Origin of the sequence: Lachnoclostridium phocaeense (assembly GCF_959599685.1) — a bacterium.
GTDB lineage: Bacteria > Bacillota > Clostridia > Lachnospirales > Lachnospiraceae > Claveliimonas > Claveliimonas monacensis.
In genome coordinates this window covers 1-41,304 of record NZ_CAUGIN010000026.1, presented here as the reverse complement: position 1 = coordinate 41,304, position 41,304 = coordinate 1, and the positions used below count along the sequence as shown (strand labels likewise).

The 41,304-nt window shown below is 53.0% G+C and carries 41 protein-coding genes and 1 other RNA gene; 7 read left to right on the top strand and 35 right to left on the bottom strand.

Features of this window, described 5'->3' with window-relative positions; all coding sequences use genetic code 11:
* Window positions 1-54: 54 nt before the first annotated feature.
* The gene (locus Q5911_RS11450) at window positions 55-1,104 is read right to left on the bottom strand and encodes an aldo/keto reductase (protein ID WP_303182884.1); all 1,050 of its coding nucleotides are present in this window, start codon (window positions 1,102-1,104) and stop codon (window positions 55-57) included.
* A gap of 27 nt (window positions 1,105-1,131) precedes the next feature.
* On the bottom strand, window positions 1,132-1,473 hold the full coding sequence (locus Q5911_RS11445) for a TIGR04076 family protein (RefSeq protein WP_087172952.1): 342 nt from the start codon (window positions 1,471-1,473) through the stop codon (window positions 1,132-1,134).
* A gap of 668 nt (window positions 1,474-2,141) precedes the next feature.
* Here Q5911_RS11445 and Q5911_RS11440 point away from each other — a divergent pair.
* On the top strand, window positions 2,142-2,513 hold the full coding sequence (locus Q5911_RS11440) for a hypothetical protein (RefSeq protein WP_303182880.1): 372 nt from the start codon (window positions 2,142-2,144) through the stop codon (window positions 2,511-2,513).
* Between the two features lie 51 nt (window positions 2,514-2,564).
* Here the strand turns inward: Q5911_RS11440 and Q5911_RS11435 are convergent, their stop codons facing one another.
* From Q5911_RS11435 to Q5911_RS11365, 15 genes are all read right to left on the bottom strand, one after another.
* The gene (locus tag Q5911_RS11435; protein ID WP_303182878.1) at window positions 2,565-2,885 is read right to left on the bottom strand and encodes a hypothetical protein; all 321 of its coding nucleotides are present in this window, start codon (window positions 2,883-2,885) and stop codon (window positions 2,565-2,567) included.
* A 32-nt stretch (window positions 2,886-2,917) separates the two neighbouring features.
* The gene (locus tag Q5911_RS11430) at window positions 2,918-3,103 is read right to left on the bottom strand and encodes a hypothetical protein (protein ID WP_157888405.1); all 186 of its coding nucleotides are present in this window, start codon (window positions 3,101-3,103) and stop codon (window positions 2,918-2,920) included.
* 209 nt (window positions 3,104-3,312) lie between these two features.
* Window positions 3,313-4,326 (bottom strand): acyltransferase, encoded by a 1,014-nt coding sequence (locus Q5911_RS11425; protein ID WP_303182876.1) that lies wholly within the window; start codon window positions 4,324-4,326, stop codon window positions 3,313-3,315.
* A gap of 70 nt (window positions 4,327-4,396) precedes the next feature.
* Complete coding sequence (locus Q5911_RS11420) at window positions 4,397-5,308, bottom strand: 4-hydroxy-3-methylbut-2-enyl diphosphate reductase (RefSeq protein WP_303182874.1); 912 nt, start codon at window positions 5,306-5,308, stop codon at window positions 4,397-4,399.
* Between the two features lie 9 nt (window positions 5,309-5,317).
* On the bottom strand, window positions 5,318-6,418 hold the full coding sequence (ytvI, locus tag Q5911_RS11415) for a sporulation integral membrane protein YtvI (protein ID WP_226393959.1): 1,101 nt from the start codon (window positions 6,416-6,418) through the stop codon (window positions 5,318-5,320).
* An 84-nt stretch (window positions 6,419-6,502) separates the two neighbouring features.
* Window positions 6,503-7,513, bottom strand: a complete 1,011-nt coding sequence (locus tag Q5911_RS11410; RefSeq protein ID WP_033125473.1) for a GGGtGRT protein — start codon at window positions 7,511-7,513, stop codon at window positions 6,503-6,505.
* Between the two features lie 49 nt (window positions 7,514-7,562).
* The gene (locus Q5911_RS11405; protein ID WP_033125472.1) at window positions 7,563-8,255 is read right to left on the bottom strand and encodes an iron-sulfur cluster assembly scaffold protein; all 693 of its coding nucleotides are present in this window, start codon (window positions 8,253-8,255) and stop codon (window positions 7,563-7,565) included.
* A 139-nt stretch (window positions 8,256-8,394) separates the two neighbouring features.
* Window positions 8,395-10,578: a DNA topoisomerase III gene (locus tag Q5911_RS11400; protein ID WP_303182871.1), complete on the bottom strand. Its 2,184-nt coding sequence runs from the start codon at window positions 10,576-10,578 to the stop codon at window positions 8,395-8,397.
* 36 nt (window positions 10,579-10,614) lie between these two features.
* Window positions 10,615-12,060 (bottom strand): GNAT family N-acetyltransferase, encoded by a 1,446-nt coding sequence (locus tag Q5911_RS11395; protein ID WP_303182869.1) that lies wholly within the window; start codon window positions 12,058-12,060, stop codon window positions 10,615-10,617.
* 18 nt (window positions 12,061-12,078) lie between these two features.
* Entirely contained in the window at window positions 12,079-13,353 is a 1,275-nt protein-coding gene (locus tag Q5911_RS11390) for a competence/damage-inducible protein A (protein ID WP_303182867.1), read from the bottom strand.
* Between the two features lies 1 nt (window position 13,354).
* Complete coding sequence (pgsA, locus tag Q5911_RS11385; RefSeq protein ID WP_076777542.1) at window positions 13,355-13,897, bottom strand: CDP-diacylglycerol--glycerol-3-phosphate 3-phosphatidyltransferase; 543 nt, start codon at window positions 13,895-13,897, stop codon at window positions 13,355-13,357.
* A gap of 1 nt (window position 13,898) precedes the next feature.
* A complete protein-coding gene (rimO, locus tag Q5911_RS11380; protein WP_076777543.1) occupies window positions 13,899-15,221 on the bottom strand; it encodes a 30S ribosomal protein S12 methylthiotransferase RimO in 1,323 nt (440 codons plus the stop codon).
* Window positions 15,222-15,290: 69 nt separating this feature from the next.
* Complete coding sequence (gene rpoZ / locus Q5911_RS11375) at window positions 15,291-15,533, bottom strand: DNA-directed RNA polymerase subunit omega (protein WP_033125466.1); 243 nt, start codon at window positions 15,531-15,533, stop codon at window positions 15,291-15,293.
* Between the two features lie 4 nt (window positions 15,534-15,537).
* A complete protein-coding gene (gene gmk / locus Q5911_RS11370; RefSeq protein WP_303182862.1) occupies window positions 15,538-16,167 on the bottom strand; it encodes a guanylate kinase in 630 nt (209 codons plus the stop codon).
* An 18-nt stretch (window positions 16,168-16,185) separates the two neighbouring features.
* Window positions 16,186-17,067, bottom strand: a complete 882-nt coding sequence (locus Q5911_RS11365; RefSeq protein ID WP_281725969.1) for a YicC/YloC family endoribonuclease — start codon at window positions 17,065-17,067, stop codon at window positions 16,186-16,188.
* 223 nt (window positions 17,068-17,290) lie between these two features.
* On the opposite strand from Q5911_RS11365, the gene Q5911_RS11360 reads away from it, so the two are divergent.
* Window positions 17,291-19,033: an Rqc2 family fibronectin-binding protein gene (locus Q5911_RS11360; RefSeq protein ID WP_303182858.1), complete on the top strand. Its 1,743-nt coding sequence runs from the start codon at window positions 17,291-17,293 to the stop codon at window positions 19,031-19,033.
* Window positions 19,034-19,089: 56 nt separating this feature from the next.
* Here the strand turns inward: Q5911_RS11360 and Q5911_RS11355 are convergent, their stop codons facing one another.
* Window positions 19,090-20,391 (bottom strand): ATP-binding protein, encoded by a 1,302-nt coding sequence (locus tag Q5911_RS11355; RefSeq protein WP_303182856.1) that lies wholly within the window; start codon window positions 20,389-20,391, stop codon window positions 19,090-19,092.
* 18 nt (window positions 20,392-20,409) lie between these two features.
* Entirely contained in the window at window positions 20,410-21,540 is a 1,131-nt protein-coding gene (gene pheA / locus Q5911_RS11350; RefSeq protein ID WP_226393951.1) for a prephenate dehydratase, read from the bottom strand.
* Window positions 21,541-21,680: 140 nt separating this feature from the next.
* On the opposite strand from pheA, the gene Q5911_RS11345 reads away from it, so the two are divergent.
* Genes Q5911_RS11345 through Q5911_RS11335 form a run of 3 tightly spaced genes read left to right on the top strand, consistent with a single transcriptional unit; the run spans window position 21,681 to window position 23,640 of the window.
* Entirely contained in the window at window positions 21,681-22,217 is a 537-nt protein-coding gene (locus Q5911_RS11345) for a nitroreductase family protein (protein WP_087172938.1), read from the top strand.
* Window positions 22,218-22,264: 47 nt separating this feature from the next.
* A complete protein-coding gene (pyrB, locus tag Q5911_RS11340) occupies window positions 22,265-23,182 on the top strand; it encodes an aspartate carbamoyltransferase (RefSeq protein ID WP_303182853.1) in 918 nt (305 codons plus the stop codon).
* A gap of 11 nt (window positions 23,183-23,193) precedes the next feature.
* Entirely contained in the window at window positions 23,194-23,640 is a 447-nt protein-coding gene (locus tag Q5911_RS11335) for an aspartate carbamoyltransferase regulatory subunit (RefSeq protein ID WP_076777550.1), read from the top strand.
* Between the two features lie 103 nt (window positions 23,641-23,743).
* Here Q5911_RS11335 and Q5911_RS11330 read toward each other — a convergent pair whose 3' ends face one another.
* Window positions 23,744-24,343: a TetR/AcrR family transcriptional regulator gene (locus Q5911_RS11330; protein ID WP_076777551.1), complete on the bottom strand. Its 600-nt coding sequence runs from the start codon at window positions 24,341-24,343 to the stop codon at window positions 23,744-23,746.
* Between the two features lie 103 nt (window positions 24,344-24,446).
* Window positions 24,447-25,241 carry a pyrroline-5-carboxylate reductase gene (gene proC / locus Q5911_RS11325; protein WP_087173031.1) on the bottom strand — a complete coding sequence of 265 codons (795 nt, stop codon included), beginning with the start codon at window positions 25,239-25,241 and terminating at the stop codon, window positions 24,447-24,449.
* Window positions 25,242-25,410: 169 nt separating this feature from the next.
* On the opposite strand from proC, the gene Q5911_RS11320 reads away from it, so the two are divergent.
* Window positions 25,411-26,061 carry a GntR family transcriptional regulator gene (locus Q5911_RS11320; RefSeq protein ID WP_076777553.1) on the top strand — a complete coding sequence of 217 codons (651 nt, stop codon included), beginning with the start codon at window positions 25,411-25,413 and terminating at the stop codon, window positions 26,059-26,061.
* Window positions 26,062-26,109: 48 nt separating this feature from the next.
* On the opposite strand, the gene hypD is transcribed toward Q5911_RS11320, so the two are convergent.
* The 12 genes from hypD to Q5911_RS11260 all read right to left on the bottom strand — a co-directional run bounded on the left by hypD (window position 26,110) and on the right by Q5911_RS11260 (window position 38,355).
* On the bottom strand, window positions 26,110-28,488 hold the full coding sequence (gene hypD, locus Q5911_RS11315) for a trans-4-hydroxy-L-proline dehydratase (protein WP_303182848.1): 2,379 nt from the start codon (window positions 28,486-28,488) through the stop codon (window positions 26,110-26,112).
* A gap of 4 nt (window positions 28,489-28,492) precedes the next feature.
* On the bottom strand, window positions 28,493-29,401 hold the full coding sequence (locus tag Q5911_RS11310) for a trans-4-hydroxy-L-proline dehydratase activase (RefSeq protein ID WP_303182846.1): 909 nt from the start codon (window positions 29,399-29,401) through the stop codon (window positions 28,493-28,495).
* 296 nt (window positions 29,402-29,697) lie between these two features.
* Window positions 29,698-30,047, bottom strand: an RNA gene (gene rnpB / locus Q5911_RS11305) — RNase P RNA component class A.
* 27 nt (window positions 30,048-30,074) lie between these two features.
* The gene (gene rnhA / locus Q5911_RS11300; RefSeq protein ID WP_226393945.1) at window positions 30,075-30,560 is read right to left on the bottom strand and encodes a ribonuclease HI; all 486 of its coding nucleotides are present in this window, start codon (window positions 30,558-30,560) and stop codon (window positions 30,075-30,077) included.
* Window positions 30,561-30,581: 21 nt separating this feature from the next.
* Window positions 30,582-31,298: an MBL fold metallo-hydrolase gene (locus Q5911_RS11295; RefSeq protein ID WP_331592467.1), complete on the bottom strand. Its 717-nt coding sequence runs from the start codon at window positions 31,296-31,298 to the stop codon at window positions 30,582-30,584.
* Window positions 31,299-31,305: 7 nt separating this feature from the next.
* Entirely contained in the window at window positions 31,306-31,782 is a 477-nt protein-coding gene (locus Q5911_RS11290; RefSeq protein WP_303182843.1) for a MogA/MoaB family molybdenum cofactor biosynthesis protein, read from the bottom strand.
* A gap of 72 nt (window positions 31,783-31,854) precedes the next feature.
* Window positions 31,855-32,181: a bifunctional adenosylcobinamide kinase/adenosylcobinamide-phosphate guanylyltransferase gene (locus Q5911_RS11285; RefSeq protein WP_076777558.1), complete on the bottom strand. Its 327-nt coding sequence runs from the start codon at window positions 32,179-32,181 to the stop codon at window positions 31,855-31,857.
* 3 nt (window positions 32,182-32,184) lie between these two features.
* A complete protein-coding gene (locus Q5911_RS11280; protein WP_303182840.1) occupies window positions 32,185-32,589 on the bottom strand; it encodes a bifunctional adenosylcobinamide kinase/adenosylcobinamide-phosphate guanylyltransferase in 405 nt (134 codons plus the stop codon).
* A 28-nt stretch (window positions 32,590-32,617) separates the two neighbouring features.
* Complete coding sequence (locus tag Q5911_RS11275) at window positions 32,618-33,283, bottom strand: UDP-N-acetylglucosamine pyrophosphorylase (protein WP_303182838.1); 666 nt, start codon at window positions 33,281-33,283, stop codon at window positions 32,618-32,620.
* On the bottom strand, window positions 33,280-35,385 hold the full coding sequence (locus Q5911_RS11270) for a DNA topoisomerase (protein ID WP_303182836.1): 2,106 nt from the start codon (window positions 35,383-35,385) through the stop codon (window positions 33,280-33,282). The genes Q5911_RS11275 and Q5911_RS11270 overlap by 4 nt, the downstream gene beginning before the upstream one ends.
* Window positions 35,386-35,445: 60 nt before the next feature.
* Window positions 35,446-37,554, bottom strand: a complete 2,109-nt coding sequence (gene ppk1 / locus Q5911_RS11265) for a polyphosphate kinase 1 (protein ID WP_303182834.1) — start codon at window positions 37,552-37,554, stop codon at window positions 35,446-35,448.
* Between the two features lie 105 nt (window positions 37,555-37,659).
* Window positions 37,660-38,355, bottom strand: a complete 696-nt coding sequence (locus Q5911_RS11260) for a Crp/Fnr family transcriptional regulator (RefSeq protein WP_303182832.1) — start codon at window positions 38,353-38,355, stop codon at window positions 37,660-37,662.
* A gap of 105 nt (window positions 38,356-38,460) precedes the next feature.
* On the opposite strand from Q5911_RS11260, the gene Q5911_RS11255 reads away from it, so the two are divergent.
* On the top strand, window positions 38,461-39,123 hold the full coding sequence (locus tag Q5911_RS11255) for an ATP-binding protein (RefSeq protein WP_303182830.1): 663 nt from the start codon (window positions 38,461-38,463) through the stop codon (window positions 39,121-39,123).
* A 90-nt stretch (window positions 39,124-39,213) separates the two neighbouring features.
* Here Q5911_RS11255 and asd read toward each other — a convergent pair whose 3' ends face one another.
* Window positions 39,214-40,299, bottom strand: coding sequence for an aspartate-semialdehyde dehydrogenase (gene asd, locus Q5911_RS11250; RefSeq protein WP_303182828.1), 1,086 nt, complete (start codon window positions 40,297-40,299; stop codon window positions 39,214-39,216).
* A 22-nt stretch (window positions 40,300-40,321) separates the two neighbouring features.
* On the bottom strand, window positions 40,322-41,304 hold a 983-nt coding region (gene argH / locus Q5911_RS11245), incomplete at its 5' end, for an argininosuccinate lyase (protein WP_303182826.1).

The following is a 41,304-nucleotide window of genomic DNA, read 5'->3' as shown; positions in this document are numbered from 1 at the left end:
ATCGGAGCCTATTTTTTAGGCTTCGCTTTTTCATAACTTATTTGACACTACCTTTTACTCTTCCTCACTTAAGTTCATCCACATGATGCTCCTGTACTTGGACCCCACGGTCCTCTCCTGCTGGAAGGGCTCCCCCTCCACTGTGGGGTACTGCTTAAGGAAGCTCCGTATCCTCTGTATATCTTCCTCAGAGAGCTCAAAGGAGAATATCCCCATATTGTCCTCCACGTGGCGGCTGTTCCTGACGCCGATGATGGCGGCTCCCACGCCCTCCTGACTCAGGATATACCGGGATGCCACCTGGGAGATGCCTACGCCGTATTTATCAGCGATGTCCTTCAGTATGAGGAGAAGCTGCTGATACCCGTCCCAGCCGAGGGAGTCCTCGATGACCTGCATGTATTTCACCTGGGACCTTGTCTCCGGCTCCTCCATCTTCTTCCCGATCCATCTCTCCGCCAGAAATCCGCCGGACAGGGTTCCGTAGCAGAGCATGGGGATGTGATGCTGCTTCAGGTAATCCAGATATCCTTTCTCCGGCCTTCTGTCGAACACAGAGTACTGGGTCTGGCTTGTGACCACAGGAATCCCCGCATCCACCAGCTCTGCCAGATGAGACGTGTCGAAATTGGTGACGCTGATGTTGCGGATCTTCCCCTTCTCTTTCAGCCTGCACAGATATCCGGCTGTCTCCACGCATCCCGGCACATCGTAATCCCACCAGTGGAACTGCACCATGTCCAGTACATCCCTGTTCAGCCTCTTAAGGCTCCTGTCAATGATCTTTTCCGTGTACTGGAAATCCACTTTGTCCAGCATATCCAGGTCCGGTACGTATTTCGTGTGTATCTGGATGTCTGCCGGGGAGACGCCGCTGCCGTTTTTCAGCTCCAGCACGAATTTCCCCAGGAACTCCTCCACCCCTGTGTAGATGTCGCCGCAGTCAAAGGTGGTAAATCCTCTCTCGGTCAGCATGTGGAAGGCCCGCATCACATCGCCAAAATCCAGATCATTCTTGATGGTGTGCCCCTCAGAGAGCTGCCAGCACCCGTTGATCACTCTGTTTATCTTATAGCCGTCTGTAAGTTCGATCTTCTCTGTCATAGTCTGTCTTCTCCTTTTTTGTGTCCTTTAATCTTCCCCTCTGTACAGAGGTTCCACTGTACACTCGCCGTGACTGAATTTTCTCTTCCCGATGCGGGTGATCTTAAATCTCGCCCCGCAGTTCGGGTCCGGACAGGCAATGACGCTGTCCGAGAGCATCCAGTCGTTCTGATCCAGCACCCGCTGCTTCGCAGGCAGCAGGGGGAGCAGCGCGCTCAGGGCGTACATGGAAAAGGAATTGTTTTCCGGAAAGACAAGATTTTCTCCTATCACCAGAAAATGATCTCCTTCCTTATGGCTGCACACCATGGGCTTCTCTGACCCGATCACTTCCACCTTCAGGTCATAGAGCATAAAGCTGTCATCCATTTTCTCACCTCCAGACTGTCTTCCTAGTGCACCCGGCTGACAGATTTTCTGCAACAGTGGAGCCCGAAGGACTTTCCTGTAATATAAAAAAACCCGTCCTTGAAAACACTTCAAGGACAGGTAAAAACCTGCGGTACCACCTTGTTTGACAAATCGTATATGATATGCCCACTCTGCCGGAATGCCATCACATCCCTGGCCCTCTAACGCTGGCCTTGCGTCTCGGCTACTGGGAAGCCGCCCGCAAAAACTGTTCAGATGCAGACCTCTTCTTTTCACTTCGCCCTCCGGGGCCCACTTACTGCCACTGACGTCTCTTCGGCTTCCACCATCCCGAATTCGCTGCAGACCGTTTGACAATACAACTTCCCCGTCTCCGGTTTATGGTAGTAAGTATAGCACCGGACATACTTGTCTGTCAATTTGTTTTTTTATCAATTGTTTTTTGAAATTGTTTTCTCAACTGCTCTTCATCAACTTCACCAGCCGGTCAGCCCCCAGCTCAAGCCCCCCGCTGTCCGTGACCAGCTTCTGTGCATTTTCCAAGTAATTGATCATCGCTTTCACCTCTTTCTGTGCTATAATTTTATATCATACGGAAAGAAGTTGTCAGTATCTTTTTGAAATAGTTAAAAAAGGCATCCATTTTCTCCCAGGAGGCGGTGTAAATGAAGGCAAAGAAAAAACGACTGCTGTTTCTTTTGGCCGTAGCCATCCTGCTGTTTCTGCTTATTTTCTGGTTAAACCCCACTGTATTTGCCAGGGACGGGCTGCTGACACGGCTGCCTGTGGACGACTATCTGGTCCAGTGGGACGCGGGCTCCACCAGGCGCCACGACGCCGACATTGACACTCTCTGGCTCTTCTGTATCAGCTCCGGGGATGTATCCGTTCAGAGAGAAGAAATGTATGAAGGATACGATGTGGAGGTAGAACAGGTCCTGCCATTTCTGTACAGGTGGAAGCGCTCATTCAATGACACCATTTTCCGGGTCACTGTGGGAGACCGGAAATACTATTTTACCATCGTCTCCACATGACAGAAAAAACTCTGTGCAGATGAAAGACAATGAATCTGCACAGAGTTTTTTCTAGCTGTTCCGGCCGTTCTGGCCGTCCCAGTTCCGCTCGTCCCGCTTCTTCACGCAGAAATATCTGACGAGAAAATACACCGCCAGATATGCTCCGGCCGCCAGAATGCTGTACATCCCTGCATGCTCCCACAGTGCGGCCACGCATAACACGGTTGCTGCGAGAGCGGCTGTCATCCCGCTGATCAGGACAGAGCGGTAAGGCGTAGTCTGCACGGTTGTCGGCTCTGTCACCCTCCTGCTCTCATAGACGGTCATGGCAATGCCCAAAACCGCAAGTACTGCGACCAGCACAAGCTCCATTACAGTCCGGCTGTCCATAAAGCATCCCCCTCCTTCACCTGCCGCCGGCTCTACGACGGCTCGATCCCTTCCACTTCAAATCTGGTAAGCCAAGGATATTCTATATAATTCACAGCTATTTCCTCCGAAGTCTTCACCCCTTCCGCTGGGTAATACACGTATCCCACCTCGCTCTTTCCTGCCACATAGCCCTTTGCTTCCATGGCTCCCTTATCCTCTCGGGTAAAACTTACCACGATCTCCTTGTACGGAGGCGCACATCAGCTGGTGTATTCCTCTACACTCAGCACCAGATCACTCCACCCCAGTTTTGCCATATATTCTTTGGCCTGTTCGTTTAATTGTATCATCCGGTCACCTGCCCCCTTTCTCATTTCTGCTGCTTTTATTGTAGTAAGACTGACGGTCCTTGTCAATCAACGACGCGGTAAACCGTGCCGGCAGATCAGGTAATCTTCCTTCCGATCCTGGTCTTCCTCATCAGCCAGACACACAGAAAGGAAACAGCGGCGATCCCCGCCACAAGCGATGGCACTGCGATCCAGGCAGACAGATCATAAGGTTCCATATGCTTTTTGTAATTGTCCAGAAAGAGGATGTGGATCAGGTAGATACCAAAAGAGCACCCGCAGAAAAGATCTATCACCTTTTTTGTCCTCTCCCCTAACCGGATCTTTCCCCTTCCAAGCCGCAGCATAAACAGGAAGAACATGGCAGACGCGAGCACGATCAGAGGCATGCCGTAGGTCAGTGCGCCCTCATAATGGTCCGCCTGGGCTACTGTTGCCCCCAGCGTAATGCCAAAGGCCGCCCCAAGACTTGCCAGACAGATCCCCATTGCCGCCGGCTGGCTGAGGCGGATACGGTCCTTGTATTTATAGAGATAGTATCCCGCGTACAGATAGTAGACATAGACCCTGTCCCCTATCAGAGGCGGATCGTAGTAAAATTCGCCATGCATCAGCCACAGGAGATAATTGGCGAGCACCGTTCCTGTTGTCACCACAAAAAAAGCCTTCTCCAGCTTCTCGCTGAAGTTCCTGCACATCACCTGCAGAAATGGCAGAACAAGATAGATGGGTATCATGGCATACAGATACCACAGGTGTGCTTCCACAGGCTCATAGAGAATGGTCCGCAGATCAAACTCCGATTTCATGTAAAAGGTATTCCACAGATAGTAGACAAGGCTCCACACCACAAGTACGGTAAAAAATCTGAGAAGTCTCTTCACATGCTTTTCAAGGGGCTCATCCCTCCCCATGAGAAGCGCCCCGGTGATCATAAAAAAGCAGGGCACGCTCACTCTCGCAGCGGTATCCACCACGAGAGAAAAAAGATATTCACTTTCAGGGATCTCCCCGTAGCCGCGGCAAAAATAATTGCTCACATGTATGGCGATCACCAGGACAAAGGATACCATACGTATCAGTTCCAGATTGTAATTTTTTTCTCTCATCAGGTTCCCTTTCTCTGACCAGGCCAAAAAGCCGCCCTTTTTCGCCTGACACTTGCCCAAAGCACGTGTGTCAGTCAAGAATTTTGCGCAGATCAATGGGCGGCTTGTGATAGGTGGCCGGCACGTTTTCATCGAACTGCTGAAGAAACCGGATGACCTGATTGGTCAGATAGGTGGGGGTGGAAGCTCCTGAGGAGACAGCCGCCTTTTTCTTTCCCTTCAGCAGCTCCACATCCAGGTCATCCAGGCTCTCGATCATGTGGACTTCCCTTTTCTCCCTTGCAATGGCAGCCAGCTTCTGCGTGTTGTTGGAGTGGGGATCGCCTACGATAAATACAATATCAATATCCTCATCCATATGTTTGATGGCCTCCTGCCTGATCTTGGTGGCCGTGCATGTCTCTTTCTCGACGATCACATGGGGAAGGGATGCCTCTGCATACTCACACAGATCCCGGACATCATAGAGGGACATGGTCGTCTGGTTTGTGATGACGTAAGACTTGCCCGGATCTATCGCCTGGAGATCCTCTTTACAGGTGATGAGATGAACCCGGTCGCTGTCAATCGAGACAGCCCCTTCGGCCTCCGGATGCCCGGCCTTCCCGAAGTACAGCACTTCCATCCCTTCCTTCAGCCTTGTCTTGATCACATTATGGGTCTTGATGACATCGAGACAGGACGCGTCAATGACATGGAGCCCTTTATCCCGCGCCTTTTTAAACACCTGGTCTCCGGCTCCGTGGGCTGTAATGATCACAGTCCCTTCCTGGATCTCATCTAAAAGTTCCAGACGGGTCTTGCCCGGATGATCGATGGTCTCGATTCCCATCTCTTTGAGGGCCTCGACAATATACTTATTATGGACGATCATGCCCAGGATCACGATGGGCTTTTTTTCATTCTGTGCCTTTTTGGCCATCTCTATGGCGCGGACCACGCCCTTACAGTATCCCCTCGGGGTTATCGCTTTGACCTGCATTTTTTCACCTCAATCTCTTTCCTGTCTGTTTTCTTCTTTTACGCCGCCGAATATATGGATCGCACCGTTCTTCTCCATATTGACAAATATCATCACTGCCATGGGCAGAAGGATCAGACCCGGCAGACCGGCCAGGCTGACTCCAGTGAACATGGCGATCAGGGTGAGCAGCGGATGAAGTCCGATCTGTTTGCCAACGATCCTGGGCTCCACAGAGTTCCTGACGACCGTGATGATGACATAGAGGATCAGGATCCCCGCAGCCAGAGGATAATTCCCGATCACCGCCAGGATCACGGCCCACGGGATCAGGACGCCGCCTGTTCCCAGAACCGGCAGAATATCAAATATTGCGATCAGAACGGCCACTAGCAGCGAGTGTGGGATCTGAAAGATCAGAAAACCTATGGTCAGCTCTGTAAACGTCAGAAGGAACAACAGGGAGTAGGACCGGATATAGACCCGGATCATATTGAGCCCGTATTGCTTGATATCCCTGCACAGGTTCTGCCATCTGTCCGGCAGAAGTCTCCAGAGTGCGGCCAGGATCCTGTCATAGTCCGAACAAATGTAAAAGGATGTGATGACTGTGAGCACAACACGTATCAGTACGGATGGAACTCCTGTAATAAATTCAGATACCATCTGCAGGAGAGTAACCGAGAGGCCGGACACCATCTGCCCGATGCTCTGCACCGCCTGCTGCAGACTGTTCTCGATCTGAGCCGACACGAAGGGATCCGCCTCCGAGAGGTTCTCCGCCACCCCCTCCAGCACATAGTTGAGAAGCGGCAGGATATCCCTGCGGTAAATATCCGGCACATCGATCACAAACTCCCGGATCACGGCAAACACCCTTCCCCCTCCCGAAAACGCAACGCCAAACACGGCCACATAGACAAGGACCAGCAGCAGCACGGAAAGTCTCCCCTTCGGAGCTCTCAGGCGCCGTGCTATCCACGCCGCCGGCCTCTGGATCAGGAAAGCCAGGACAAAAGCCACGAGAAAGGGCATCAGCACCGGAAGCAGGTACCTGGCCGCCAGAAGCAGCAGGATCACAAAAAAGCCATAATAGCCTATATTGATCAGGAACGCTCTTTTCTTTTCCATAATATTTGTCTCCACTCTCATCAGCATGAAAAAAGGACTTCCCCGCAGCCTGCGCTGCTCCGGGAAGTCCACTTTGATCTTTTCCTAGAATTTGCCGGCTTTCTTTGCTTCCTCAATAGAAACGGCAACTGCAACAGTCATACCTACCATCGGGTTGTTTCCTGCACCGATCAGCCCCATCATCTCTACGTGAGCCGGTACGGAAGAGGATCCTGCAAACTGAGCGTCAGAATGCATACGTCCCATTGTATCTGTCATACCGTAGGAAGCCGGTCCTGCAGCCATGTTGTCCGGGTGAAGTGTACGTCCTGTACCACCGCCAGATGCAACGGAGAAGTATTTCTTTCCTGCCTCTACGCACTCTTTTTTGTATGTTCCTGCAACCGGATGCTGGAAACGTGTCGGGTTTGTGGAGTTACCTGTGATGGAAACGTCAACGCCCTCTTTCCACATGATGGCAACACCCTCGCGCACGTCGTTTGCACCGTAGCAGTTTACTTTGGAGCGAAGTCCGTCAGAGTAAGCAATTCTCTGTACTTCTTTCAGCTCGCCTGTGAAGTAGTCGTACTCTGTCTGTACGTATGTGAAACCGTTGATCCTGGAAATGATCTTTGCAGCGTCTTTTCCAAGTCCGTTCAGGATAACACGGAGAGGTTTTTTGCGCACTTTGTTTGCTTTCTCAGCGATACCGATCGCACCCTCTGCTGCTGCGAAGGACTCATGTCCAGCCAGGAAGCAGAAGCAGTCTGTTGTCTCCTCAAGGAGCATCTTGCCAAGGTTACCATGTCCAAGACCTACTTTACGCTGGTCAGCAACGGATCCCGGAATACAGAAAGCCTGCAGGCCCTCTCCGATGGCTGCTGCGGCGTCTGCAGCTGTCTCACAGCCCTTCTTGATGGCGATAGCTGCACCTGTGATGTAAGCCCAGCATGCATTCTCGAAACAGATCGGCTGAATACCTTTGATCTGATTGTATACGTCCAGTCCGGCATCTTTTGTGATCTTCTCAGCTTCTTCCAGTGAAGCAATGCCGTAGCTGTTTAATACTTCATTGATTTTATCAATTCTTCTTTCATATGATTCAAATAAAGCCATTTATGTATCCTCCTGAATTATTACCTTTATTCTCTGCGACAACCTGCTATTACTCTTTGCGCGGATCGATGATCTTCACAGCGTCATCCACACGTCCGTACTGGCCTTTTGCCTTCTCCCAGGCATCGTTCGGTGTATCGCCGTTTTTGATAAAGTCTGTCAGTTTTCCAAGGTTTACGAACTGGTATCCGATGATCTCATCGTTCTCGTCAAGAGCGATACCTGTTACATATCCCTCTGCCATCTCAAGGTAACGGGGACCTTTGGCTAATGTACCATACATGGTTCCAACCTGTGAACGGAGTCCTTTTCCGAGGTCTTCCAGTCCTGCTCCGATAGCAAGGCCGTTCTCAGAGAACGCACTCTGTGTTCTTCCGTAAACGATCTGGAGGAAGAGCTCTCTCATGGCTGTGTTGATAGCATCACAGACAAGGTCTGTGTTCAGTGCCTCAAGAATTGTCTTTCCAGGCAGGATCTCGGAAGCCATAGCTGCGGAGTGAGTCATTCCGGAACATCCCAGTGTCTCAACAAGAGCCTCCTGGATTATACCGTCTTTTACATTCAGTGTCAGCTTGCATGCTCCCTGCTGAGGCGCACACCAGCCCACACCGTGTGTAAATCCGGAGATGTCTTTGATCTCTTTAGCCTGTACCCATTTTGCTTCTTCCGGGATCGGAGCCGGTCCGTGATTTGCACCCTGAGCTACCGGACACATCATTTCTACTTCATGTGAATAAATCATTTTAAAACTCCTTTCGATATGCGTACATGCCCTTGGCTGCATGTACGGATTATTTGCAGGGTCGTTATATATTTAACCCATACCTAAAATCATTTTCTCATAATTTTCGACATTCGTCAATCTGGTTTCAGCAATTTTTCTACTGGTCCAGCTTTATGCCTGCGAGGGCATCCGCAAATGCCGTGTTGACAGGTTCGTCCTTCTGCCTGTCCAGATATTTCCGAACATCCCGCTTGCTGACGCCTGCCCCCTCTTTCTTTCTGCGCTCTTTGAAGGCGGACAGCTTCTCCTTGTATCCGCAGGAGCAGACAAAGACCTGCCCGTCTCCCTGCCCTTTGAGCATCATCTTCTTGTGGCAGTTTGGACACCGTGCGTTGGAGGTGCGGGCAATGGTCTCCCGGTGGCCGCACTCTCTGTCCTGACACACCAGCATCTCCGCGTTCTTTCCCTTCACCTTCAGCATCCGCTTGCCGCAGACCGGGCATTTGGTGTTGGTCAGATTGTCGTGGCGGAAGGTTCCTGTGCCGGTGCGGATCTCCTCTGTGACTGCCCCGGCGTAATCCCGGATATCGTGCATAAAGGCAGTCCGCTTCAGCTTTCCTTCCGCAATACGGGAGAGCTTCATCTCCCAGTCAGCTGTGAGCTCCGGCTTTTTCAGGTCCGCAGGAACCAGCTCTAAAAGCTGTTTTGCCTTGGAGGTGAGATAGATCTCATTTCCCCGCTTCTCAAGGAGGAAACTGCCGAACAGCTTGTCCATGATGTCCGCCCTTGTAGCCACAGTCCCCAGGCCGCCGGTCTCTCCCAGCGTCTTTGCCGCCTTTTTGTCATGGCTTTCCATGTAGGCTGCCGGGTTCTCCATCGCCGCCAGAAGGGTGCCCTCATTAAATCTGGCAGGGGGCTTTGTCCGGCCCTCGGTGACAGTAAGGTGAAGGCCGCTGATCCGGCTTCCCTTCTCCAGCTTCGGAAGTGCCTGGCTTCTTACATCCTCCTCGTCATCTTCCTCTTCCTCCTGGTCAGAGTCATAGACTTCCCGCCATCCTTCTTTCAGCATATGTTTTCCTTTGGCAGTGAAGTCTTCTCTCCCGACAGAGGCAGTAAGCTGAATCTCCTCATACTCTGCCGGGGGATAGAGGACAGCCAGGAATCTTCTTACCACCAGATCGTAGATCTTTCTCTCTTCGTTTGTCATGTGGGTCAGCTCCACATACTGCTCTGTGGGAATAATAGCGTGGTGGTCGGACACCTTTTTATCATTCACAAAGGAGGCCTTTGGACTCACCTGGACACGCATCACCTTTGCGGCCAGCTTCCGGTAGGGACCTACAGCGCAGGCGCCGATCCTGTCTTTTATGGTAGGCACAATATCGCTGCTGATATATCGGGAGTCTGTCCTGGGATAGGTCAGCACCTTGTGGTTCTCATAGAGCCGCTGCATGATGTTCAGTGTCTCCTTGGGGGAGAAGCCAAACTTTTTGTAGGCGTCCTTCTGGAGTTCTGTCAGATCATAGAGAAGAGGCGCGTATGTCTTTTTCCTGGACGCTTTCACTTCCCGGATCACTGCCTCCTCCCCTTCCAGTTCCTTTTTCAGGTTCTGGATCTTTCCTCTATCAAAGGTTCTTGTGCTCCCCGACTTCCCATCTTTCCACACAAGAGTGAGTCCCTTTGCGGCCGCCCGCATGCCATAGTATGTCTGGGGGACAAAGCTGCGGATCTGCTCCTCTCTTTTTGCCACAATGGCCAGGGTGGGGGTCTGGACCCTGCCGCAGGAGAGCTGGGCGTTATACTTGCAGGTCAGCGCCCGCGTGGCGTTGATCCCCACAAGCCAGTCCGCCTCCGCACGGCACAGAGCAGCGTCGTAGAGCGGGTCATAGTCATGGCCGTTCCGCAGATGGGCAAATCCTTCCCGGATAGCCTTGTCTGTGACGGAGGAGATCCAGAGTCTCTTGATGGGCTTTTTGCTGCCCGCCTTGGCAAGGATCAGCCTGGCTACCAGCTCGCCCTCCCGGCCAGCGTCTGTGGCGATGATGATCTCCCCCACATCCTTCCTGTGGATCTGGGCTTTGACGGCCTGATACTGTTTCTGGCTCTGGCGGATCACTTCCAGCTTAAATTCCTTGGGCATCAGGGGAAGATCATCCAGCTTCCAGGCCTTATACTTGGGATCATAGTCCTCCGGGTCTGCCAGGGTTACAAGATGCCCAAGCCCCCAGGTGACGATGTACTGTCCGCCCTCAATGGCTCCGGAAATATTTTTCCCGCACTTTAACACTCTGGCGATATCTCTTGCCACCGACGGCTTTTCTGCGATAACCAATGCTTTCATTTACAAATCTTCTCCTATATTTTCAGAAACTCTATTCTACCGGACCAGTGTCCAGAAACTGCTGTCTGAGGCAAAGGCTGCTATCTCATCAAATTCAAAGGGGGCTGTCACCCAGGCATAGCCTCTGTCATCCTGGCTGTACGCCGGATAGCGGAAGGACAGGCCGATCTCCAGGCCTTCTGCATCCACGAAAAATTCCGGCTCGTAGACGCCGTCTTTCGTATCTCCGCCCAGGACAGCCTTCATGTCTTCTGTGTTCAGTTCGGACAGAAGCGTATCGTCATCTGCCTCGTCCCGCATGCCTTCTGCCCACGCAGAGACAAAATGGTCGTCCAGGCTGACAATATCTTTCACCTCGTAGAGAGTCCCGTCCTGCAGGTTGATATTGACACAGCGCAGAGCCACGTGATAATCACTCTCGCTTCCCTCGTAGCTGTAATCCTGGAACACAACACTTAAAAGGGACTGACTCTGATAGGTCACTTTATATTCCACAAAGCTGGCCAGCACCGGGTACTCCTCCCCCAGCACCTTCTCCTTCATCTCGTCGGAAGGGTCCAGGTAAAGCTTGTCCACAGAAGCCAGGGCGCAGTCCTGAAGCGCAGCGTTCACGCTCTCCTGCACAGCTGCATCCAGGCCGTCCACCTGGGGATAATAGACCTCGAACTGGATCGTCGTACTGCTGGTGTTATCCGCCGTGTAGGTATAATTGTCCTCTGTCACCTCATAACCGCAGTCCTCATCCACATACTCCGGAATGGCGTCTATGCCTGACTCTTCCTGAGGTTCGCTGTCATCCTGCCCATAATCCCCGTAGAATTCATCATACCAGTCCTCGATAGAGGAGCCGTCCTCTCCCCACTGGCCGCCGTCCTCCAGGTATCCGTCCACGCCGTTCTCGGCTGCGTAGTCCAGTTCCCTGGTAATGGCAGCGCCTACCACAAAGGTCAGCACAAGACACAGAGCTCCCACCGCACCGGCGATATACATGCCTTTTCCCCTCTTCTTTCTGATAGGGACAGATGCAGCCCACATCTCCATAGGAATAAAGCGCATCCCGCCTGCATTCTGCTCCGGCGCCGTGTCATGCATCCCCATGTGCCGGTAGGCATCCACCGCTCCCGGAGAGGCGTTGACAGTAAATTTCTGCACGCCGTACACCTGGACTGCGAAAGAACACATCTCCATCAAAAGGGCTTTCCCAATCCCTCTGTGCTGGTATTCCCGCCTCACAAAGAGAAGGGCGATATGTCCTGTGGGCAGAATTCCCCCTGCTCCCAGCATCTGTGGCCCCTCAAAGGCGCCGAAGAGAGCCAGCCCTTCTGCCTGCATCTTTTTCTCTATGTTTGGATATCTGATGAAATCCTGAAAAGAAGCCACACCCTCTGCTGTATACAGAGGCGCCACATCCTGTGCAAACACTTCCCACACAAGATGGAGCGCATCCAGTACCTCCTGTCCTTCCAGTCTGCGTATGATCATAGGATCTTCCTCCTTCTTCTATCGTATCTCTGCCTGTGTCTGATCCCGGAGAAGCTCTTCCCGCAGCAGGGTCAGTGCCCTGACGACAGCGTAGTCGCGGTTCTTGCTGCGGTTTCCGGTAAAGTGGAATTCTTCCACCCGGATCCTTCCCTGCACACAGCACCCAATGTACACAAGACCCACCGGCTTCTCCGGCGTTCCTCCGTCCGGCCCTGCAATGCCGGTGACAGCCAGGGCCGCGTCTGCCCCTGCCTGGCGTGCTGCGCCCCTGGCCATCTGTTCCGCCGTCTCCGGGCTCACCGCCCCAACGGTCTCCAGCGTCTGGTGCTCTACGCCTAGGAGCTTTTCTTTTGCTTCATTAGAGTAGGTGATATACCCCTCCCTGTAAACGCTGGAAGCGCCGGGGACATTCATGATCCTTCCGGCCAGCAGTCCCCCTGTGCAGGACTCGGCCGTAGTAACTGTCATCTGTCTCTCCCGAAGCATGTCCACAACTGCCTCTTCCAGAGTCACTTCCTCGTCCATAGTATAGATGTAATCCCCAAACCGCTTCTTAAGCTCCTGAAGCATGGGCTCCATGAGCCTGCAGGCTGTCTCCTCGTCAGCTGCCTTGGCAGTCACCCGGAAATGCACCTCACCTGTCTTGGCATAGGGCGCAAGAGTGGGGTTGCTCTGGGCATCCATCAGATCTGCCACCATAGTCTCTGCCTGGCTCTCGCCGATGGAACAGATCTTCACCATTTTTGAGTAGATGCCCTCCGGCTGCAGTTTATTCAGATAGGGCGCTATGTCCCGCTCAAACATGGGCCGGATCTCATTGGGAGGTCCCGGCAGCAGGATGGCTGTCTTCCTATTTTCCTTATCCTCCAGGATGATGCCCGGCGCTGTGCCGTTGTAGTTGTCCACCACAATGGCTCCCTCCGGGACAAGGGCCTGCTTCCAGTTGTTGGCCGTGATCTCCCGGCCCTGGGCTCTCCTCCTGTCAAAGTAAGCCTGGATCCGCTCTTTGGAGTGGGCATCCTCATAGAGCTCTCTCCCGAACACTTTTGCCGTCACTTCTTTTGTCAGGTCATCCTTGGTGGGTCCAAGGCCGCCGCTCAGGATCACAATGTCGGATCTGGAGAGGGCCAGCCGGATGGCGTCCTCCAGACGCTCCTCATTGTCTCCCACCGCGCTCTGGTGGTAGCAGGAGAGCCCCAGAAGGGCGATCTTCTCCGCCAGATAGGCGGCGTTTGTATTTACAATATTTCCAAGAAGTATCTCCGTACCGACTGATATCAGCTCAACGGTCATCCTACATTCCTCCCTTTGTCAGCACTTCCACGTTTTTCGCAATATAATCAATCAGAGAGATCACTGTCAGGATCAGCGCGATCCAGATCAGCACAGTGCCGATGGTGTCAAACACACCACCCAGATCAGCGATCAGCACGATCACCATGAGCATCTGGGACACGGTCTTGAATTTCCCCCAGTAGCTGGCCGCGATGACAATGCCGCTGTCAGCTGCCACAAGGCGGAAACCGCTGATGATGAATTCCCTGGCAATGATGACGATCACAACCCAGGCCGGAAGCTGTCCGGAGGGGATCAGGCAGATCATGGCAGAGCACACAAGGAGTTTATCTGCCAGAGGATCCATGAATTTCCCGAAGTTTGTCACCAGGTTCCTGGCTCTGGCAATCTTTCCGTCCAGCATGTCCGTGAGACTGGCAGCGCAGAAGATCACAAGAGCGATCCATTTGCTTGCATCCCCGGCGAAATCCGTCAGCATGAAAAATACAAAAAATGGTACCATGATTACCCGCAGTACGGTCAGTTTGTTTGGCAAATTCATCTTACATCAACTCTCCTATCAAATCGTATTCTGCTGCCCCTGTGACTTTCACCCTGGCAAAATCGCCGGACATCAGTTCCTCATCTGTATTTACAAAGATCAGCCCATCCACGTTCGGCGCATCCTTGTAGGTTCTGCCCACGTAGGCGTTCTCATCGGCCACTTTTCCCTCGATCATAACCAGCACTTCCCGGCCGATCATGTCTTCTGCCAGGTCAAAGGCGATCTCCTGCTGAAGCTCCATCAGCTCTGCCTGCCGGTCTTCTTTTACTTCCTCCGGGATCTGGTCTTCCATCTGGGCTGCCGGGGTCCCCTCCTCCGGTGAGTAGGTAAAGACGCCAAGGCGGTCAAATTCCATCTGATCCACAAAGTCCATCAGCTCTTCATGCTGTTCCTTTGTCTCCCCGGGGAATCCAGTGATGAGGGTGGTGCGGATGGCAATGTCCGGGATCTCTCTTCTCAGCTTCCCGATGATCTCCTCCAGGTCCTCCCTTGAAGTGCGCCGTCCCATCCTGCGCAGAATCTCTGTGCTGGCATGCTGGATGGGAAGATCCAGATAGTGGCAGATCTTGGGCTCCTCCTTCATGACCTGGATGAGGGAATCGTCGATCTCCTCCGGGTAGCAGTAGAGGATCCGGATCCACCGGATGCCATCGATTTTGCACAGCTCCCGCAAAAGCCGGTGCAAGGATTTCTCCCCGTATAGGTCAGTCCCGTAGATAGTGGTCTCCTGGGCCACCAGGATCAGCTCCTTCACGCCGTCTTCCGCCAGGTCCCTGGCCTCCTTCACAAGCCGCTCCATGGGAACGCTGCGGTAGTTGCCCCGGATCTTCGGTATGATACAGTAGGTGCAGTGCTTGTCGCAGCCCTCCGCGATCTTCAGGTAGGCAAAATGTCCGCCTGTGGTCACAAGCCGCTTGGTATCAGGCAGGGGCAGGGCGTCGATGTCCTCGATCCGGACGCCGCTTTTTCCCTCCAGTGCCTCCTGTATGGCATCCACGATCTTGTCGTAGGATGTGGTGCCCAGCACTTCGTCCACTTCCGGTATTTCCTCCAGGATCTCTTCCTGGTATCTCTGGGCCAGACAACCGGTGACAATAAGCGCCTTCAGAGTGCCTGTCTTTTTGTATTCTGCCATCTCCAGGATGGTCTGGATGCTCTCCTCCTTGGCATCATGGATGAAACAGCAGGTGTTGATGACGATCACATCAGCCTGGGTCTCATCGTCCGTCATCTGGTAGCCCTTGTCTGCCAGCAGGCCGATCATAACCTCTGAGTCCACCAGATTTTTATCACAGCCCAGTGAAATAAAAAGCACATTCATAGCTTTTTCTCCTTTCAGTCAGAAAGGCAGATACCTTGTAAAAGCATCTGCCTTATCGTTTTCGTCTGCTTATTCTTCAGAGTCCTCTGCAATGATCGTGATCTTGCCGCTGTTCAGTTCATCGATAGCGATGGAAAGGGGCTTCTCGCCGTCCTTGGTCTTTACCAGAGGCACATCGCCGTCGATCAGCTGTCTGGCTCTCTTTGCTGTTGCCATGACGATGGAATAACGGCTGTTGACAACCTTTGTCTCGCCCTCCTCCACGTCTTTGTTCACTACTTTCATCAGATCCGTGTATGATGGATGCAGCATATTCTTATTCTCCTTTCAACTCTTCTTTCATATGATCAATAAATGCCTGATTGCGCGTACTCTTCTCGTGCTCCGCCAGGATCACCCCGTGGACTGCCTCCACGCACTCTTCCAGCCGGTCTCTCTCATTGAGGATAATGTAGTCGTAGGACTCCATGAAGCGGGCTTCCTTTGCCGCTGTCTTCATCCTCTCCTCCACCACTTCGGGACTTTCTGTTCCTCTGTCTGTCAGCCTTCTTTTCAGCTCACCTGCGGTGGGAGGCGTGATAAAGATGAGGGGCGTGTCGGGAAATTTCTCCTTCACCTTCAGAGCGCCCTGGACCTCGATCTCCAGGATCACATCTTTTCCCTCTGCGAGCTGCTCCTGCACGTACGCTTTGGGCGTGCCATAGTAATTATTCACGTACATAGCATACTCTATCAGTTTGTCTTTCGCAATCATTTTTTCAAATTCTTCCCGCGTTTTGAAAAAATATTCCCTGCCGTTCTCCTCTCCCTCTCTGGGTCCTCTTGTGGTTGCTGAGATGGAGAGCGCATAATTGTCATACTTCTCAAGAAGCCTTCTAAGCACAGTCCCTTTCCCTGCTCCGGAGAAACCGGACAGGACGGTGAGAATTCCTTTTTGCTTGCTCATGTTCATGTCCCCGCTTTTCTATTCTATGTTCTGTATCTGTTCTCTGACCTTCTCGATCTCTGTCTTCAGGTCAATGCCTCTGTTGGAGACTTCCAGGTCGTTTGCCTTGGACAGGATGGTATTTGCCTCCCTGTTCATCTCCTGAGCGATAAAATCCAGTTTTCTTCCTATACCCGCCTCATCGGAGAGAAGCACGTCCTTCATATGGCTGATGTGGCTCTTCAGCCGGACCACTTCCTCGTCAGTACAGATCTTGTCAGCAAAGATCACGACTTCTGCAGCGATGCGGCTGTCGTCGATCTGGGTGTCCTGAAGGAGCTCCTTCACCTTCTCCTCCAGCTTTTCTCTGTACTCGGCAATGATCTGCGGAGACCTGACTTCGATAAAGTCCACCAGCTCCATCATGCCGTCCAGCTTGTCAATGATGTCTCTGCGGAGGTTCTCCCCCTCAAGGGTCCGAGTCTCCACGAACTGGGCAATGGCCCCCTCTATAGCTTTTTTCAGGCAGTTCCATATCTCCTCTTCATCCAGGGCCTGCTCCTCCATAGTGAGGACCTCCGGATACCGGGACAGCGTGGACACACGGACATCATTGTCCAGACCGAACTGTTCCTCCATCTCCCTGAGCCTTTCCATATACTCCTTTGCCAGAGACGCATTGTATTTCAGCACTGCCTGCCCCTCAGACAGATCCTCGTAGGTAATAAAAATATCCACCTTGCCTCTGGAGACAGACTGCTTTAAAAGACTGCGGATAGATGTCTCAAAAAAATTCAGCTTCTTGGGCATGCGGATGTTGACATCCAGGTAGCGGTGGTTGACACCCTTCATCTCCACCGTAAATTTCCGCTCTCCGTCAGCAAATTCACACCGCCCGAAGCCTGTCATACTCTTTATCATTTTGGCAACCTCTTTTTCGCTTTTTGATACTGCATTATTATAATTCATTTCCACTCCTCCGTCAACTTTGCAAACTCCCCTTTCTGTGGTATACTGTGAACACTTGGCGAGGTCCCGCACGAGCCTAGTGTGAACGCACACCCGGTTTCTTAGCGAGGTCCCCCACGAGCTTAGAAACCGTGGTGTACTGTGAACACCTAATTATAGAAAGGATTGTATCTATATGGCTTTTGACGGAATTACGATCGCAGCTGTGACAAAAGAATTAAAGGAGGCTCTGGAAGGCGGGCGGATCAGCAAGATCGCTCAGCCGGAGGCAGATGAGCTTCTCCTGACAGTCAAGACTCCCGCAGGACAGAGGCGGCTGTGCATCTGCGCCAGCGCCTCTCTTCCTCTTATATATCTCACTGACGAAAACAAGACGAGCCCCATGCAGGCTCCGGGCTTTTGCATGCTGCTGCGCAAGCACATCGGCAGCGGGCGCATCGTGGGCATCCATCAGCCAAAGATGGAGCGCATCATCCGCTTTGACATCGAGCATCTGGATGAGATGGGAGATCTTTGTCAAAAGACGCTTGTGGTGGAGCTGATGGGAAAACACAGCAACATTATCTTCTGCGATGACAACGGCCGCATCATCGACAGCATCAAACATATATCTGCCCAGACAAGCTCTGTCCGGGAGGTGCTCCCGGGGCGGGAATATTTTATACCGGATACCATGCACAAGCTGGATCCGCTGACTGTGACACAAGAAGATTTCATCCAGGCGCTGAAGGAAAAAGGAGGCCCCATCTCAAAGGCCATCTATACCAGCTTTACCGGCATCAGCCCGGTAGTGGCGGAGGAGATCTGTTATCTGGCCGCCCTGGAATCCCGGATGACAGCGGAGGACCTCTCTGGAGACATGCTCATCCATCTCCACCGGCAGTTCAGCTACTATATGGAACAGGTGCGTCTTGGCTCTTTCTCTCCTGCCATCTATTACGACGGCACGGAACCGAAGGAATTTTCCGCCCTGCCCTTGAGTCATTTCTCCAATTACAGAAGGGAAGAACTTTCTTCCATCTCCCAGGTGATCCGCACCTACTACTCCTCCCGGGAGACACTGACCCGTATCCGCCAGAAGTCCGCGGATCTGCGTCACGTTGTCCAGACAGCCCTGGAGAGGAACCGGAAGAAATACGACCTGCAGTCCAGGCAGCTTAAGGACACGGAAGGCCGGGATAAATTCAAAGTCTACGGCGAACTGATCAACACCTACGGCTATGGCCTGGAGCCCGGCGCAAAAAAACTGACTGCTCTCAATTACTATACCAACGAAGAAGTCACCATCCCCCTGGACGAACATCTCACAGCCGGCGAGAACGCCCAGCGCTATTTTGCAAAATACAACAAACAGAAGCGGACTTTCGAGGCCTTGAGCCAGCTCATACAGGAGACCCGCGATGACATCGAGTACCTGGAGTCCATCAGCAACGCCCTGGACATTGCCCGGGCTGAGGAGGACCTGGTACAGATCAAGGAGGAGCTGACCCAGACCGGTTATATCCGCCGCCGCAGCACAAAGCAGAAGGTGCGCATCACAAGCCGCCCCTTCCACTACATCTCCAGCGACGGCTACCATATATATGTAGGAAAAAACAATCTGCAGAACGAGGAGCTGACTTTCCACTTTGCCTCCGGCAACGACTGGTGGTTCCACGCAAAGATGGTGCCCGGCTCCCACGTCATCGTGAAATCCGGCGGGGATGAGCTGCCGGACCGCACCTTTGAGGAGGCCGGCCGGCTGGCTGCCTACTACTCAAAGAGCCGCGGAAACGATAAAGTCGAGATCGACTACATTGAAAAGAAACATGTGAAAAAGCCCGGCGGCGGAAAGCCAGGCTTTGTCATCTACCACACAAACTACTCGCTTGTCATTGACTCGGATATCAGCGGAATTGAAGAAGTGCGGACGAACTGACATCAGTTCATCCGCACTTCTTTATCTGCAACATATTAACAGGATCAGTAGTCAGATCAGCAGGACTGCGTTTCCATCCCCAGCAGATAATCTATGAACTGCTGAGCTGTCCGCCCGGACATGCCGCCGTGGTTCAGCTCCCAGCGGTTGGCTTCCAGAAGGAGCTTTTCTTCGTCCATCTCTATGCCGTTTCTCTTTGCCAGCTGACGGACGATCTCCTGGAATTCTTTCTTGGCCGGTTTTCCAAAATATATGGTGACACCGAACCTTGCCACAAGGGAAAGTTTCTCCTGCACCGTGTCGTTTGTGTGCAGCTCTTCGTCTCTCTCCTCCTTATCCCGGAAGCTCTCCCGGATCAGATGGCGGCGGTTGGAAGTGGCGTAGATGAGCACATTGTCCGGCTTTCTCTCCAGTCCGCCCTCGATGACCGCCTTCAGGTATTTGTATTCGATTTCAAACTCCTCGAAGGAAAGGTCGTCCATGTAGATGATAAATTTATAGTTCCGGGTCTTGATCTGGGCGATGACATCGTTGAGGTCCTGGAACTGATGCTTGTACACCTCGATCATCCTAAGGCCCTGGTCATAGTATTTATTGAGGATAGCCTTGATGGAGGAGGATTTCCCGGTTCCCGCGTCCCCGAAGAGAAGGCAGTTGTTGGCCCGGCGCCCCTTCACAAAGGCCTCTGTGTTGTCAATGAGTTTTTTCTTGGCGCTCTCATACCCCACCAGCTCGTCAAGCTGTACATGGGCGATCTTTGTGATAGGCACAATGTGGACGCCCTCCTCGTCGTGGGCCACCCGGAAAGCCTTGTGAAGGCCCAGCTTGCCTACGCCGAACTCCTTGTAGAACTGGGTCACGGAAGCCTTGAACTCCTCCGCGTCCTTTGTCTGCCCCAGGCTTTTCGCCAGAGCGCAGATCCGGTCCCGGATACGGCCGTTGAACACACTGCCGTGGGTGCCAGATCCTGTGTAGTCCAGGATCATGGAGACGCAGTCCACGCCAAGCCCTGCCTCCATCGCGGAGAAGTCGTAGTCAAACAGCTCCTTGAAGATAGAGAAGTCGTGGAGGGCCACCTTATTGATGCTTCCCCCTGTCTCTCCCACGATCTCGCAGGAAGTGCTGTAGGCGTTCTCATCGTTTGCCAGGAGAAAGGTCAGGTAATCGTGCCAGAGATTTCCCTCAAAGCCGTGGTCCACACAGAGCTCCAGTATGCTGCCTGTGCACGCAAAGAGAAGGCTTTTCAGGTCCTCCTCGTTGTAATATTCATTGTTGTAGTTTTCCATCAGGAACGTCATGTCATTTAAGATCTGTTCCTGCTCCAGATTTTTATAGATGATCAGTTCGTGTACTCTCATATTGTTTCTCCCTTCAGATCAGTAGTTTCCAAGTATTTTCAGGCTCTTGGACTCTTCCCGCAGGCCCCGGATGGCATTTTTCACGGCGCCCTCCCCCATGTTTCCTTCAAAGTCCACAAAGAAACGGTACTCCCAGGTCCTTCCCTCCACCGGACGGGACTCGATCTTTGTCATATTCAGGTTATTGTAGGTAAAATGGGCCAGCAGGTGATAGAGAGAACCGCTGGAATGGTCCACCTCAAAGCAGATGCTGATCTTTTTCGCGTCCTTCAGAAAAATCTTCTGGTTCGTCACAATGATAAACCGGGTGGAGTTGTTGTCATTGTAGTTTATCTTCCGGTCCAGTATCTTCAGTCCGTATATCTGAGCCGCATGCTCACTGCAGATGGCCGCCTGAGTGATATCCCCGTCCTCCAGCACCTTTTTTGCCGCTACCGCTGTGTTGGGTGCGCTGATCCGCTGCCATCCCGGCTGCTCATCCAGATATTTGGAGCTCTGCATCAGCGCCTGGGGATGGGAGTAGACCGTCTTTATCGTGTCCAGGGACGCTCCCTCCACGCTTGCAAGAGCATGGTCGATGGGGAGGATGATCTCCCCCACGATATAATTTTCAAATTCCACAAGCAGGTCATAGACCTCACTCACCACTCCCGCTGATGAATTTTCAATGGGGAGGACCGCAAAATCCGCAGACCCCTCCTCTATGGCCTCCATGGCGTCACGAAAGGTCTGCACATGGAAGCTGTTTATATCCTTTCCAAAATAAGCGTGCATGGCTGCCTGGGAGTAGGCGCCGTCTGTCCCCTGAAAGACGATCCGGGACTGCTCGTAATCCAGCTTGTCCACTCCGATAAAGGGCAGCCTTCCAAGCGCTCCCTTCTTAGTCAGCATCTGGTACTGCATTTTTCGGCTCTGAGACATGAGCTGCTCAAAAAGCTCCGTCAGTCCCAGCCGGAGGAACTCATCCTCCACATTCCGGGTGATCCTGGCGAGCTGATCCTTCTCCCGCTTTTTATCAAACACTTTCTTTCCTGCATCTATCTTGATATCGCCGATCTTTTCGCACACCTGCACACGGCTCTTGTACAATTCCGCGATCTGGCTGTCGATCTGCGCCAGATGTTCTCTCAGTTCCTCTAATTCTGCCATTTCTTCTGTCTCCTTTTGCACACATACTAAAAGGTATTATAATACAAGTCCACGTCAAAATCCACGTCAGACGTTGAAAAACTTTGGCATTTATTATATGATGTAGGTACGGTGAATTGATCTAAAGGGAGGCGAACAGTATGAACACCATGGATTGCATTTTCAGCAGAAGAAGTATCCGCAAATTCAAGCCGGACCCTGTGGGGCACCAGCTTCTTGAGACAGTCATCCAGGCGGCATCCTATTCTCCTTCCTGGAAAAACAGTCAGATCACACGCTATATCGCTATCGAAGATTCTTCTATTCTCGCAAAAATTGCCGATGATTTCACCCCGTCATTCAACAGTCATATTATCCGTCAGGCACCGCTCCTCCTGGCTGTCACCTTTGTCAAAGGGCGCAGCGGCTTTGAGAGGGACGGCTCTTTCTCTACAAAGAAAGGGGACCGCTGGCAGATGTTTGATGTGGGAGCCGCCTGCCAGACCTTCTGTCTGGCTGCCCATGAAGCGGGCCTTGGCACGGTCATCATGGGGATTTTTGACGAGGACGGCATAGGAGAGCTTCTTGACATTCCCGCTGATCGTGAGCTTGGGGCACTGATCGCAGTGGGGTATCCGGACATTGCTCCCGAGGCGCCGAAGCGAAAGAGCGTGGACGAGCTTCTGACGTACCGTTAATTCTTTACCGTGCCATGAGAAGGGCACATAACACGAAGGAGGTTTTTATGAGACATTTAATGAGTCCACTGGATTTTTCAGTGGAAGAGCTGGATAAATTGCTGGACCTGGCAGAGGACATTGAGGCAGACCCGAAGAAATATGCCCACGCCTGCGACGGGAAAAAGCTTGCCACCCTGTTCTACGAGCCAAGCACGAGAACACGTTTAAGCCACGAGGCAGCTATGCTGAACCTGGGCGGGAGCATCATGGGCTTTTCCTCCGCTGACTCCAGCTCCGCTGCCAAGGGAGAGAGCGTGTCTGACACCATCCGCACCATCTCCTGCTACGCGGATATCTGTGCCATGCGCCATCCAAAAGAGGGAGCTCCCATGGTTGCCTGCCAGCACTCTTCTATCCCGGTCATCAACGCAGGAGACGGAGGGCATCAGCACCCCACCCAGACACTGACGGATCTGATGACGATCCGGTCCCTTAAAGGGCATCTGGGCAATATGACCATCGGTCTGTGCGGAGACCTGAAATTCGGACGCACAGTCCACTCCCTGATCCACGCCCTGGTGCGCTATCCGGGCATGAAATTTGTCCTCATCTCACCGGAGGAGCTGAGACTGCCAGGATATATCCGCCACGATGTGCTGGAGAAGAACCAGGTTCCCTACGAGGAGGTTGTCCGCCTGGAGGAGGCCATCCCGAACCTGGATCTGCTCTACATGACCCGCGTGCAGAAAGAGCGTTTCTTCAACGAGGAAGACTATGTGCGCATGAAGGACTTCTACATCCTGGACGCAAAGAAAATGAAGCTGGCCAGGGATGACATGTACGTGCTCCATCCGCTGCCCCGCGTCAACGAGATCTCCACGGAGGTGGACTCCGACCCGAGAGCCGCCTATTTCAAACAGATGCAGTACGGTGTCTATGTCCGCATGGCTCTCATTTTGACATTGCTGGAAATTGAAGTGTAGGAGGAAGAAACATGGTTAAGAATACATTGAATGTCGGACGCATTTCCGAGGGCTTTGTGCTGGACCACATCCAGGCAGGCCGCAGTATGGACATCTACAAATATCTCCACCTGGATCAGCTGGACTGCTGCGTGGCCATCATCAAGAACGCCAAGAGCAGCAAGATGGGGAAGAAGGACATCATGAAGATCGAGTGTCCCATAGACTTTATGGACCTGGACATTCTGGGGTTCATTGATCACAACATCACCATCAACATCATCAAGGACGAGCAGATCATCGAGAAAAAGGCGCTCCATCTTCCCAAGAAGATAAAAAATGTCATCCGGTGCAAGAATCCCCGGTGCATCACCTCTATCGAGCAGGAGCTGGACCATGTATTCGTCCTGACTGACCCGGAGAAGGAAATCTACCGGTGCATGTACTGCGAAGAAAAGTATGAGAGAAGGCCCAGATAGCAAGGACCTCAGATAGTATAAGACGATCCAGGGACAGATATGGCAGAAGCCGTATCTGTCCCTGTTTCCATTCTCCGTGTGTTTTCCATAAATTTCAGGCGTTTCAGGGATTGCCTGTCCCCCGGAAATGCTCCATCATGACAGGAAAATACTCCCTGCTGTACTCTCCCAGGGAATAGCTCCCCTTTCCGAGGCACCACTCTGTCACGAGAGCCCTCTCGCACATGGCGTAATATTTCACCACCGTTCGGATAGACACATCCCCGCGGATCTCTCCCCTCTTCTGCCCCTCCTCCACGATCCCGGATATCAGCTTGTAGTATTTCCGGTTCTCATTCAGGAGCTGGCTCTCTCCCTGGGCCACAAGCTGGGTGGAGTACAGGGAAGCCAGCAGCTCCATGCTGATATTCTCCTCCATCATGGCGTGCATTTCCCTGTTAAGATAGAGGAGCTTCTCAAAGCAGTCCTCGCCGGGATCCAGCTTGTCCTCCAGTTCCCCGTAGTAGTCATCCAGCATCTCCGCCAGTGTGTTCAGCAGCTCATCCTTGGCGCTGAAATAGTAGTAAAAGGAACCCTTGGACGTTCCGGACCTTTCTATAATGTCATCCACTGTCGTCCCGCCAAAGCCCTTGTCCCGGAACAGCTCCCAGGCAGCCGAGATGATCCTGCTCTTTACACTCTTCTTTTCTTCTGTCTTCTCCATTATCTTGTCCCTCTGTCCTTTTTAGTTGATATGCTTCTTATATTTTAGCACAAAAAAGGACAGAGGAAAATGAAAACCTCTGCCCCTGTGTCCCTGTTCGCTCTTAAAGACTTTTAGATATCTCCTCGCATTTTTTCATCGCCTCGATGACAGCGCTCCTGAAGCCTTTTTCCTCCAGTACCCGAACGGACTCGATGGTCGTCCCGGCCGGTGAGCACACCATATCCTTCAGCTCTCCCGGATGCCTGCCGGTCTCAAGCACCATCTTCGCGCTTCCCAGCACTGCCTGTGCGGCGAATTTATACGCTTGATTTCTCGGAATACCGCCGGATACAGCTGCGTCTGCCATGGCCTCGATCAGCATGAACACATAGGCCGGTGAGCTTCCGCTGACTGCCACGACCGCATCCATCATGTGCTCGGGAACCAGTTCCGCTTTTCCAAAGCCATTTAAAATGGACAGCGCCTTCTCCATATCCCCGTCTGTCACATAAGCGTTTTTGCAGGCTCCTGTCATTCCCTCTCCCACCATGGCAGGCGTGTTTGGCATGGTGCGCACGATCTTCACCGGCTTCTGGAACTGCTCCGCCAGCCAGGCAAGAGTCTTTCCCGGCGCGATGGTGATGATCAGATGACTGTCCGTCACACTGTCTCTGATACCCGCGATCACGTCCGCATAAAACTGGGGCTTTACAGAGAGGATGACAACCTCCGCATTTTTTACGACCTCATTGTTGTCCCCGGTCACACGGATACCGTACTTTTCTTTTACTCTCTCCCGCCCTGGCGCAAAGGGGTCTGCTCCAATAATCTCCTCCGGCGCCGCAATGTGATTTTCAATGATTCCGCCCATCATGGCTGTGGCCATATTTCCCGTTCCAATAAATCCAAGTTTCATCTGCTTATCCTCCTCTTTTTTTGTATACATTTTTATATTTTGTATACAACTTTGTTTATAATATACCATCCGTCCTTCTTCCTGTCAAGAAAAAGAGGTATTGCCTGCCGCTTTTTTTCACGTTATAATTTGTATACAAATTTATCTTCATACGCAAGGAGTGTGTTTCATGCCGCAGAAAGAAAAGAATGTCTCTCTCGCCGACCAGGCCTATGAGACGATCAAGACAAATATCCTGAATATGACCTACCCTCCGGGCATGACTCTGACAGAGAGCCGGCTGGCCCGGGACCTGGGCATGAGCCGCAGCCCTGTCCGCACAGCCATCCGGATGCTGCAGACAGAGGGACTCATCGTCACGGACTACTACAAATCCATGACTGTAAAAGAGATAACGGAAAAGGACATCCGGGAGATCTACCAGCTGCGGGAGCTGCTGGAGGGCGCCGCCTTCCGCCTCATCTTCACCTCCGGCAGGAACGAAGAGTACTCCTACCGCATCGAGGAGAAGGTGGTCCGCATGTGCGCCGCAGCCTCCGACACTTATGCCTGGGAGGTAGCCGACACAGCCATGCACATGGAGATCATCAGCATTCTGGAAAACAGCCGCGTTGACAGGATATATGAGAACAACCTGTCCGAGCTGATCCGCATGGGCCAGTTCTCTGTCAGGAACGGCATGGACATAGACCGCACCAATGAAAACCTGAAGAGGATGGTGGAGCTCATGCGCGCCGGGGATTACGAGAACGCCTACGCCATCCTCCGGGACGACCACTTTACAACCGGCATGGACTGTTCCCTTCAGGAATATCTTTAAAGAAATGCGCCTGGCCGCTGTGGTCCAGGCGCTGCTTTCTCATTCTATTTACTGAAAGGACTGCTCCGTGCGGTTGATGATCTCATCCTGGAGCGGTTTGTCCAGGTTGCGGAAGAAATCGCTGTATCCGGCCACGCGGACGATCAGGTCCTTGTAGTCTTCCGGATGCTTCTGGGCGTTGATGAGTGTCTGGCGGTCCACCACATTAAACTGGATATGGTGTCCGTCCATCGCAAAGTAGGACCGTATCAGGCTGGCCATGTTGTTCAGCCCTTCCTCTCCCGCCACCACATCAGGCGTGAACTTCTGGTTCAGAAGTGTGCCGGCAGTCGCCAGATGGTCCATCTTGGAGCAGGATTTGATCACAGCTGTGGGACCGTTTGTGTCTGCGGATTTCTCCGGCGAAATCCCCTCTGAAACAGGCTGATGGGCCTTTCTTCCATTTGGCGTTGCCAGGATCACGTCTCCGAAGTACACGTGGCAGGTGGTAGGCAGCATATCCACACCGTACTTTCCGCCCTTCATGTTCGGGCGCCCCGTGATGGTGCTCCTGTAGAGTTCAAACACATCCTGCATGATACCGTCCGCATAATCATCGTCATTGCCATATTTCGGCGTCCTGTCATGGACCATGCGGTAGATGGCGTCATATCCCTCATAGTTGTGCTCCATGGCATCGATCAGCTCTTCCATGGTAAAGTTTTTCTTGTCATAGACATTGTATTTTACAGCTGTCAGGCAGTCTGTCACCGTTCCGATGCCCACACCCTGGATATAGTTTGTGTTGTATCTGGCGCCGCCTGCATTGTAGTCCTTTGCGTTGGATATACAGTCGTTTGTCACCACAGACAGACAGGGAGCTGGCATCTCCTTCGCATACAGCTTCTCTATCACATTATTTCCGCGTATCTTCACGTCAACAATATACTCCAGCTGCTTCCTGAAGGCATCCCAGAGCTCATCGTACGTCTTGAAATCCTTCGCATACCCCAGCTTGAGTCCGATCTGCTTTCCGCTGTACTGGTCAAATCCATTGAACAGTGTGAGCTGGAATACCTTGGGGATGTTCAGGTATCCTGTCAGGATGTAGGCCTCGCTTCCCCACGCGCCTGTCTCCACACACCCCGAGGAGCCGCCCCTTCTGGCGTCCTCCAGCTTTTTGCCGGCATTGACCAGCTCCATGATCTGGGCCTCCGTGTTGTAGAAGGCAGGCTGCCCCCAGCCCTTCCTTGAAATCTCGCAGGCTCTCTTCAGGAATTTAGCGGGCGTCTTCTTGCTGATGGTCACGTTGGAGTTAGGCTGCACCAGCTTCATCTCATCCATGCAGTCCAGGATCAGGTAGCTGACATTGTTCACCCCGTTGCGCCCGTCCGGCGTCACTCCACCTGTGTTGATATTGGCAAAATCGGTGTATGTGGCGCTTTCCTTCAGCGTGATGCCCACCTTTACAGGCGCCGGCTGGTTGTAGAATTTCACCCACAGGCACTCCAGCAACTCCAGTGCCTTCTCATCGTCCAGGATGCCGGCCTCCACATCCCTCTCATAGTAGGGATACAGGTGCTGGTCCAGTCTTCCCGGACTGAAAGCGTCCCAGGGGTTCAGCTCTGTGGTGACTGCAAGGTGGGTGAACCAGTAGAGCTGGATCGCCTGCCAGTATGTCTGAGGCCTGTGCGCAGGTACGACCTCCAGGTTGGCAGCAATCTGAAGGAGCTCGGACTTCCTCGTCTCATCCGCTTCCTTTTCCGCCATCTCAAGAGCCAGGCTGTGGTAGCGCTCGCCCAGGATGATGACAGCGTCACAGGCAATGTCCATAGCCTTCAGCTCCTCGCATTTATCCACAGCATCCGGATCGTTCATGTAGTCCAGGCCGTCCATTGTCTTTTGGATCTTCTCTTTATACTCCATATAGCCGGTAGTGAACACCTGCTCGCCGCCGCAGGTGTGCCCCGGGCCTCTCTGCTCCATAAACTCAGTGAACATGCCCGCCTCGTAGCAGTCATGCCACTCCGGTGTCATCCTGGAGAGGAGCTTCTCTCTCATGCTGCGCCCCGTCCAGTAGGGGATGATCTCCTCCCTCTGGAGCTTTCTGTCCTCCTCCGTTGTCTTGAAGGACACAAGCTCCCTCTCGCTCATGACAACCATATCCTCCTCACTGTGGCAGCACAACTCCGGGAATGTGGGGGACGCCTGGGGGTCCTTGCCCTTCTCCCCGACGATCAGCTCCCCGTCCCCAAGATACAGCGTCTTCTTGGAAAAATATTCCTTCAGAGTCATGGCCCTCATGACCGGTATGGAATATTTTCCATCATTCTCCTTGTAAAAATCCGTCTCGATCTTCGCCCTCTCCAGATCAATGTGTACAGGCGTGTTCACACTGATTTCTCTGAGCTTCTGGATCCTCTCATTCATACCCCGCAGTTTTGCCATTTTCTTACCCTCCTATTTTCGTGTTTTTGAAACCTGCATCAACGAAAAGAGCGGCCAGCGCCTCCATCTCTTCTCTTTCCGGCGCGTGCAGGTCGGTGCCTTTATATTCCATATCCAGCTTTCTGTACTTACCGCTCCCCGTATCGTGGTAGGGCAGCAGATTGACCTGTGCCGGATGGATATCGTATTCCTGGAGAAACGCGATGGTCTCCCTCATGTTCTGTTCATTCCCATTTACTTCCTTCACTGTGGGAATGCGGATGTAAATCCTCGCCCCGTCCCGCGCAAGGCGGACCAGATTGTCAAGGATAAGACTGTTGTCCGTACCGATATATTTTTTATGGAGCTCCGGATCCATCACCTTCACATCGTAGAGGAAGGTGTCCACATAGGGAAGGAGCATCTGAAATCTCTCATAAGGTACATAGCCGCAGGTGTCAATGGTGAGGGTCACGCCCTGCTTCTTCAGCTCTCTGGCCACTGCAAGGACAAAATCCATATCCATGGCCATGACCTCTCCGCCGGAAAAGGTCACCCCGCCGCCGGACTCCTCGTAGAACATCTGGTCCTTCATCAGCTCCCGCACCAGCTCTCTGACGGGATACTCCTGCCCCACGATCTCCCGGAGCCCTGCCGGGCAGAAATTCACGCATTTCCCGCAGAGCGTGCAGGCCGCCGCATCGAGGACAGGATGCCCGTCCTCCATATGTACCGCGCCCGCCGGACAGACCGCCTGACAGGTGCCGCACCCTGTGCATTTTTCCCGGTCTACCTGCATCTCTCTTTCAAACCGCTGGGTCTCCGGGTTATGGCACCATTCACATTTCAGCGGACATCCCTTAAAAAACACGGTAGTCCGTATCCCGTCACCGTCATGAATGGAAAACTTTTGTATGTTGGTTATATTTTTCATCGCATTCTCCTGTACATGCTTCCACAGCATAAACTATCGTTTGAACTATAGTCTAATCTTTGATTTAAATATATCGTGTTGTTATATTTTTGTCAATCGGCATCTTTTCCATAATCCAGCGGCAAATTTTGTGAAATTTGTATCATAGTGTATTGTATATTTTGTACAAAAAAAAGACTGCCAATGCAGTCTTTTTTCGCATGTTCATACACATTTGCACACCAGTTATATGAATTCGGGACGTAATACTTTTAAAAAGTATTACGTCCCGAATTCACAATTGTCGTAATTGTGTGAAACCAGGCATGACGATAAGCCGGGTTATGTCGTTGGGTAATCATCTATCTAGGCCTGCCGTTGCCGGCAGGCTCAAGCGACCAACCTGAGACGCGGCGGGCCGCCGCATTGTCTCGTTCCGGTCTTGCTTCGGATGGGGTTTACATGTGCCCCTCCTGTTACCAGGAGGGCGGTAGTCTCTTACACTGCCCTTCCACCCTTACCGGGAAGATCCCGGCGGTACATTTCTGTTGCACTGGCCTTGGAGTTGCCTCCACCGGACGTTATCCGGCATCCTGCCCTGTGAAGCCCGGACTTTCCTCACCTGCTGCCTTTCGGCGTATGCAGCCGCGATTACCTGTCATACCTGGTCTCACGGTTTTCGATTTTATCACAATTATGAATTTATGGCAAGTCCTGTGTCCTCGATCAGGTCATCTCCGTCTGCCGCTGCGGTGGCAAGGGTATCGCATCTCTCATTCTGGGGATGGCCGTCATGGCCCTTCACCCAGATGAACCGCACCTGGTGAGGCTCTTTTGCCTGGAGAAGCCGCTTCCACAGATCCACATTCTTCACCGGCTCATTCTTGCCTCTCTTCCATCCCTTTTTCAACCAGCCGCCGATCCAGTTCTGGTTGAAGGCATCCACCACATACTTGGAGTCTGAGTAGAGTTCCACGCTGCAGGGCCTGTTCAGCGCCTCCAGCGCCGCGATCACTGCCATCAGCTCCATCCGGTTGTTGGTTGTCTTCTTATATCCCTGGGACAGCTCCTTTGTGTGGAGCTGTCCCTTTGTATCCACATATTCAAGGACGGCACCGTATCCCCCCGGCCCGTCCGGGTTGCCTCTTGCCGCCCCATCTGTATAAATCTTTACCTGCATAAAATTGTAAGCTCCTGTTCTTTAATCCAGCTCAAAGCTCTGCCCCTCCCGGGTGATGTGAGCCACCCTGGTTTTATAATCCAGGGCAGATTCCTCCTCCATCAGACGGTCGTACAGATCATACTGGTCCTGCATATGCATGGGGAACACAACATCTGTGTCTGTGTGGCGCATAAACCAGTCCAGCCCCCAGTAATACTCTCTGTCCAGCCTTGGATCCAGAGGGACAAAGGCCGCATCTATATGCATCCCCTCCAGCATCCCGATCTCCTTTTGGTAAGCCTCTTTCATAAAACGGTTGTAGGTATCCGTCTCTTCCTCCCAGTGCCACCAGTTCAGATCCCCCGCATGATAAATCGTATGCCCCGCTGTTTTCACCACAAAGGCAACGCCCTCATCTGTGGATCTGAGTGTCTCTATAAGAAGCTCACTCTCCCCGGACTCGATCTGCAATGTCTCTCCCGGCTCCATGAAGTACATATTGTTTTTTGGAACAGAAGAAGGCACCGCTTCCTCCACATCACTGGACAAAATGTAGGTGATGCGGGGAAATTTTCCTGTCCACGTAAAAATAGATCGCTGGTAGTGATCGTAATGTTTGTGGCTCACAAAAACGTACACATCCCTGTCACGGCCAAAAGCAGGAAGCTCTCCTCTGTAGTAGTCAAAAATCAGAACCTTATCCTCCATCTCCACCGCGAAGCCGCTGTGCTGGATATAAGTAACCTTCATACTCATTGCAAAATTACTCCTGGGGTGCCTTCTGGATCACTTCCACCGCGTGGGTAATCTCCGGAAGCAGATATTCAAGGCACTGCTTAACAGCCCCTGCTTTTCCGGGAAGATTGACGATCAGGACATCTCCCCTGATCCCGGCAGCGCTCCTGTTGAGCATAGATCTTTTTGTCAGCTTCATCGTGTACGCGCGCATGGCCTCCGGTATACCAAGGACCGGCCGCTCCACCACATCCATGGTGGCCTCTGGCGTGCAGTCTCCGGCATTGCAGCCCGCTCCGCCTGTTGTCAGGATCAGGTCGGTCAGATGTCCGTCCGCCATCCTCTGCATAACAGTGGAGAGGACAGTCCTGTCACAGGGAAGGGCTTTCTGGAACACGATCGTGTGTCCCGCCTGCTCGATCAGCTTCTTTATCACTTTTCCTGCGGCATCTTCCTCTTTTTCTCTGTATGCTGCCGTATTCGCTGTTATAATCGCAACTCTCATCTTGTACCTCCATAAACCTTTCTTTTGTACACAGGCTTTCCATGATACACCAAAAGTTCCTGCCTGTCTCTTTTATTTGATGCGTTCACCGATGCCGGCCGTCACCCGGTACACCTTGTCTGCCATGTCCGCCAGATAGCACCCTACCCGGCCAACCTGTTCCCTAAGGATCCGGTCTTCCGCTTTCCCTGGAGTCATGCCGCATCCCATTTCACTCATAATAATAACAACTTCCGGGTTCATTTGCAACATGGCCTCTGTCTGTTCCACCGGGTCCTTGCCCTCTTTTACATATTTTTCCACGGAAAACTGATAGGCAGGCATAAGGATGCGATCCGGAAACTGCTCCTTTGCAAAGGCCACCTTGCCCTGACAGCTTCCGCCTGTTATGAAAATCATGTCTTACCACCAACCTTTCTTTTCATCCTGCTGTTTTCTCCAGATGGGGATGCCGTAGACCACCTCCACGAAAAGATCCGCCTCTTTCGCCAGCGTCTGGTTGATCTGTCCGAGACATTCCAGGAATTTCCGCTCCTCATCTGTCCCCGGCACATCAGAAAACACCTGGTTTGTCACAACGATCAGATTGTCCGTCTGCTCCCCCAGCGCATGGATTTCTGAAAGGATTTCCTCCACGATCTGCTGCTGAGGAAGGATCTCCCCCTGGTATGCCCGGATCTTCTCTGTCAGCGTCTCCGCCACACAGTCCAGCACAACAGTGGACTGCTCTTTATCCATTTTCCCCGCAAATTCCTGCGCGATCCAGGACTTTCCGCTTGCGCTTCCGCCTGTGATCAGCAAAAACATACTACTCCACCTCTTCTGCACTTTCTGTTTACTGTTTCTCTACAACCTCGCCCTGCTTCTTGTAAATGCTTCCCGCCGGGACAAAGCCTCTCACAGAGGAGAGCGGATAGATGTTGCTGTGGCTTCCCACCACGCTGCCCGGGTTCAGGACTGTGCCGCAGCCAACCTCCACTTCGTCGCCCAGCATGGCGCCGAATTTCTTAAGCCCGGTCTCCATATTTCCCTCCGGTGTCTTCACCACCACCAGTTTTTTATCTGACTTTACATTGGAAGTGATGGAGCCGGCGCCCATGTGTGCCTTGTATCCCAGGATAGAGTCGCCCACATAGTTGTAGTGGGGCACCTGCACCTTGTTGAAAAGGATCACATTTTTCAGCTCTGTGGAATTTCCAACCACAGCCCCCTCGCCCACGATGGCGTTACCCCGGATGAAAGCGCAGTGGCGCACCTCTGCGTCCTTTCCGATGATGGCAGGCCCGTGGATGTAGGCGGATTCAAATACTTTTGCAGATTTTGCGATCCAGACATCCTCTCCCACCTTGTCGTACTCGTCTTCGGGAAGGCTCTTGCCAAGCTCCAGGATAAAGTCCTTGATCTTCGGCAGCACCTCCCAGGGATAGGTAGCTCCCTCGAAAATGCCCTTCGCGATGGTCTCGTCCAGTGTATAGAGTTCTTTGATGGTCAGTTCTTTCATTTTTTCTTCGCTCCATTTCCGCCTTCCGGCTTTTTATTTTTTGTTTTATAAAATGCAGCTGCCCTGTCGTAGCAGCTTCTTAACTGATACTGGTTGTTAAGCCCCAGGACTCCGTCTGTCCTTGTCTTAATAAAATGCTCCAGCTTCTCCATGTATTCCTCCGATGTGATCTCCCCTTCCGCCACATAGTTCAGCCCTTTCTCCCAGCTGGCTGTCAGCTCCGGGTTGAGGAGAGAGCGGATGGAATGATCCACCACATCGTAGATCATCTCCCCCTGGAGGGTGGGGGTCACGATCTGGGTCTTCTTGTTCAGTGCCAGATACTTGTTGTTAAACAGTTTTTTCAGTATCTCGCCTCTCGTGGCGCTGGTGCCGATGCCGCAGCTTTTGATCTGTTCCCGCAGCTCCTCGTCCTCAATGAGCTGCCCGGCATTCTCCATGGCCAGGATGAGAGACCCGGAATTGTACCGCTTGGGCGGGGAGGTCTTTCCCTCCTTGATGTCCAGGGAGGACACTGGAAGGGTCATGCCTTTTTTCAGGCTCTTCACCGCTGCAAAGAGAGCTGCCGGATCATCCTTTCCGGAGTCAGCGCTGTCGTTTGCCTCTCCGTTTGCCTCCCCGGCTGTCTCCTCCTGCTTTCCCCTTTTCTGTCCCGGGATACCCGCCACTTTCAGGTACCCTTCTTCCGCCAGCACGCGGAAGCTGGAAAAAAACTGCTCCTCCCTCATGCCTGTTACAATGGATACCTTCTGGTACACAGCCGCAGGATAAAAAATGCCGAGAAATCTGCGCACAATTACATCATACACTTCTTTTGCCGTGTGCGCCACACTGTTCAGCGCAGAGAACCCCTGCCCGGTGGGAATGATGGCATAGTGGTCTGTGATCTGCTTGTCATTGACGTACCGGGTCTTTGCCAGTCCCTTGTGGGTGCCCATGGAGGCGATCTCATTTAAAAAGGGAACCGCCGGGCTGTATTTCATCAGTCCGTTGAGATTTTTGCTAATTTCCTTTGCCACCGCGGTGGAGAGCACCCTGGCATCTGTCCTTGGATAGGTGACCAGCTTCTTCTCGTACAGCTCCTGCACAATGCGCAGGGTCTCATCCGGGCTGATCTTGAACCTTTTGGAACACTCGTTCTGCAGCTCCGCCAGGTTATAGAGAAGAGGCGGATTCTTTTTTTCCTTCTTTTTCTCAATAGAGAGGATCTTGCAGGTCAGCCTGTCATCTTCTCCGCGTAGATGGTCGATCAGTTCCTGGGCCTTCTCTTTCTCCTTAAATCCGTTTTCCTTGTAGAGGCAGGGGGAGGCAAAATACCTGGAGCCCTCCACCGCACGCCACTCTCCCTCAAACGTAAGCTCCGGGGATGGCCCCTGGGTCTCACCGCCTTCTCCGACAGGGATCGTGCTGACCACCCGGTAGAAGGGCGTCTCCACAAACTCCCGGATCTCCCGCTCCCTGCGCACCACCATACCCTGGACACAGGTCATGACCCGGCCCACGGAAATGACCGCATATTTAGTCCGCAGGTAGTTGGAAATGCTGTTTCCGTACTTTAAGGTGAGCAGGCGGGAGAAATTGATCCCCATCAGGTAGTCCTCCTTGGCCCGCAGGTAGGCGGAGGAAGACAGATTGTCGTAGGCGGACAGATCCTTTGCCTCCCGGATCCCCCGCAGGATTTCCTCCTCGGTCTGGGAGTCGATCCACACCCTGCGGCGCTCCTTTCCTTTCACGCCCGCCATCTGCTCCACAAGCCGGTAGATGTACTCTCCCTCCCGCCCGGAGTCAGTGCACACATAGATCGTCTCCACATCCTCCCGGTTAAGAAGGGAAGCCACGATGCGGTACTGTTTGGCCACCCCGGGGATCACTTCGTACTTGAATTCCCCCGGTAAAAACGGCAGAGTCTCCAGACTCCACCGCTTATATTTTTCATCGTAGGCCTCCGGATAGCTCATGGTCACCAGATGCCCCACGCACCAGGTCACCACCGCCTCCTCCGACTCCAGATAGCCGTCATGCCTGCCTGTCCGGAGGTGAAGGGCCCTGGCAAACTCCTGGGCCACGCTCGGTTTTTCTGCGATGTATAATGATTTTCCCATAAATGCTGTCTGATCTCCTGTTCTTGTCCCTTATTACATTCTCTCCCCGGATATCCGGTGCTATCTCCTGAGGAGCCCGGCTATCCTCTCCCGCAGCCCTTTCTTTTTCTGGGAAGCGCCCGCACTTCTCGCAGCGTGCACGGCCTCCTTCATAAAGCGCTCCTGGGAGTTCACCCTGTGCTCTGTGATGGGCTTTTTCTTGTATGTGCCATCGCTCTGCAGCACCCGGGCCTTTACGTTGTCCGCCAGCATCACGTCCATGTAGTAGCTGATCTGGCGCCGGACCGCATCGTCCAGTACCGGGCAGGCCACCTCCACCCGCTTCTCCGTGTTGCGGGTCATCATATCCGCAGATCCTATGTAGATCTTTTGGTCCGCCCCTGTTCCGAAGCAGAATATCCTGGGATGCTCCAGATATCTACCTACAATGCTGGACACGGTCAGATTGTCCGTGTAGCCCGGCACGCCCGGCAGGATACAGCAGATGCCCCGCACGATAAGGTCAACCTTCACACCTGCCCGGGACGCCTCCGCCACCTTGGCAATAAAATCCACATCTGTCAGGGAATTCATTTTCATGATGACACGTCCCCTGGGCCCCTTTTTGATCTCCTCATCCATAAGCTGCAGCACTTTGGGCTTGAGGGAGGTGGGAGATACGATCAGATGCCGGTAGATGCCGTCCAGGTTGCCGATGGACATATTCTGGAAAAAGAGAGCCGCATCCTCGCCGATCTCCCGGTTTGCTGTCATAAGCGACAGATCCGTGTACATGGCGGCTGTCTTTTCATTGTAATTGCCTGTTCCGATCTGAGTGATATACTGGATCTCGTTTCTCTGCCGATAGGTGACCAGGCAGATCTTGGAGTGCACCTTGTACCCCTCAAATCCATACAGGACGCGGCATCCCGCCTCCTCCAGCCGCTCGGACCAGTCAATGTTGTTCTGCTCGTCAAAGCGTGCTCTGAGCTCAATGAGAACGGTTACCTCCTTGCCGTTCTCAGCGGCGGCGCACAGGTACTCCACCAGCCTGGCCTTTTTCGCCAGCCGATAGATCGTGATCTTGATGGTCATGACTGAGGGGTCAAAGGCCGCCTCCTTGATAAGCTGCAGGAAAGGCTCCATACTCTCATAAGGGTAGAAAAGCAGGATATCCTGCTTTCGGATCTGCCGCATCATGCTCCCCTCCTCCACCTGGCGCCCCGGCTGCGGAGAGAAGGGATGATAGATGAGGGACCTCTTCATGGAGTCCGGCAGATTTCCGCTGATAGCAAACATGTAATCCAGCTTCATAGGCATCTTTGTGCGGAAGATCTGCTTCTTTGTGATATTAAATTTCTCACAGAAATATTTCTCCATATCCTGGTTCAGCTTCTCCGCTATCTCCAGCCGGACCACCGCCATCCTCCGGCGCTTGTGCAGGGTCTGCTTCATCAGAAAACGGAAATCATCCGTGACCTCCAGTGACTCGTCATCCGGTGCGATATCCGCATTCCTTGTGACGCAGATATAGTTCCGCTCAGACACCTCGTAGTGCCCGAACACAAGGTCCAGATGCTCCATGATCACCTTCTCCATCCGGATATAGCGGATATCATGCCCCGGCAGATAGAGGATATCAGACACAAAGTTGGGCACCGGCACGATCCCCATCATACTGCGTCCCTCCAGCTTCAGCATGGCCGTCACATAGAGCTCCTTGTTGAGCAGGTGCGGAAAGGGATGCCCCGCATCCACGATCTGAGGCGACAGGATGGGGAGCACCTGCTCCTTAAAATATTTTTTCACGTACTTTTTCTCACTCTGCTCCAGCTCTTTGTAATCCAGCCCGCACACGCCGTAGGGGTGCAGCTGCTTCTTGATCTCCCCGTAGGTCTTATCTCTCTCTTTGTAAAGGGGGGCTACCGCCTCGTAAATCTTCTCCAGCTGCTGGGCCGGCGTCATGCCGGACCTGGAGTCAACCGTCTTAGGGTCTGTGGCCGCCATATCAAAAAGGCTTCCCACACGGATCATAAAAAACTCGTCCAGATTGCTGGTAAAGATGGCCACAAACTTCATCCGCTCCAGCAGCGGCACGGACGGGTCCTGGGCCTCCTCAAGCACCCGCTGGTTGAACTTCAGCCAGGACAGCTCCCTGTTCTGAGTGTATTTTAAAATGTCCTTTCTCATCTTTCTCCCGCCTCTCCTTTCCGGTCACGGAATTTCTTTCATAAAGATTATACATGTAAACCGGAAATATATCCAGTCTTCTTTTTCTCCGTCCACACTGCCCGGTCAGTCCGGCAGTCTGTCTGCCGCCAGAAGACGGAAATGATCTTTCCTGTAATCCAGTATCCCCTCCCGGCGCATTTTCCCCAGCTCCCGGGACAGAGCACTCCGGTCAACAGCCAGAAAATCCGCCAGCTCCTGCCGGTTAAACGGAATGATAAAATCTCCTCCTCCGGCCATCTGAGCCTGGGCAGAGAGGTAGGCCTCCACCTTCTCCCGTATGCCGCGCCCGGATAGATACTCTGTCTTCCTGGCCATGGACCAGGTCTTATCTGCCAGAATGTGGACAAGATTGACGGTCAGCTTCTCATAGAGCGCTTCCTCCTTTCCCGGGCCTTCCCCTTCTCCCCTGTCAAGCACCGGCGTCAGGTCCAGGAGCAGCACCTTTGTCCGGTACTGAGCCGTCACATTGATGTTCAAAGTCCGCTCCTTCCTGCAGGCGTACACCTCTCCGAAGACTTCTCCGGCCTCTACCACCGCCAGGATGCTCCGATTTCCCCAGAAATCTTCCTTCTCCAGGGAAATACTGCCCTCCAGGACGATCCCCATCTGTTCCATCTTCTCACCCTGCCTGAAAAGGACCGATCCTCTCTCATATTCCTTCATCTTTGCCGACAGACAGGACAGGACTTTCTCCATGTCTTCTTCAGCGATCCCGGCAAAAAACGGCTGTGACAACAATATTTTTTCATATTTCTTCATTTTTCGCTCTTTTCCGTTGCATTTGCAACTGATTATTTTGTTCTATTATACTATACTGCCCGTGTAAAGCAAGAACATCTATCGAAACAGCGAGGAGGACAATACATGATACGAAAGATCATACACATTGACGAAGAAAAATGCAACGGCTGCGGACTCTGCGCCGAGGCCTGCCACGAGGGCGCCATTGAGATGGTGAACGGTAAGGCCCGCCTGATGCGGGATGACTACTGTGACGGCCTGGGAGACTGTCTGCCCGCCTGCCCCACAGGCGCCATCACCTTCACAGAGCGGGAGGCCGCCGCCTACGATGAGGAGGCGGTGAAAAGGCATCTCGCAAAGCGTGACGGCGCTCCCTCTGCTTCCGGCACAGCGGCTTCTCAGCCGGGCCTGGCACCCCAGCCTTCCCAGCTTTGCCAGTGGCCGGTGCAGATCAAGCTTGCTCCTGTCAGCGCCCCCTATTTCAGCGGCGCCCGGCTCCTCATTGCCGCCGACTGCACCGCCTACGCTTACGCCAGCTTCCACCAGGATTTCATCCGTGGCCGTGTGACGCTGATCGGCTGTCCCAAGCTGGACGGCGTGGACTACACGGAGAAGCTGACCGAGATCCTCTCCGGAAACGACATCCGGGACCTGACTATCGTCCGGATGGAGGTGCCCTGCTGCGGCGGCATCCAGCACGCCGCAACGGAGGCGCTGAAGGCCAGCGGAAAATTCATCCCCTGGCAGGTGGTGACCATCTCCACAGACGGCCGGATACTGGACTAGAAACTTTTCACAGCTCATACTTTTACAGCAAAAGATCCCCCGGAGCCAAAGCTCACAGCAGCTTCGCCCCGGGGGATCTTGCCTGTTCTTCTATTTTGCCTGGATATAACCCTTGGCTGTCAGCGCCTCAGCACAGAGCACTGCTCCGCCCGCCGCGCCTCTCACTGTATTGTGGGACAGACCGATGAATTTGTAGTCATAGATGCTGTCTTCCCGCAGACGTCCGATAGAAACGCCCATGCCATTCTCGTAGTTCACATCCATGGTCACCTGAGGACGGTTGTCCTCCTCCAGATACTGGATGAACTGCTTCGGCGCACTGGGCAGCTCCGCCTCCTGGGGGAAGCCCTTAAATGTCACCAGCTTCTCGATGAGCTCCTCCTTGGAGGGCTTTTTCTCAAAATTGATGAACACGGCTGCTGTGTGGCCGTTGAGCACCGGCACGCGGACGCACTGGCAGGTGATCTTCGGGGAATCTGCCATGACGATCTGTCCGTTCTCCACTTTTCCGAGAACGCGCAGAGGCTCTTTCTCGCTCTTCTCCTCCTCGCCGCCGATGTAGGGGATGATGTTGCCCTCCATCTCCGGCCAGTCTTTAAATGTCTTTCCGGCTCCGGAGATAGCCTGGTATGTAGTCACCACAAGCTCTTTCGGGCCGAATTCCTTCCATGCTGCCAGACAGGGAGCGTAGCTCTGGATGGAGCAGTTCGGTTTTACAGCAATAAAGCCCTTCTCTGTTCCAAGACGTTTCTTCTGGTCTTTGATCACGTCAAAATGATCCGCGTTGATCTCCGGCACGACCATGGGCACGTCCGGTGTCCAGCGGTGCGCACTGTTGTTGGAGACAACCGGAGTGTCTGTCTTTGCGTAAGCCTCCTCAATAGCCTTGATCTCTTCCTTGGTCATATCCACGGCGCTGAACACGAAATCCACTGTGGAGGCAACCTTCTCCACTTCGTTTACATTGAGGACCACCAGGTCCTTCACTGCCTCCGGCATGGGAGTGTCCATCTTCCAGCGGCCTCCCACAGCCTCCTGGTATGTCTTGCCTGCTGACCTGGGGCTTGCCGCCACTGTCACCACCTCAAACCAGGGATGGTTTTCCAGGAGAGCGATAAAACGCTGTCCCACCATTCCTGTCGCACCTAAAATACCAACTCGTAATTTTTTCTCCATTTCCTTTGCTCTCCTTTTCCTTTTATGAGTATTCGCGCATATATTTTTTATATATGGCGATCACTTCCTCCATAGCTTTCTTTCCCGGGGCTCCTGTGGTCACCCGCCTGTTGACGCAGGTGTCAATGCTGATGGCATCGTAGATGTCCTCCCCAAAGACGGGAGAGATCTCCCTGTACTCCTCCAGCGTCATATCATCCAGTGCAATGCCTCTTTCGATGCAGTAGAGCACAAGCTGCCCGACGATACCGTGCGCATCCCGGAAGGGAACTCCTTTTCCCACCAGGTAATCCGCCGCGTCTGTGGCGTTGGTGAAGCCGTGCTTCGCGCTGGCCTCCATGCGATCCTTATTGAAGCGGGTCGTGCGGAGCATGTCTGTAAAGAGGGAGATGCAGCCCTTGGCCGTATCGATGGCGTCAAAGACAAGCTCCTTGTCCTCCTGCATATCTTTATTGTAGGCAAGGGGAATGCCCTTCATAGTAGTAAGAAGAGACATCAGTGCCCCGTACACACGCCCGGTCTTTCCGCGGACAAGCTCTGCGATATCCGGATTTTTCTTCTGGGGCATGATGCTGCTGCCTGTGCTGTAGGCATCATCCAGCTCCACAAACTGATATTCATTGGAATTCCAGATGATCATCTCCTCGGAAAAGCGGCTCAGATGCATCATCACTGTAGAAAGGGCGGCCAGCAGCTCGATCAGGTAATCCCTGTCTGACACGCCGTCCATGCTGTTCAGCGTAGGGCCGTCAAATCCAAGGAGTTTGGCGGTGTAATCCCGATCCAGCGGATAGGTGGTCCCGGCCAGCGCCCCGGATCCCAGAGGACATGTATTCATCCTGCCGTAAATGTCCTGCATCCTCTCGTGATCTCGCTTGAACATCTCAAAATATGCGCCCATATGGTGAGCCACTCTGATAGGCTGTGCCTTCTGCAGATGGTAGAACCCGTGCATGATCGTCTCCGTATGCTCCTCCATAGTATTCAGAATGGCAAACAGCAGCT

Coding starts and splice junctions, on each gene's coding strand:
- Q5911_RS11275 (WP_303182838.1), bottom strand. CDS start 33,283: ATGAAAGAACTGACCATCAAAGAACTCTATACACTGGACGAGACCATC.
- gmk (WP_303182862.1), bottom strand. CDS start 16,167: ATGAGCAAGCAAAAAGGAATTCTCACCGTCCTGTCCGGTTTCTCCGGA.
- Q5911_RS11420 (WP_303182874.1), bottom strand. CDS start 5,308: ATGCAGGTCAAAGCGATAACCCCGAGGGGATACTGTAAGGGCGTGGTC.
- Q5911_RS11310 (WP_303182846.1), bottom strand. CDS start 29,401: ATGAAAAATATAACCAACATACAAAAGTTTTCCATTCATGACGGTGAC.
- Q5911_RS11270 (WP_303182836.1), bottom strand. CDS start 35,385: ATGGGAAAATCATTATACATCGCAGAAAAACCGAGCGTGGCCCAGGAG.
- Q5911_RS11295 (WP_331592467.1), bottom strand. CDS start 31,298: ATGAGTATGAAGGTTACTTATATCCAGCACAGCGGCTTCGCGGTGGAG.
- hypD (WP_303182848.1), bottom strand. CDS start 28,488: ATGGCAAAACTGCGGGGTATGAATGAGAGGATCCAGAAGCTCAGAGAA.
- rnhA (WP_226393945.1), bottom strand. CDS start 30,560: ATGCAGGTAAAGATTTATACAGATGGGGCGGCAAGAGGCAACCCGGAC.
- Q5911_RS11355 (WP_303182856.1), bottom strand. CDS start 20,391: ATGAGAGTACACGAACTGATCATCTATAAAAATCTGGAGCAGGAACAG.
- pyrB (WP_303182853.1), top strand. CDS start 22,265: ATGAGACATTTAATGAGTCCACTGGATTTTTCAGTGGAAGAGCTGGAT.
- Q5911_RS11360 (WP_303182858.1), top strand. CDS start 17,291: ATGGCTTTTGACGGAATTACGATCGCAGCTGTGACAAAAGAATTAAAG.
- ytvI (WP_226393959.1), bottom strand. CDS start 6,418: ATGGAAAAGAAAAGAGCGTTCCTGATCAATATAGGCTATTATGGCTTT.
- Q5911_RS11450 (WP_303182884.1), bottom strand. CDS start 1,104: ATGACAGAGAAGATCGAACTTACAGACGGCTATAAGATAAACAGAGTG.
- Q5911_RS11290 (WP_303182843.1), bottom strand. CDS start 31,782: ATGAGAGTTGCGATTATAACAGCGAATACGGCAGCATACAGAGAAAAA.
- Q5911_RS11345 (WP_087172938.1), top strand. CDS start 21,681: ATGAACACCATGGATTGCATTTTCAGCAGAAGAAGTATCCGCAAATTC.
- rimO (WP_076777543.1), bottom strand. CDS start 15,221: ATGAATGTGCTTTTTATTTCACTGGGCTGTGATAAAAATCTGGTGGAC.
- pgsA (WP_076777542.1), bottom strand. CDS start 13,897: ATGAATTTGCCAAACAAACTGACCGTACTGCGGGTAATCATGGTACCA.
- ppk1 (WP_303182834.1), bottom strand. CDS start 37,554: ATGAGAAAGGACATTTTAAAATACACTCAGAACAGGGAGCTGTCCTGG.
- Q5911_RS11425 (WP_303182876.1), bottom strand. CDS start 4,326: ATGAGAGAAAAAAATTACAATCTGGAACTGATACGTATGGTATCCTTT.
- Q5911_RS11405 (WP_033125472.1), bottom strand. CDS start 8,255: ATGATTTATTCACATGAAGTAGAAATGATGTGTCCGGTAGCTCAGGGT.
- Q5911_RS11255 (WP_303182830.1), top strand. CDS start 38,461: ATGATACGAAAGATCATACACATTGACGAAGAAAAATGCAACGGCTGC.
- Q5911_RS11330 (WP_076777551.1), bottom strand. CDS start 24,343: ATGGAGAAGACAGAAGAAAAGAAGAGTGTAAAGAGCAGGATCATCTCG.
- Q5911_RS11400 (WP_303182871.1), bottom strand. CDS start 10,578: ATGAAAGCATTGGTTATCGCAGAAAAGCCGTCGGTGGCAAGAGATATC.
- proC (WP_087173031.1), bottom strand. CDS start 25,241: ATGAAACTTGGATTTATTGGAACGGGAAATATGGCCACAGCCATGATG.
- Q5911_RS11390 (WP_303182867.1), bottom strand. CDS start 13,353: ATGACCGTTGAGCTGATATCAGTCGGTACGGAGATACTTCTTGGAAAT.
- pheA (WP_226393951.1), bottom strand. CDS start 21,540: ATGGCAGAATTAGAGGAACTGAGAGAACATCTGGCGCAGATCGACAGC.
- Q5911_RS11410 (WP_033125473.1), bottom strand. CDS start 7,513: ATGGCTTTATTTGAATCATATGAAAGAAGAATTGATAAAATCAATGAA.
- Q5911_RS11285 (WP_076777558.1), bottom strand. CDS start 32,181: ATGATTTTCATAACAGGCGGAAGCTGTCAGGGCAAGGTGGCCTTTGCA.
- rpoZ (WP_033125466.1), bottom strand. CDS start 15,533: ATGCTGCATCCATCATACACGGATCTGATGAAAGTAGTGAACAAAGAC.
- Q5911_RS11335 (WP_076777550.1), top strand. CDS start 23,194: ATGGTTAAGAATACATTGAATGTCGGACGCATTTCCGAGGGCTTTGTG.
- asd (WP_303182828.1), bottom strand. CDS start 40,299: ATGGAGAAAAAATTACGAGTTGGTATTTTAGGTGCGACAGGAATGGTG.
- Q5911_RS11395 (WP_303182869.1), bottom strand. CDS start 12,060: ATGATCATACGCAGACTGGAAGGACAGGAGGTACTGGATGCGCTCCAT.
- Q5911_RS11260 (WP_303182832.1), bottom strand. CDS start 38,355: ATGAAGAAATATGAAAAAATATTGTTGTCACAGCCGTTTTTTGCCGGG.
- Q5911_RS11435 (WP_303182878.1), bottom strand. CDS start 2,885: ATGGACAGCCGGACTGTAATGGAGCTTGTGCTGGTCGCAGTACTTGCG.
- Q5911_RS11280 (WP_303182840.1), bottom strand. CDS start 32,589: ATGTTTTTGCTGATCACAGGCGGAAGCGCAAGCGGAAAGTCCTGGATC.
- Q5911_RS11445 (WP_087172952.1), bottom strand. CDS start 1,473: ATGGATGACAGCTTTATGCTCTATGACCTGAAGGTGGAAGTGATCGGG.
- Q5911_RS11320 (WP_076777553.1), top strand. CDS start 25,411: ATGCCGCAGAAAGAAAAGAATGTCTCTCTCGCCGACCAGGCCTATGAG.
- Q5911_RS11440 (WP_303182880.1), top strand. CDS start 2,142: ATGAAGGCAAAGAAAAAACGACTGCTGTTTCTTTTGGCCGTAGCCATC.
- Q5911_RS11365 (WP_281725969.1), bottom strand. CDS start 17,067: ATGATAAAGAGTATGACAGGCTTCGGGCGGTGTGAATTTGCTGACGGA.